This is a genomic window from Devosia alba, assembly GCF_039938915.1.
GTDB lineage: Bacteria > Pseudomonadota > Alphaproteobacteria > Rhizobiales > Devosiaceae > Devosia > Devosia alba.
This window is the reverse complement of the sequence record NZ_JBDUUI010000003.1, coordinates 223,006-275,409: the sequence shown is the minus strand read 5'-3', so window position 1 is coordinate 275,409 and position 52,404 is coordinate 223,006. Positions and strand designations below refer to the sequence as shown.

At 60.9% G+C, this 52,404-nt stretch carries 71 protein-coding genes and 1 tRNA gene (2 of these 72 cut by a window edge); 49 read left to right on the top strand and 23 right to left on the bottom strand.

Annotated elements, in window-relative coordinates; all coding sequences use genetic code 11:
• Positions 1–172 carry the 3' end of a DUF1003 domain-containing protein gene (locus tag ABFY71_RS06565; RefSeq protein ID WP_347945218.1) on the top strand. The gene continues 404 nt to the left of window position 1, outside the view, so only the last 172 of its 576 coding nucleotides appear in the window; its start codon lies beyond the left edge, outside the window; the stop codon is at positions 170–172.
• Positions 173–194: 22 nt separating this feature from the next.
• Here the strand turns inward: ABFY71_RS06565 and ABFY71_RS06560 are convergent, their stop codons facing one another.
• A complete protein-coding gene (locus tag ABFY71_RS06560; RefSeq protein WP_347945216.1) occupies positions 195–434 on the bottom strand; it encodes a YdeI/OmpD-associated family protein in 240 nt (79 codons plus the stop codon).
• Positions 431–829, bottom strand: a complete 399-nt coding sequence (locus ABFY71_RS06555) for a RidA family protein (RefSeq protein WP_347945214.1) — start codon at positions 827–829, stop codon at positions 431–433. The genes ABFY71_RS06560 and ABFY71_RS06555 overlap by 4 nt, the downstream gene beginning before the upstream one ends.
• 143 nt (positions 830–972) lie before the next feature.
• Between ABFY71_RS06555 and ABFY71_RS06550 the strand changes: the two genes are divergently transcribed.
• The 7 genes from ABFY71_RS06550 (at position 973) to hflC (ending at position 6,504) form a co-directional block, all read left to right on the top strand.
• Complete coding sequence (locus ABFY71_RS06550) at positions 973–1,767, top strand: thymidylate synthase (protein WP_347945213.1); 795 nt, start codon at positions 973–975, stop codon at positions 1,765–1,767.
• Positions 1,764–2,084, top strand: coding sequence for a nucleoside triphosphate pyrophosphohydrolase family protein (locus ABFY71_RS06545; RefSeq protein ID WP_347945212.1), 321 nt, complete (start codon positions 1,764–1,766; stop codon positions 2,082–2,084). The genes ABFY71_RS06550 and ABFY71_RS06545 overlap by 4 nt, the downstream gene beginning before the upstream one ends.
• Before the next feature lie 97 nt (positions 2,085–2,181).
• Positions 2,182–3,192 carry a DUF4424 domain-containing protein gene (locus tag ABFY71_RS06540; protein ID WP_347945211.1) on the top strand — a complete coding sequence of 337 codons (1,011 nt, stop codon included), beginning with the start codon at positions 2,182–2,184 and terminating at the stop codon, positions 3,190–3,192.
• Positions 3,189–3,668: a GNAT family N-acetyltransferase gene (locus tag ABFY71_RS06535; RefSeq protein ID WP_305581435.1), complete on the top strand. Its 480-nt coding sequence runs from the start codon at positions 3,189–3,191 to the stop codon at positions 3,666–3,668. The genes ABFY71_RS06540 and ABFY71_RS06535 overlap by 4 nt, the downstream gene beginning before the upstream one ends.
• On the top strand, positions 3,665–4,189 hold the full coding sequence (locus tag ABFY71_RS06530) for a dihydrofolate reductase (RefSeq protein WP_347945210.1): 525 nt from the start codon (positions 3,665–3,667) through the stop codon (positions 4,187–4,189). The genes ABFY71_RS06535 and ABFY71_RS06530 overlap by 4 nt, the downstream gene beginning before the upstream one ends.
• 62 nt (positions 4,190–4,251) lie before the next feature.
• Positions 4,252–5,373: an FtsH protease activity modulator HflK gene (hflK, locus tag ABFY71_RS06525; protein ID WP_347945209.1), complete on the top strand. Its 1,122-nt coding sequence runs from the start codon at positions 4,252–4,254 to the stop codon at positions 5,371–5,373.
• Between the two features lie 3 nt (positions 5,374–5,376).
• On the top strand, positions 5,377–6,504 hold the full coding sequence (hflC, locus tag ABFY71_RS06520; protein WP_347945208.1) for an SPFH domain-containing protein: 1,128 nt from the start codon (positions 5,377–5,379) through the stop codon (positions 6,502–6,504).
• 81 nt (positions 6,505–6,585) lie between these two features.
• Here the strand turns inward: hflC and serB are convergent, their stop codons facing one another.
• Positions 6,586–7,458: a phosphoserine phosphatase SerB gene (gene serB / locus ABFY71_RS06515; RefSeq protein WP_347945207.1), complete on the bottom strand. Its 873-nt coding sequence runs from the start codon at positions 7,456–7,458 to the stop codon at positions 6,586–6,588.
• Between the two features lie 18 nt (positions 7,459–7,476).
• On the opposite strand from serB, the gene miaA reads away from it, so the two are divergent.
• Positions 7,477–8,361: a tRNA (adenosine(37)-N6)-dimethylallyltransferase MiaA gene (gene miaA, locus ABFY71_RS06510; RefSeq protein ID WP_347945329.1), complete on the top strand. Its 885-nt coding sequence runs from the start codon at positions 7,477–7,479 to the stop codon at positions 8,359–8,361.
• Here miaA and ABFY71_RS06505 read toward each other — a convergent pair.
• Complete coding sequence (locus tag ABFY71_RS06505) at positions 8,358–9,773, bottom strand: MATE family efflux transporter (RefSeq protein WP_347945206.1); 1,416 nt, start codon at positions 9,771–9,773, stop codon at positions 8,358–8,360. The two genes, miaA and ABFY71_RS06505, sit on opposite strands and share 4 nt — an antisense overlap.
• 88 nt (positions 9,774–9,861) lie before the next feature.
• Between ABFY71_RS06505 and ABFY71_RS06500 the strand changes: the two genes are divergently transcribed.
• From ABFY71_RS06500 to ABFY71_RS06485, 4 genes are all read left to right on the top strand, one after another.
• Positions 9,862–10,236, top strand: a complete 375-nt coding sequence (locus ABFY71_RS06500) for a DUF423 domain-containing protein (RefSeq protein WP_347945205.1) — start codon at positions 9,862–9,864, stop codon at positions 10,234–10,236.
• Between the two features lie 64 nt (positions 10,237–10,300).
• Positions 10,301–10,573 carry a YMGG-like glycine zipper-containing protein gene (locus ABFY71_RS06495; RefSeq protein WP_347945204.1) on the top strand — a complete coding sequence of 91 codons (273 nt, stop codon included), beginning with the start codon at positions 10,301–10,303 and terminating at the stop codon, positions 10,571–10,573.
• Between the two features lie 290 nt (positions 10,574–10,863).
• Positions 10,864–11,079 carry a cold-shock protein gene (locus tag ABFY71_RS06490; protein ID WP_305581419.1) on the top strand — a complete coding sequence of 72 codons (216 nt, stop codon included), beginning with the start codon at positions 10,864–10,866 and terminating at the stop codon, positions 11,077–11,079.
• A 149-nt stretch (positions 11,080–11,228) separates the two neighbouring features.
• Complete coding sequence (locus ABFY71_RS06485; RefSeq protein WP_347945203.1) at positions 11,229–11,684, top strand: NUDIX hydrolase; 456 nt, start codon at positions 11,229–11,231, stop codon at positions 11,682–11,684.
• A gap of 1 nt (position 11,685) precedes the next feature.
• Here the strand turns inward: ABFY71_RS06485 and ABFY71_RS06480 are convergent, their stop codons facing one another.
• Complete coding sequence (locus ABFY71_RS06480) at positions 11,686–13,185, bottom strand: inorganic phosphate transporter (protein WP_347945202.1); 1,500 nt, start codon at positions 13,183–13,185, stop codon at positions 11,686–11,688.
• Between the two features lie 369 nt (positions 13,186–13,554).
• Between ABFY71_RS06480 and ABFY71_RS06475 the strand changes: the two genes are divergently transcribed.
• The 5 genes from ABFY71_RS06475 (at position 13,555) to ABFY71_RS06455 (ending at position 19,855) form a co-directional block, all read left to right on the top strand.
• Entirely contained in the window at positions 13,555–15,324 is a 1,770-nt protein-coding gene (locus tag ABFY71_RS06475; protein WP_347945201.1) for an acetolactate synthase 3 large subunit, read from the top strand.
• A gap of 84 nt (positions 15,325–15,408) precedes the next feature.
• Positions 15,409–15,963, top strand: coding sequence for an acetolactate synthase small subunit (gene ilvN, locus ABFY71_RS06470; protein WP_305581411.1), 555 nt, complete (start codon positions 15,409–15,411; stop codon positions 15,961–15,963).
• A 167-nt stretch (positions 15,964–16,130) separates the two neighbouring features.
• Positions 16,131–16,889 carry a pyridoxine 5'-phosphate synthase gene (locus tag ABFY71_RS06465; protein ID WP_347945200.1) on the top strand — a complete coding sequence of 253 codons (759 nt, stop codon included), beginning with the start codon at positions 16,131–16,133 and terminating at the stop codon, positions 16,887–16,889.
• 252 nt (positions 16,890–17,141) lie between these two features.
• Positions 17,142–17,756 carry an NADPH-dependent FMN reductase gene (locus ABFY71_RS06460; RefSeq protein ID WP_305581406.1) on the top strand — a complete coding sequence of 205 codons (615 nt, stop codon included), beginning with the start codon at positions 17,142–17,144 and terminating at the stop codon, positions 17,754–17,756.
• A 167-nt stretch (positions 17,757–17,923) separates the two neighbouring features.
• Positions 17,924–19,855 carry a potassium transporter Kup gene (locus ABFY71_RS06455; RefSeq protein WP_431021511.1) on the top strand — a complete coding sequence of 644 codons (1,932 nt, stop codon included), beginning with the start codon at positions 17,924–17,926 and terminating at the stop codon, positions 19,853–19,855.
• A gap of 9 nt (positions 19,856–19,864) precedes the next feature.
• On the opposite strand, the gene ABFY71_RS06450 is transcribed toward ABFY71_RS06455, so the two are convergent.
• Together ABFY71_RS06450 and ABFY71_RS06445 are read right to left on the bottom strand one after the other, a co-directional pair.
• Entirely contained in the window at positions 19,865–20,293 is a 429-nt protein-coding gene (locus ABFY71_RS06450) for a hypothetical protein (RefSeq protein ID WP_347945198.1), read from the bottom strand.
• A 161-nt stretch (positions 20,294–20,454) separates the two neighbouring features.
• Entirely contained in the window at positions 20,455–21,588 is a 1,134-nt protein-coding gene (locus tag ABFY71_RS06445) for an NADH:flavin oxidoreductase/NADH oxidase (RefSeq protein WP_347945197.1), read from the bottom strand.
• A 254-nt stretch (positions 21,589–21,842) separates the two neighbouring features.
• On the opposite strand from ABFY71_RS06445, the gene ABFY71_RS06440 reads away from it, so the two are divergent.
• The 9 genes from ABFY71_RS06440 to ABFY71_RS06400 all read left to right on the top strand — a co-directional run bounded on the left by ABFY71_RS06440 (position 21,843) and on the right by ABFY71_RS06400 (position 30,067).
• A complete protein-coding gene (locus ABFY71_RS06440; protein ID WP_371136231.1) occupies positions 21,843–22,514 on the top strand; it encodes a TetR/AcrR family transcriptional regulator in 672 nt (223 codons plus the stop codon).
• A 25-nt stretch (positions 22,515–22,539) separates the two neighbouring features.
• Positions 22,540–23,559: a ketol-acid reductoisomerase gene (gene ilvC / locus ABFY71_RS06435; protein ID WP_305581398.1), complete on the top strand. Its 1,020-nt coding sequence runs from the start codon at positions 22,540–22,542 to the stop codon at positions 23,557–23,559.
• 36 nt (positions 23,560–23,595) lie between these two features.
• A complete protein-coding gene (locus ABFY71_RS06430) occupies positions 23,596–24,321 on the top strand; it encodes a hypothetical protein (RefSeq protein WP_347945196.1) in 726 nt (241 codons plus the stop codon).
• A gap of 94 nt (positions 24,322–24,415) precedes the next feature.
• The gene (locus ABFY71_RS06425; RefSeq protein WP_347945195.1) at positions 24,416–26,188 is read left to right on the top strand and encodes a B12-binding domain-containing radical SAM protein; all 1,773 of its coding nucleotides are present in this window, start codon (positions 24,416–24,418) and stop codon (positions 26,186–26,188) included.
• A 131-nt stretch (positions 26,189–26,319) separates the two neighbouring features.
• Positions 26,320–26,790 carry a GFA family protein gene (locus ABFY71_RS06420; protein ID WP_347945194.1) on the top strand — a complete coding sequence of 157 codons (471 nt, stop codon included), beginning with the start codon at positions 26,320–26,322 and terminating at the stop codon, positions 26,788–26,790.
• 1 nt (position 26,791) lies between these two features.
• The gene (locus tag ABFY71_RS06415) at positions 26,792–27,283 is read left to right on the top strand and encodes a heme-degrading domain-containing protein (protein ID WP_347945193.1); all 492 of its coding nucleotides are present in this window, start codon (positions 26,792–26,794) and stop codon (positions 27,281–27,283) included.
• A gap of 8 nt (positions 27,284–27,291) precedes the next feature.
• On the top strand, positions 27,292–28,176 hold the full coding sequence (locus ABFY71_RS06410) for a PhzF family phenazine biosynthesis protein (protein ID WP_347945192.1): 885 nt from the start codon (positions 27,292–27,294) through the stop codon (positions 28,174–28,176).
• A gap of 92 nt (positions 28,177–28,268) precedes the next feature.
• Entirely contained in the window at positions 28,269–28,394 is a 126-nt protein-coding gene (locus ABFY71_RS06405) for a hypothetical protein (protein ID WP_347945191.1), read from the top strand.
• A gap of 113 nt (positions 28,395–28,507) precedes the next feature.
• Positions 28,508–30,067, top strand: a complete 1,560-nt coding sequence (locus tag ABFY71_RS06400) for a 2-isopropylmalate synthase (protein WP_305581384.1) — start codon at positions 28,508–28,510, stop codon at positions 30,065–30,067.
• A 60-nt stretch (positions 30,068–30,127) separates the two neighbouring features.
• Here the strand turns inward: ABFY71_RS06400 and ABFY71_RS06395 are convergent, their stop codons facing one another.
• A complete protein-coding gene (locus ABFY71_RS06395) occupies positions 30,128–31,231 on the bottom strand; it encodes a pyridoxal phosphate-dependent aminotransferase (RefSeq protein WP_347945190.1) in 1,104 nt (367 codons plus the stop codon).
• A gap of 401 nt (positions 31,232–31,632) precedes the next feature.
• Between ABFY71_RS06395 and ABFY71_RS06390 the strand changes: the two genes are divergently transcribed.
• Together ABFY71_RS06390 and ABFY71_RS06385 are read left to right on the top strand one after the other, a co-directional pair.
• Positions 31,633–31,839, top strand: coding sequence for a hypothetical protein (locus tag ABFY71_RS06390; protein ID WP_305581381.1), 207 nt, complete (start codon positions 31,633–31,635; stop codon positions 31,837–31,839).
• 233 nt (positions 31,840–32,072) lie between these two features.
• Positions 32,073–32,148, top strand: a tRNA-Lys gene (locus ABFY71_RS06385).
• Between the two features lie 30 nt (positions 32,149–32,178).
• Here ABFY71_RS06385 and ABFY71_RS06380 read toward each other — a convergent pair.
• The 15 genes from ABFY71_RS06380 to ABFY71_RS06310 form a co-directional block, all read right to left on the bottom strand.
• Positions 32,179–33,498: a site-specific integrase gene (locus ABFY71_RS06380; protein WP_347945189.1), complete on the bottom strand. Its 1,320-nt coding sequence runs from the start codon at positions 33,496–33,498 to the stop codon at positions 32,179–32,181.
• 179 nt (positions 33,499–33,677) lie between these two features.
• Complete coding sequence (locus tag ABFY71_RS06375; protein WP_347945188.1) at positions 33,678–34,076, bottom strand: hypothetical protein; 399 nt, start codon at positions 34,074–34,076, stop codon at positions 33,678–33,680.
• Between the two features lie 2 nt (positions 34,077–34,078).
• A complete protein-coding gene (locus ABFY71_RS06370) occupies positions 34,079–34,555 on the bottom strand; it encodes a hypothetical protein (protein ID WP_347945187.1) in 477 nt (158 codons plus the stop codon).
• Complete coding sequence (locus ABFY71_RS06365) at positions 34,552–35,082, bottom strand: hypothetical protein (protein ID WP_347945186.1); 531 nt, start codon at positions 35,080–35,082, stop codon at positions 34,552–34,554. The genes ABFY71_RS06370 and ABFY71_RS06365 overlap by 4 nt, the downstream gene beginning before the upstream one ends.
• Before the next feature lie 147 nt (positions 35,083–35,229).
• Positions 35,230–35,400: a hypothetical protein gene (locus ABFY71_RS06360; RefSeq protein ID WP_347945185.1), complete on the bottom strand. Its 171-nt coding sequence runs from the start codon at positions 35,398–35,400 to the stop codon at positions 35,230–35,232.
• A complete protein-coding gene (locus tag ABFY71_RS06355) occupies positions 35,397–35,786 on the bottom strand; it encodes an HNH endonuclease (RefSeq protein WP_347945184.1) in 390 nt (129 codons plus the stop codon). Before ABFY71_RS06355 ends, ABFY71_RS06360 begins: the two co-directional genes overlap by 4 nt.
• A complete protein-coding gene (locus tag ABFY71_RS06350) occupies positions 35,779–36,132 on the bottom strand; it encodes a DUF2493 domain-containing protein (RefSeq protein WP_347945183.1) in 354 nt (117 codons plus the stop codon). The genes ABFY71_RS06355 and ABFY71_RS06350 overlap by 8 nt, the downstream gene beginning before the upstream one ends.
• Complete coding sequence (locus ABFY71_RS06345; protein ID WP_347945182.1) at positions 36,129–36,461, bottom strand: hypothetical protein; 333 nt, start codon at positions 36,459–36,461, stop codon at positions 36,129–36,131. The genes ABFY71_RS06350 and ABFY71_RS06345 overlap by 4 nt, the downstream gene beginning before the upstream one ends.
• Before the next feature lie 731 nt (positions 36,462–37,192).
• Positions 37,193–37,465, bottom strand: a complete 273-nt coding sequence (locus ABFY71_RS06340; protein WP_347945181.1) for an Arc family DNA-binding protein — start codon at positions 37,463–37,465, stop codon at positions 37,193–37,195.
• Positions 37,462–37,800, bottom strand: coding sequence for a hypothetical protein (locus tag ABFY71_RS06335; RefSeq protein ID WP_347945180.1), 339 nt, complete (start codon positions 37,798–37,800; stop codon positions 37,462–37,464). The genes ABFY71_RS06340 and ABFY71_RS06335 overlap by 4 nt, the downstream gene beginning before the upstream one ends.
• On the bottom strand, positions 37,797–38,021 hold the full coding sequence (locus tag ABFY71_RS06330) for a hypothetical protein (RefSeq protein WP_347945179.1): 225 nt from the start codon (positions 38,019–38,021) through the stop codon (positions 37,797–37,799). The genes ABFY71_RS06335 and ABFY71_RS06330 overlap by 4 nt, the downstream gene beginning before the upstream one ends.
• Positions 38,022–38,079: 58 nt before the next feature.
• Positions 38,080–38,514, bottom strand: coding sequence for a beta-sandwich lipoprotein (locus ABFY71_RS06325; protein WP_347945178.1), 435 nt, complete (start codon positions 38,512–38,514; stop codon positions 38,080–38,082).
• A 59-nt stretch (positions 38,515–38,573) separates the two neighbouring features.
• The gene (locus ABFY71_RS06320; RefSeq protein WP_347945177.1) at positions 38,574–38,843 is read right to left on the bottom strand and encodes a hypothetical protein; all 270 of its coding nucleotides are present in this window, start codon (positions 38,841–38,843) and stop codon (positions 38,574–38,576) included.
• A gap of 88 nt (positions 38,844–38,931) precedes the next feature.
• Positions 38,932–39,399: a hypothetical protein gene (locus ABFY71_RS06315; RefSeq protein ID WP_347945176.1), complete on the bottom strand. Its 468-nt coding sequence runs from the start codon at positions 39,397–39,399 to the stop codon at positions 38,932–38,934.
• 313 nt (positions 39,400–39,712) lie between these two features.
• The gene (locus ABFY71_RS06310; RefSeq protein ID WP_347945175.1) at positions 39,713–40,117 is read right to left on the bottom strand and encodes a hypothetical protein; all 405 of its coding nucleotides are present in this window, start codon (positions 40,115–40,117) and stop codon (positions 39,713–39,715) included.
• A gap of 95 nt (positions 40,118–40,212) precedes the next feature.
• Here ABFY71_RS06310 and ABFY71_RS06305 point away from each other — a divergent pair, with 95 nt between their 5' ends.
• From ABFY71_RS06305 to ABFY71_RS06210, 20 genes are all read left to right on the top strand, one after another.
• Positions 40,213–40,446: a hypothetical protein gene (locus ABFY71_RS06305; protein WP_347945174.1), complete on the top strand. Its 234-nt coding sequence runs from the start codon at positions 40,213–40,215 to the stop codon at positions 40,444–40,446.
• Positions 40,443–40,802 carry a LexA family protein gene (locus ABFY71_RS06300; protein WP_347945173.1) on the top strand — a complete coding sequence of 120 codons (360 nt, stop codon included), beginning with the start codon at positions 40,443–40,445 and terminating at the stop codon, positions 40,800–40,802. Before ABFY71_RS06305 ends, ABFY71_RS06300 begins: the two co-directional genes overlap by 4 nt.
• Before the next feature lie 3 nt (positions 40,803–40,805).
• The gene (locus tag ABFY71_RS06295) at positions 40,806–41,417 is read left to right on the top strand and encodes a hypothetical protein (protein ID WP_347945172.1); all 612 of its coding nucleotides are present in this window, start codon (positions 40,806–40,808) and stop codon (positions 41,415–41,417) included.
• Positions 41,418–42,413, top strand: a complete 996-nt coding sequence (locus ABFY71_RS06290; RefSeq protein ID WP_347945171.1) for a ParB N-terminal domain-containing protein — start codon at positions 41,418–41,420, stop codon at positions 42,411–42,413. It begins immediately after the preceding gene.
• A 139-nt stretch (positions 42,414–42,552) separates the two neighbouring features.
• Positions 42,553–42,798 carry a hypothetical protein gene (locus ABFY71_RS06285; RefSeq protein ID WP_347945170.1) on the top strand — a complete coding sequence of 82 codons (246 nt, stop codon included), beginning with the start codon at positions 42,553–42,555 and terminating at the stop codon, positions 42,796–42,798.
• Positions 42,799–43,302: 504 nt separating this feature from the next.
• Complete coding sequence (locus tag ABFY71_RS06280) at positions 43,303–43,695, top strand: hypothetical protein (RefSeq protein WP_347945169.1); 393 nt, start codon at positions 43,303–43,305, stop codon at positions 43,693–43,695.
• Positions 43,696–43,698: 3 nt separating this feature from the next.
• Entirely contained in the window at positions 43,699–44,424 is a 726-nt protein-coding gene (locus ABFY71_RS06275; protein ID WP_347945167.1) for a hypothetical protein, read from the top strand.
• Between the two features lie 24 nt (positions 44,425–44,448).
• Positions 44,449–44,757 (top strand): hypothetical protein, encoded by a 309-nt coding sequence (locus tag ABFY71_RS06270; protein ID WP_347945166.1) that lies wholly within the window; start codon positions 44,449–44,451, stop codon positions 44,755–44,757.
• A 2-nt stretch (positions 44,758–44,759) separates the two neighbouring features.
• On the top strand, positions 44,760–45,203 hold the full coding sequence (locus tag ABFY71_RS06265) for a hypothetical protein (protein WP_347945165.1): 444 nt from the start codon (positions 44,760–44,762) through the stop codon (positions 45,201–45,203).
• Between the two features lie 196 nt (positions 45,204–45,399).
• Positions 45,400–45,963: a hypothetical protein gene (locus ABFY71_RS06260; protein WP_347945164.1), complete on the top strand. Its 564-nt coding sequence runs from the start codon at positions 45,400–45,402 to the stop codon at positions 45,961–45,963.
• 64 nt (positions 45,964–46,027) lie between these two features.
• Positions 46,028–46,384, top strand: a complete 357-nt coding sequence (locus ABFY71_RS06255) for a hypothetical protein (RefSeq protein WP_347945163.1) — start codon at positions 46,028–46,030, stop codon at positions 46,382–46,384.
• Positions 46,381–47,256 carry a helix-turn-helix domain-containing protein gene (locus ABFY71_RS06250; RefSeq protein ID WP_347945162.1) on the top strand — a complete coding sequence of 292 codons (876 nt, stop codon included), beginning with the start codon at positions 46,381–46,383 and terminating at the stop codon, positions 47,254–47,256. The genes ABFY71_RS06255 and ABFY71_RS06250 overlap by 4 nt, the downstream gene beginning before the upstream one ends.
• Complete coding sequence (locus tag ABFY71_RS06245) at positions 47,253–47,459, top strand: hypothetical protein (protein ID WP_347945161.1); 207 nt, start codon at positions 47,253–47,255, stop codon at positions 47,457–47,459. Before ABFY71_RS06250 ends, ABFY71_RS06245 begins: the two co-directional genes overlap by 4 nt.
• Before the next feature lies 1 nt (position 47,460).
• Positions 47,461–48,024, top strand: coding sequence for a hypothetical protein (locus ABFY71_RS06240; protein WP_347945160.1), 564 nt, complete (start codon positions 47,461–47,463; stop codon positions 48,022–48,024).
• 9 nt (positions 48,025–48,033) lie between these two features.
• Positions 48,034–48,297, top strand: coding sequence for a hypothetical protein (locus tag ABFY71_RS06235; RefSeq protein WP_347945159.1), 264 nt, complete (start codon positions 48,034–48,036; stop codon positions 48,295–48,297).
• A gap of 189 nt (positions 48,298–48,486) precedes the next feature.
• On the top strand, positions 48,487–48,690 hold the full coding sequence (locus ABFY71_RS06230; protein WP_347945158.1) for a hypothetical protein: 204 nt from the start codon (positions 48,487–48,489) through the stop codon (positions 48,688–48,690).
• Positions 48,691–48,780: 90 nt separating this feature from the next.
• Complete coding sequence (locus tag ABFY71_RS06225; protein ID WP_347945157.1) at positions 48,781–49,095, top strand: HNH endonuclease; 315 nt, start codon at positions 48,781–48,783, stop codon at positions 49,093–49,095.
• A gap of 121 nt (positions 49,096–49,216) precedes the next feature.
• Complete coding sequence (locus ABFY71_RS06220; RefSeq protein ID WP_347945156.1) at positions 49,217–49,783, top strand: hypothetical protein; 567 nt, start codon at positions 49,217–49,219, stop codon at positions 49,781–49,783.
• Positions 49,780–51,555 (top strand): terminase large subunit, encoded by a 1,776-nt coding sequence (locus tag ABFY71_RS06215; RefSeq protein ID WP_347945155.1) that lies wholly within the window; start codon positions 49,780–49,782, stop codon positions 51,553–51,555. Before ABFY71_RS06220 ends, ABFY71_RS06215 begins: the two co-directional genes overlap by 4 nt.
• A 9-nt stretch (positions 51,556–51,564) precedes the next feature.
• Positions 51,565–52,404: the 5' portion of a phage portal protein gene (locus tag ABFY71_RS06210; protein ID WP_347945154.1), read on the top strand. Its footprint extends 435 nt past the window's final position; only the first 840 of its 1,275 coding nucleotides appear in the window; it begins with the start codon at positions 51,565–51,567; the stop codon falls past the right edge of the window.

The following is a 52,404-nucleotide window of genomic DNA, read 5'->3' as shown; positions in this document are numbered from 1 at the left end:
CGACTATGAGTGCAACCTCAAGGCCGAGATCGAGATCATGGCGCTGCACGACAAGCTCGACCGGCTGCGTGACGATGATCTCCGGACATTGCTGACCAAGCAGCAGGAGCAGATTGAGCTGTTGATGCGGCTGGTTCAGGATCGTACGGGGGATGCCCCGGGGGCGAAATAGGCTCCGTTTCCGGGCGCGCGGATTAACCGTTCCACGACATGCCCATATAGACATTGCCCGCTTCGAGTTCGTCCAGCATCTGGGCGAGGTGCCGATGCCTGGTCTCTTCGCGCTTCACCTTGTTTATCCAGAGCAGGTAATCATTGCGTTGATAGGGTGGGCGGGCATCATAGGCAGGGCGCAGCCCCCGGGCATCGAGGGCTTCAGCAACGAAATCGGGCATTTCCTCGCGTTTGCGCAAGGGGCGCAGGACCGGGCTCATGGCAGAACTGCCTGAGCCTCGATTTCGATCAGGAAGTCCGGATTGGCAAGGCCCACAACCCGCAGCGCGGTTACAGTCGGCGGATTGCCTTTGGTCCCCCACACGGCAATCCAGGCCCCGAAGGCCGCGTTCAGGTCGATGTCCTGCTGCATGATGATGGTTACCTTGACCAGGTCCTCAAGCCTTGCACCAGCGGCGGCAAGAACCATTTGCAGATTGCTCAGCGCCTGTTCCGTCTGTCTGGCGACATCGCCCTTGCCAACAATTTCGCCCCTGGCGTTGACGCCATTCTGGCCCCCGATCAGCAGGGTGCGGGCGCCCGCCGGCAGGATGATGCCTTGTGAGAAAACCGGGCTCTGGTACATTCCTGCCGGGTTGAGGTGTTCAATGGACATGATTGCCTCCCTCTGCCATTGTCCAGACAGGTTATGGAAGCACTGCTGACACGACATGTCATGAGTTTTCACGGTATTCACCTACCGAATTTGCCTGCGATCACTGGTCGAAGCCCAGGCCGAATCGTCGTATCAGATAAGCCATGCAGCCCTATCTCAAGCTACTCGCCGATATCCTGGAAACTGGGGCCGACAAGTCCGACCGCACCGGCACCGGTACGCGCAGCCTGTTCGGCTATCAGATGCGGTTTGATCTCAGCGCGGGCTTTCCGCTGCTGACCACCAAGAAGCTGCATCTGAAATCCATCATCTATGAACTCCTGTGGTTCATTCGCGGCGAGACCAATGTGCGCTGGCTGCAGGAGCACGGGGTCAAGATCTGGGACGAATGGGCCGACGAGAACGGCGACCTCGGACCGGTCTATGGCTCGCAATGGCGCAGCTGGCCGGCGCCGGACGGCCGCAAGATTGACCAGCTGGCGCAGGTCGTGAACTCGATCAGGAATAATCCGGATTCGCGACGCCATATCGTTTCCGCCTGGAACCCGGCGGAAGTCGACAATATGGCACTGCCGCCGTGCCACTGCCTGTTCCAGTTCTATGTCGCCAATGGCAAACTGAGCTGTCAGCTCTTTCAGCGCTCGGCCGACACATTTCTGGGCGTGCCATTCAACATCGCCTCCTATGCGCTGCTGACCCATATGGTGGCGCAGGTGACCGGGCTTGAGGTCGGCGATTTCGTGCACACGCTTGGCGATGCGCATCTGTATTCAAATCACTTTGAGCAAGCGCAGTTGCAGCTGATGCGCGAGCCGCGGCCGCTGCCGACGCTGGTGCTCAATCCCGCGGTGACCCGGCTGGAAGACTTCGCGTTCGAGGATTTTTCCTTTGAAGGCTATGATCCGCACCCGGGCATCAAGGCGCCGATCTCGGTATGAGCCGCGACCTGCCGGTGCTCAGCGATCTGGTGGCGCGGGTTTCCGACATCTACGCACAGCGCAACGACATTGCGCGCGATGATGACTGGTACCTGCTCAAGCTGCAGGAGGAGCTCGGTGAATTGACCGCCGAGTATCTCAAACTGTCCGGCCGCGGCCGGCTGAAGGGTGCCACACCGGAGGATCTGCGTCTTGCGTTGGCAGACGAAGCCGCAGACGTGCTTGCCATGCTGCTGCTGTTTGCCCGCAACAACCGGATCGACCTCGATGCGGCGCTGGCCCGCAAATGGTTCAAGCATCTTCCGCAGCAGGCGTAGAACAGGCTAGATAGGTCCGAAATCAGCCTGACGTTTTGCCGAAGAAAACCAGTCTGGCATTCGGGTTTCGAGCAATAGGCCGTTTGGGAGAATGATCATGAAGTCATTTGGTGTGATCGCGGCGGTTCTGGCTGCCGCGCTGCCAGCGCTGGGCAATGATACCTCCGCAGTGCTGACGACAGGCGGGCTGGAATTCGTGACCAATCCGGACATCGTCATGGCCAGCGAAGAGTTGTTCATCTCGACCGATGAAATCCGGGTGGTGTATCAGTTCCGCAATGACGGGGCCGAGGACCAGAGCGTGCTGGTGGCGTTCCCGATGCCCGACATCGTGCCCTCGATCTATTCGCCGGTCGCGTTTCCGCAGGGGCCGGATGACAATCTGTTTGAATTCACCACGACATTTGATGGTCGGCCCGTAGAAGCGACGCTGCATGAATATGCCTATGCGCTGGGCGTGGACCGAACCAAGGTGCTGCGGCAGTTGGAACTGCCGCTGGTGCCGATCAGCGCAGCGGCCAGCGCCGCCACAGATGCGCTCGGCGATGAAACGCGGGGCCAATTGCTGCATCTGGGCCTGCTGACGCCCGATGAATATGACGATGGCAGCGGCATGACCACGCACTACTTCCCGGCCTGGACCTATCGGGCCACCTATACTTGGGAAGCCAGTTTTCCGGCTGGGCAAACGGTGGAGGTTGTCCACAGCTACCGGCCCAGCGTCGGCGGCACGGTGGGAGTCAGCTTTTTGTCCGAAGCCACGGACGGCTATGATCCGGCGCGCGACTATGCGGAAAAATACTGCACCGATGCAGGATTTGTCAGCGCGGTGCGCAAGACCCTGGTCAACCCGGATGAGCCGTGGTCGGCGCCGTTCAGCGAAAGCTGGATCTCCTACATCTTGACCACGGGCGGCAATTGGGGCGGCAACGGCATCGAGAAATTCCGCCTGGTGATCGACAAGGGTGATCCAAAAAATCTCGTTTCCTTCTGTGGCGAGGGGGTGCGTAAAATCGGCCCGACGACCTTCGAGATGGTCAAGGAGAACTTCTGGCCGCAGCAGGAACTTAGTATTCTCATTCTCAATCGCTTGCCGGACGCGCCATGACCCTAACGATCCGCCCCGCTCAAACGGGCGATGAAGGCCTGATTGTGTCGTTCGTGGCGGCGCTGGCCGCCTATGAGAAGCTGAGCCACGAGGCCACGGCGAGTGAGGCAGATATTGCCCGTGATCTGTTTGGGGCCGACCCCAAGGTGTTCTGCGAAATTGCCGAGTGGGACGGCCGGCCGGTGGGCTTCGCGCTGTGGTTCTACACCTATTCGACCTTTCAGGGTCGACACGGTATCTGGCTGGAAGATCTCTATGTTGAGCCGGCACTGCGCGGCAAAGGCCTGGGCAAGGCGCTGCTTGGCCATCTGGCACAGCGTTGCGTTGCCGAAGGGTTGGGACGGTTCGAGTGGTGGGTGCTGAACTGGAACGAACCCTCAATCGCCTTTTATCAGGCGCAGGGCGGGGTAATGCAGGATGAGTGGACCAAGGTGCGCGTCGAGGGCGCCGATTTGATCAAGCTGGGGACGCCATGAGCATTCCCATCGCCATGATTGCCGCGGTGGCCAAGAATGGGGTGATCGGCGGCGATCAGACCATCCCCTGGCATATTCCATCCGATTTTGCCTGGTTCAAGCGCACGACCCTGGGCAAGCCGATGATCATGGGCCGCAAGCAATTTGAGACGGTGGGCAAACCGCTGCCGGGGCGCACCAATATCGTGGTGACCCGGCAGGATGGGTATCAGCCGCAAGGGGTGGTGGTCGTCGCCAGTCTGGATGCGGCGCTGGATGCGGCGCGCGACATCGCCGAACGCGACGGCGCTGACGAGATCGTGATCATCGGTGGCGGGGATATTTATGCGCAGATGATGGGCCGGGCTGATCGACTGTACATCTCTCATATCGACTTGGCGCCGCAAGGCGATGTAGAATTTCCGCCGATCGATCCGACGATCTGGGAGGTGGTGGAGCAGCCCGAGGTAACGCCGAATCCCAGGGACGAAGCCAGCTACCGCATTAACGTGTATAAGCGACGTAACGCCGCTGCGCATTGATCGCGCGGAGTGCTTGCCTATATAAGGGCGCAACGACGAAATGATTATCCGAAAGGGACGCAATGCCGTGGGAGAATAATGGAGGCGGGGGTGGCCGCAATACTGGCGGTCCCTGGGGGCAGGCACCCGGCGGTGGTGGCGGTGGTCCCCGGCGCCCTGGCGGCGGTAACACCCCCAATCTCGAAGACATTCTCAACCGCGGCCGTGACCAGTTCAGCGGTGGGTTGCCTGGTGGGCGCTGGGCGCTGATCGGCGGCGCCCTGGCGTTGATCGCGTTCTGGGGGTTGAATTCGGTTTACACCATCGATCCACAGGAAGTTGGCGTTGAGCTGCGCTTTGGCGCGCCGAAGCCTGAACTGTCCATGCCGGGTCTGCATTTCCTGTTCTGGCCAGTGGAAACTGTCGAGCGGGCGGTGACAACCGTCAATCAGACCCAGATCGGTGCTTCGGAATCCAGTGGTTCGGCTCGCAACAATGCGTCCGGATCGAGTGAAGGGCTGATGCTTTCGGGCGACCAGAACATCGTCAGCGTTCAGTTCTCCGTATTCTGGGCCATCGATAATCCGGTGCAATATCTGTTCAACGTGCGCGAGCAGGAATCCATGGTGCGCTTCGCTGCTGAAAGCGCCATGCGCGAAGTGGTTGGCCGCCGTCCGGCCCAGGATATTTACAGTGACGATCGTAGTGGTGTGTCAGCCGAGGTGCTGTCGATCACACAGGGCATCCTGGAAAGCTATGAGCTGGGCGTGAATGTCGGTCAGGTGCTGATCGAGAATGCCGGTCCGCCTGCCGAGGTGATTGACGCGTTTAACGAAGTCCAGCGTGCGCGCCAGGACGAGACGCGTCTGCAGGAAGAAGCGCGGTCCTATGCCAATACCCTGCTCGGCGATGCCCGTGGCCGGGCGGCGGCGCTGCGGGAAGACGCGGCAGCCTACACCAACCGTGTGGTGCAGGAAGCAACCGGTGAATCGCAGCGCTTCAACGCTGTCTATGCTGAATACGTCAATGCACCAGATGTGACGCGCAAGCGGCTGTATCTGGAAACCATGGAGCAGGTGCTGGGTGGTTCTGAAAAGGTGCTGATCGAAAACGGCGCCAACGGCAATGGTGTCGTGCCTTACTTGCCGCTGCCTGAACTGCGTTCGGGTCCCAAGACCACTCCGACGACGACGACGGGGAACTAAGTCATGCAAAACCGTCTCATCATCCTGGGCGCTATCGTCCTTGCGGCACTCTATGTCGTGTTCTCCTCGATCTATATCGTGGACGAGCGCGAGCAAGCCATCGTCATGCGCTTCGGTCAAATCACCGACGTGCGGACTGAACCGGGCATCTATTTCAAGGTCCCGACCGATGTCGTGGACAGCGTACAGATCATCGAAGATCGGCTGCTGCGCTATGACATCGCCAATATGCGCGTGCAGGTTTCCGGCAACGCCTTCTATCAGGTCGATGCCTTCCTGACCTATCGGATCTCTGATGCACGGCTGTTCCGCGAACGGGCCACGGGCCAGTTGTCGGTGGCAGAAGACCGCATCGGGGCCAGCCTCGACTCGGCTCTGCGCGAAGTCTACGGCCTGCGTGAGTTCAACGCCGCGCTGTCTGAACAGCGCGCGCAGATGATGCAGGAAGTGCGTGACCTGATCCGCCCGGATCTGGCGCGTCTGGGCATCGACGTGGTCGATGTGCGGATCCTGCGCACCGACCTGGACGCCGACGTGTCGGCAACCACGTTCGAACGCATGCGGGCTGAACGTCTGGCCGAGGCCGCATTGCTGCGGGCTCGTGGTCAGGAACAGGCCCAGTCGTTGCGCGCTATCGCCGACCGTCAGTCGGTCGAGATCGTGGCGGCGGCAACCCGTGATGCGGAAATCATCCGCGGTACGGGTGATGCCGAGCGAAACCGGCTGTTTGCGGCGGCCTATGGCCAGAACCCGGAATTCTTTGAATTCTACCGTTCCATGCAGGCCTATATAACCGCACTGCCCGGCACCGGCACCACCATGGTGCTGTCACCAGACAGCGCGTTCTTCAGCTACTTCGGTTCCGATGGCACCCTGCCAGAAGCAGCCGCCAACCTTGCTGCACCGATCCAGCCGACTGCAGCGCCACTGACGGCGCCAATCAGCAATGAGCCGGCGCTGGATGGGTTGGGCATTGAAGAGACAACGGCCCCCAGCATGACGCTGGAGGATGGCTCGGAATTGACCCCAACCGTGGGCACCGAGGTACCCGCTCCGGCTGAAGCGCCTGCCGAGGGTAGCGTTCCGTCGGCCACCCCATCGCCTGTCGAGACACCGGCGCCGGCGCAGTAGCCAGGCTCGGCTGCAAGAATTGAAAAGCCGGCGCAGTCAACTGCGCCGGCTTTTTGCTGTCTGCTGGTGGTATCGAATGGGTTAGCGGACGATGTCTTCATCGGTATAGCCCTGCAGATAGAGCAGGGCGGTCAGGTCGCCATGGTCGATGCGAATGCCCGCCTGGGCAGCGACGGCGGGCTTGGCGTGCAACGCGACGCCAAAGCCGGCAATGGCGATCATCTCCAGGTCGTTGGCGCCATCACCCACGGCCATGGTGCGGTTGAGCGGGACATTGCGTTCGCTGGCCAGGGCGATCAGCCGTTCGCGTTTGGTTGCCTTGTCGACAATGGGCTTGGCGACGGTGCCGGTGAGGCGATCGCCGTCAAACTCGAGCACATTGGCGACAGCTTCATCAAAGCCGATGCGCTTGGCGAAGAAATCGGCAAAATAGGTGAAGCCACCCGACACCAGGGCGGTATAGGCGCCATAGGCTTTCATGGTCTGGATCAGGGCGCGGCCGCCGGGGGCCAGGGTGATCCGCTCGCGGCGGACCTCCTCGATCACCTTGCGCTCCAGCCCCTTGAGCAGGGCGACGCGGGTATCAAGTGCGGCAGCGAAGTCGAGTTCGCCGCGCATGGTTCGATCGGTGATATCGGCGACCTGGTCCTTGATCCCCAGGGCTGCGGCGAGCTCGTCGATGCATTCCTCGTTGATCATGGTGGAATCCATGTCGGCGATCAGGATCGGTTTGCGGCGGCCCTCGGTGGGGACCAGCACGGCATCGACCTTGGCCGTGCCGATGACCTGACGGGCCAGGTCCAGCGCTTCGGTTGACTCCGGCTCGATGATCTCGCAGGCAATGCCGTGGTCGAGCCAGTTGAGTTCGCCGCCGGTTTCCTGCACCACTGCAGCGGCCAGCACCGGGTCGAGTTCGGAATCGGTGGGATTGGTGATGAGGCAAAGAACGGGCATGAGCAATACTCTGGGAGGATACGCGTGACGGGCCGCAGGCGCGCCGTTCTGATAGCGGGTCCGACTGCCAGCGGCAAGTCGGCGCTGGCGCTGGCCATGGCGCGCGAGCAGGGTGGCGTGATCGTCAATACTGACTCCATGCAGGTCTATGACACCTTGCGCGTGGTGACGGCCAGGCCCGGACAGGATGAGGTGGTACAGGCCGACCATCGCCTCTATGGAACGGTGCCGGCGGCGGTCCGGTTTTCGACCGGACAGTGGCTCACGGCGGTGCACAGCGTAATCAATCAGACGGGTGATGCCCCGCTGTTTTTCGTTGGCGGCACCGGGCTCTATTTCGATGCGCTGCTCAATGGATTCGCTGACATTCCCGACGTCCCGGCCAAAATTGCAGTCCAGGTCCAACAGGAGATTGAGGATCTTGATGGTGCACAACGATTGGCGCTGTTGCTGCGCGAGGACCCGGTCGCGGCGGCACGGCTCAAGGTGGTCGATCCGCAGCGTCTGATCCGGGCGCTGGCGGTCAAGCGCGCCACCGGGCGGACGTTGTCGAGCTTTCAGGATGACAAGCAGGCTGGTGGACTGGAAGGTTTTGAAGTCGAGCGCCTGGTGCTGGACCCCGAACGCGATGTGTTGCGCGCCCGGATTGCCGAGCGCTTTGCCGCGATGTTCAGCGGCGGCGCGGTCGAGGAAGTGCAGGCCCTGCGGGCGCTCGATCTGGATCCTCACCTGCCGGTGAGCAAGGCGATCGGCGTGCGCGAGATTGGCGACTGGCTCGATGGCATCAGGACGCGCGATGAGGCCGTTGCGCTAGCCACCATTGCTACCCAGCAATACGCCAAGCGGCAGCGAACCTGGTTTCGCAACCGGTTTGGCGACTGGCCCCGGCGCGCGCCGGATTAGGCCATGGTGCGCATCAGCCCGAGGCGCTCGCGCATGGCAAAGCGGGCGACCAGCACCACGGCGACACTACCCAGCCCCGCCGCCAGGCCCAGCCAGATGCCAACGCCGCGCCAGCCCAGTTCAAACCCCAGGAAATAGGCGACGGGCAGGCCGATGAGCCAATAGCCGACAATGGCGACAACCATCGGCACTTTGGTGTCGCTCAAGCCGCGCAGGGCATGGGCGGCCACAACCTGGGCGCCATCTACAATCTGGAAGAAGCCGGCAACCACGAGGAATGTGGCGGCCAGACCAAGCGCATTGGCATTGGCGGCCGAACGCGGGTCGAGGAACCAGGAGACGATGACTGGTCCCATGGTCAGAAACACAATGCAGCTCAGGGTCATGAAACCGGTGCCCAGAGCAAAGGCGGTCCAGCCAGCCTTGCGCACCCCTTCAGGGTCCGTCCGCCCATAGGCGACGCCAACCCGCACCGTGGCGGCAATGCCCAGGCCCAGCGGCACCATGAATGCCATCGAAGCACTTTGCAGGGCCACGGCGTGGGCGGCCACTTCATCGGTGCCCAGCAGGCCCATCAGCAGCGCGGCGGCGGTGAACAGACCCACTTCGGCCAGCACAGTCAGGCCGATCGGCGTGCCAATCCGGAAGATTTGGCGGAAGCGTGGCCAATCGGGTTTCCAGAAGCGGATCATGATGTTGAAACGCTTGAAGCGGCGGTGGCGCAGCACATAGAGCAGCATCAGGCCAAACATCAGCGCATTGGTCAGCACGGTGGCGACGGCCGAGCCGCGCAATTCGAGGCGCGGGAAGCCGAAATTCCCAAAAATCAGCGCGTAGTTGAGCCCGGCGTTGAACACGACGCCCCCGACTGTAATCAGCAGGATGATCCGGGTTGAGTCAAAGGCCGATAGCAGGGAGCGCAGGGCAATGATGGCCAGCGCCGGGAACAGCATCCAGACCGCGGTCTGGATATACTGTTCTGACATCAGGGTGATTGCGGGGTCCTGACCGAGCGCGGCAAAGATGGGTTTGATTTGCCAGAGGAAGGGCACCAGCATAGCAGCTATCAGAATGGCCGCCCACATGCCCTGCCGGACAACGCGGCGAACCGCCTTGATGTCGCGTGCGCCGCGCGCCTGCGCAACGAGCGGCGCCACGGCGCTGACAATGCCGATGCCACCCACCAGAAATGGCATCAGAAAGGTGGTGGCCAGTGTGCCGGCAGCCAGAAAATCGGGGCCGAGCCAGCCCGTCATGATCACATCAGTCGTGGTGAGGGCGTTTTGCGCCAATTGGGCGATGACCAGCGGCCAGGCCAGGGTAAACATGGTGCGCAGTTCCGCACCCCAGGTCGAGGCCGGGGCAATTTTCCGGGCGGCCGGTCCTGGCGCACCTGTTACTTGCTCAGTCATGAAAAAATGTCCTACTCGCAAGGTCTGCTCTAGCCGAAACCGCAGGGCGGCGGAAGGGGCGGTTGCTGGCAGCGCTGAGGAGCAGGCTATGGACGAAAAAAATGACAGAGGCGCCCGCATTCTGATCCTGGCCGCTGGTCTGGCCGGGATGAGTGGGGTGATGGCGGCGGCGGCATCTTCCCATGGTGGGGAGTCACGCAATCTGGCCGCGCTGGCGGCGATCTGTCTGGCCCATGGGCCGGTGCTGCTGGCATTGGGGCTGCTGGGTCGGGGCAAGTTATTGCAAATTGCGGGGCTGATATTGGCAGGCGGCACGCTAGTGTTTGCCGCCGATCTCGGCGTGCGCGAATGGATGGGGCAGGGGCTGTTTCCCGGTGCGGCGCCGCTGGGCGGCGGGGTGATGATCTTGGGCTGGCTGACCATTGCGGTCGCAGGTGCGTGGGGATTAAAGCAATCTAATTGAAATTGCACTGGAACCATCTGCCGGACCGCGCATTATGGCCTGTGAGATTTCCTCGGAGGGTTACATGCACAAGATCTTGATTATTGCCGCTACCTGTCTCTCGCTCGCAGCCTGCACGACCACGCAGCAAGGCGCTGCTGTCGGTGCTGGTGCTGGCGCCATTGTTGGTGCGGCCGCAGGCGGCACTGTATTGAGCACTGCCGTTGGCGCGGGCATTGGCGGCGTCGTTGGCGCTGCTGCTGGCAACTTGGTTGGCAAACGCTCAGGTTATACCAATCAGTGCGTCTATGAACTTCGCGATGGCCGCCGTTATTACGACACCTGCCCCAAGGGTTAGGTTAAAGCTGCAGCATCCCCCCATGCTGCGGTGCGCCTGACAGGCGCTGAACGCTCGGTCCGGACCTAATCCGCGGCCGGGCGTTGTCACGGGCAGGAAACGTCTTGAAATTGCGAGAGATAGCCGCCATATTTTGGTTCTACGACACTGTCTCGCGCTATCTGATCGACCGGTTTGCTCCGGGAACTTGGCTATCTCCTGATCTGTGAATCGTTAGGCCGGGCCTGACTTTGGGTCCGTTTTCAACCCTTAGCCGCGCTAGCGGCGACCACTCGCAAGGACTAGGTTCTATGGCTGTCATCACCGGTACTGTAAAATTCTTCAATACTACCAAAGGCTTCGGCTTCATTTCTCCTGAAGACGGCAGCAAGGACGCTTTCGTCCATATCTCTGCCGTGCAGCGTTCGGGCCTGCAGGGCCTGTATGAAGGCGATAAGGTCACCTATGAGCTCGAGACCGGCCGTGATGGCAAGGAGTCGGCGACCAATTTGACCCTGCTCAGCTAAGGCAGAGCGTCTGCGTTTCTGGAGGGGCCCCCTGCTGGGGCCCTTTTTTGTAGTGCCGGTGGATTTCTCGGTGCGGCAGCCGGAATACCGATATAGGCACAGGCGTAGTGACTCCATGTTGCGCCCTGATGACGCTGCCAAAGGTTCCGATGATCAAGAATTTTCTGCGTAACTGGAGTCCCAAGGTCGAGACTCCCTCCGAACAGCGGCAGGTCGGTGCTTTGCCCTATGCCGTGCGGGATGGTCGGCTCAGCATGCTGCTGATCACCTCCCGGCGCAGTGGCCGGTGGATTTTCCCCAAGGGCGCCATCGAGCCGGGCCTTTCGGCCAGCCAAAGCGCGGCGAATGAAGCACTTGAGGAAGCCGGTGTGGTCGGCCAGATTGAAGACACCCCAATCGGCAGCTATCGCACCGGATCGGACCTTGATGGTTCGGCGCTGGTGGATGTCGACATCTATCCGCTACTGGTAGAAACCCAGCTCGACCAGTGGAAGGAGCGCGGGCAGCGGCTGCGTCATTGGGTGGTGGTATCGGAAGCCCAACGCCTGCTGGCGGACCCCGCGCTGGCCCGCATTGCGCTTGATCTGGCCAAGCGGTTTGGTTGAATCAGCCGATCAGTAGACCAAGTACGAGAAACACCAGGGCGGCGAGTGCAGCCGATGCGGGTACGGTGATGACCCAGGCGGCGGCGATGCTCAACACGTGCTGGCGTCGCACCAGACGCCGACCGGCCTGTTGACGGTCCTTGGACAATGCCTCTTCGGGCGTGGCATTGAGCGTGGCTGGATCGAGGAAGCGCGCATGCACCGGTACGGCGTTGCCCTTCATCTCGCGTATTGCAACATACTCGCGCAGAAAGCCGACCCCGAATATGGCGCCGACGGCGATGTGGGTCGATGATACTGGCAGGCCGAGAGCGGACGCTGCCAACACGGTGATGGCCGCCGAGAGCGCGACGCAATAGGCGCGGATTTCGTTGAGCTTGGTGATCTGTTCGCCGACCGTACGGATCAGGCGGGGGCCGAACAAGGCCAGCCCAAGCGCGATGCCGATGGCGCCGATCAGCAGCACCCACAGCGGCAAGGTGATATCTGCCGATTGAGCGTGGCCAGTCTGCACCGCCGTGACAATGGCGGCGAACGGACCGATGGCATTGGCTACGTCGTTGGCACCGTGGGCAAATGACAGCAGTGCTGCGGCCACGATCAGGGGCAGGCGGAACAGTTTGGCGATATGTTTCGTGCGGTTCTCGATCTTCAGCGACTGATGCCGGATCAGCGGCATGGCCACAAGCCAGCCCAGCACGGCGAAGCCCAGACCCAGCAGCAAGACCATGGTCAGACCCGGACTCCAGATGCGCTTGAGGCCTTTGGTCGCCAGATACATTGTGAAGACACCAGTCATCAATGCCACCAGAATGGGCACCCAGACCCGGGCTGCAGAAATCTTGTCGATACGCTTGGTGATGGTGGCGCGAATGAAGGCCAGCAGCATTGCGGCGAACAAGCCGCCAAGCGCGGGTGAAACGACCCAGCTGAGGGAGATGGTGCCGACAACGGGCCAGGCAACCGAGCCAATGCCGGCCGAGGCAATACCGGCGCCGACAACGCCACCGACGACCGCGTGCGTGGTGGAGACGGGGGCGCCGATGATGGTGGCCAGGTTAACCCAGAGCGCCGAGGCCAGCAGCGCCGCCATCATCACCAGCACAAAGGTATCGCCATCGAGCTGATCGCCGATCAGCAGGTCGCGCGCCACGGTGCTGACCACATCGCCACCGGCCAGCAAGGCCCCAGCAGCCTCGAAGGTCCCGGCAATAAGCAGGGCGCCCAGCATGGTGAGCGCCTTTGACCCCACGGCGGGGCCCATATTGTTGGCAACGTCATTGGCGCCCACATTGAGCGCCATATAACCAGCGATCACGGCGGCGATGACGACCATATAGCTGGTGGGGCCGTCCGCTACGACGAAACTGGCCCAGACCGCAGCAGCCAGCAGAAACACCAGGGCGATGCCGGGGGCGGCCAGTGAGCGGGCCAGATTGTGCGTGGCGAGTTCGAGACCGGCGACCCGCTTGAGGTCCTTGTCCAGCACGGGCTTTGCCATTGTCATCTATCCGTCACATGAGGTGTGTGAGGGGGCAATAGCATTGTCAGTGTGAAAAACCACCGTTTTGTCACACATTGTCGCAATTGCGTGCGCCCAAAGAAATCCATGCACTGGCCAGGCTGATCGGCGCGGGCCTTGACAGCTTTGCAAAATTGCTCCTATCAATGCGACCAGAATTTCTTTTAGGAGAGGTCCCGTGCGGGCACTCATTCTCGTAGTAGGTAGGCGCATCGGCAACGTGGGATAGCATCCCGCGCGATAGCTGGTGCGCCGAAAACAGGTCCCGAACGGGGCCTTTTTTATTGCCCGGTTTCCGCCAACTATGAGACCGGGTCAGGACAATGGACTGAGGAAGGGACTAAAACGATGGCCGAAAGAATGACCGGCGCGGAAATGGTAATCCAGGCGCTGACCGATCAAGGGGTCAAGCATATCTTCGGTTATCCGGGCGGCGCCGCCCTGCCGATCTATGATGCAATGTTCCAGCAGGATGACATCCAGCACATTCTGGTGCGGCATGAGCAGGGCGCGACGCACATGGCTGAAGGTTATGCCCGCTCAACCGGCAGGCCCGGCGTGGTGCTCGTCACCTCAGGTCCCGGTGTGACCAACGCCGTTACCGGCCTCACCGATGCGCTGATGGACTCCATCCCCCTTGTTTGCATCACGGCGCAGGTTCCCACCACGCTGATCGGAACGGACGCCTTCCAGGAGTGCGACACGGTCGGCATTACCCGCAGCTGCACCAAGTACAATTACCTGGTCAAGCGGATCGAAGACCTGCCGCGCATCATGCATGAGGCCTTTCTGATCGCCACGACCGGCCGGCCGGGTCCGGTGGTGATCGATATCCCCAAGGATATCCAGTTTGCCATGGGCGACTATTACAAGCCTGACCTCGATACGCTGCGCCATCAAAGCTACCGCCCGCAAATGGATGGCGATGCCGCAGCGATCGAAGCTGCTGTCGATCTCATGCTCAAGGCCGAAAAGCCGATCTTCTATACTGGAGGCGGCGTGATCAATGCCGGCCCAGAGGCGTCGGCGCGCTTGCGTGAGCTGGCGGAATTGACCGGCTTTCCAGTGACCTCGACGCTGATGGGTCTGGGAGCATTTCCCGCGTCCAATCCGCAGTGGATGGGCATGCTGGGGATGCACGGCACTTACGAGGCTAATCTGGCGATGCATGACTGCGACGTGATGATCAATATCGGCGCGCGGTTTGATGATCGCATTACCGGTCGGATCGACGCCTTCTCGCCCGATAGCCGCAAGATCCATGTCGATATCGACCCAAGTTCGATCAACAAGGTGGTGCGTGTTGACGTGCCGATCATTGGCGATTGTGAGCGGGTGTTGTCCGAAATGGTCCGTGTCTGGCGCAGCAAGACCAACCAGCCGCGCACCGAGGCGCTGGCCCCATGGTGGAAGCAGATCGAGACGTGGCGCGCCGTCAAATCGCTGGGCTACAAGAATTCGGACACGGTGATCAAACCGCAATACGCCATTGAGCGGCTGCGCGAGGCCAGCAAGAAGCAGGGCAAGGAAGTGTTCATCACCACCGAGGTGGGCCAGCACCAGATGTGGGCGGCGCAGTATTTTCACTTCGACAAGCCCAACCACTGGATGACTTCAGGTGGCCTTGGCACCATGGGCTATGGCCTGCCGGCTGCGGTGGGCGTGCAGGTGGCTCATCCCGATGCGCTGGTTATCGACATTGCCGGCGAAGCCAGCGTGCAGATGACCATGCAGGAACTGTCGACTGCGGTGCAGTATCGGCTGCCGATCAAGATCTTCATCCTCAACAATGAGCGCATGGGCATGGTTCGGCAGTGGCAGGATCTGTTGCATGGCTCGCGCTATGCCCATTCCTATTCGGAATCGCTGCCCGATTTCGTCAAGCTGGCCGAGGCTTATGGTGGCAAGGGCATTCGTTGCTCGAACCCGGCCGAACTCGATGCGGCAATTGCCGAAATGCTCGACTACGACGGCCCGGTGCTGTTCGATGTGATCGTGGAAAAGGATGAGAACTGCCTGCCCATGATACCCTCGGGCAAGCCGCATAATGAGATCATCCTGCCCGATACCGCCAATATCGGGTCCATCATCGACGAGAAGGGACGGCAGCTGGTTTGATCGCTTCCCCTTCTACGCCGCTGGACAGCTGATGCAGCGGAATGAGGGGCTGATCGACAAACGGCTCCAGTGAGGACCAAGAAAATGAACGCACATCTTCAGCCGACCGGTTCGGCCTACTTCCTGACCAAGGAAACCCAGGAAATCGAGCGCCACACGCTTTCGGTTTTGGTGGACAATGAGCCGGGCATCCTCGCTCGTGTGGTTGGCCTGTTCTCGGCCCGTGGCTACAATATCGAAAGCCTGACCGTCAGCGAAACCGAACATGGCCGCCGACTTAGTCGCATCACCGTTGTCGTCATCGCCACGCCCAAGACCCTGACCCAGATCAAGCTGCAGCTGGAGCGGCTGGTGCCGGTGCACAAGGTGCACGATCTGACCGCGGAAGGCGCCTCGCTGGAGCGCGAACTGGCACTGATCAAAGTGGCTGGATCGGGCGATCGCCGCGCCGAGACCTTGCGGCTGGCCGATGCCTTCCGCGCCCAGATCGTCGATGCATCGGTGGAAAGCTTCGTGTTTGAAGTTACCGGCAAGCCAGCCAAGATCGACAGCTTCATCGCGCTGATGCAGCCCCTAGGGCTGGTCGAGGTGGTGCGCACCGGGTTGGCTGCCATCTCGCGCGGGCCGCAGAGTATGTAGCCCAGCACCGGAAACGAACCCAGCGCGAGGCGGCGAAATCTGCCTGCGCTGTTGCCCTGCGCAGAGGAGCGTCCATGGCAGCGCCGGAGCGGCGTCATCACAAATGCGGGTTGGGTGCAGCGCTTTTGATAGTGTAGTGATGGAGCATTATCAGACCCGGTGTGCTCATGACCCTGCTTTCCGTCAATCTCAATGCCGTCGCGCAATTGCGTAACCGTCGTGATCTGCCGTGGCCAAGTGTGGTCGGGCTGGCCCGTGTGGCGCTGGACGCCGGCGCCAGTGGCATCACCATCCATCCGCGTCCCGATGAACGCCATATCCGGCGCACTGATGTGTTCGAACTGTCCGAACTGCTGCGCGATGAGTATCCGGCCGCAGAGTTCAATATCGAAGGTTACCCAAGCACGGAATTCATTGCCCTGATCAACCAGGTCAATCCCCAACAGGTCACGTTGGTGCCCGATAGTCCTGAGCAGGCGACCTCGGACCATGGCTGGGATTTTCGCGGCAAGGGCAATTATCTGACCTCTCTGGTGCAGTTGCTCAAGGCACCGGGACGGCGCATTTCGCTGTTCTGCGACCCCGAGGCCGGTGCCGATGGCGTGGCAGCAGCCAAGGCAACGGGCGCGGACCGGATCGAACTTTATACTGGTCCCTATGGCGCCTGTTACGCGGATCCCGACAAGGCCGAATACGAATTGGCCGCGCTTGCCGAGACGGCCCGGGCGGCCCGGCGTGTGGGGCTGGGGGTTAATGCCGGGCATGATCTGACGCTGGCCAATTTGCCCGCCTTTCAGGCAGCGGTGCCCGGGGTCGATGAAGTTTCGATCGGGCATGGCCTGACCGCCGATGCCCTGCTGATGGGGTTTGCTGCGGCGGTGAGGGCCTATTGCGCCCTGTTGGGCGATCAGGCTCGCCGTTCGTGATTGATGATTGCGCCAGTTAGGCGCAGGCCATTGTAGCGCCTGTACGAACAGTGCGTCAGCCCGGCGTTGCCAGTGCCTCGCTATGTTGTGGCACTGTCGCTGAAACTCCTGAAAATTCGGGTTTTTCCATACTTACATGGGTGTGCCCTGCGCAGCTCGCTGTCGCTGGGCGACACCTGCGTGCCTCCTTGTGAAGGATCGCGCTAGGCACATATATCGCCTCAGTTACGATTTGTTACCAAGGAGGGCGCCATGTCCGATCTCAAGATTGCCGTTATCATTTCCTCTACCCGCGACAGCCGCTTTGGTGAAAAGCCAGCGCAGTGGATCCTCGACAAGGCCAATGCCTTTGATGGCATTTCGGCCGAACTGGTCGACCTCAAGGATTTCGACCTGCCATTCTTCAATGAAGCCGCATCGAACCTGTGGATGCCCTCGAGCGATCCCAAGGCAGTGGCCTGGCAGAACAAGATTGGCGAATTCGACGGCTACATCTTCGTGGTTGCCGAGTACAACCGCTCCATCACCGGCGCCCTGAAGAACGCGCTCGATCAGGCCTACCTTGAGTGGAACAAGAAGCCATTCGGCATGGTGGCCTATGGCAGCGTTGGCGGCACCCGTGCTGCCGAACACCTGCGCGGCATCGGCGTCGAGCTGCAGATGGTCTCGACCCGCTCGGCCGTGCACATCGGCGGCGCCGACTTCTTCGCCGTGCATCCGCTCGGCCAGCAGAACAAGCCGATGTCCGACCTCGAGGGCTCGATCGGTGCCAGCGCCACGGACATGCTCTCGCAGCTGGTGTGGTGGGGCACGGCAACCAAGGCTGCGCGCGCCGACGATGCTGCGGCTGCCAAAGCTGCTGAATAAACACCACAGGACCATCAAGCCTGCTTGAACAGCAAGGGTCGCTCCAGCCGGGGCGACCCTTGCTGGTTTACGCCTTGCGGGTTGAACCATTATGGCGGCAGGGTGTTGTGTGTGAGCAAGGTGGGGTGTATAGCGCCTCCGCCTATGACCATGAGAGCACTGGGTTCATGACGCAGACGAATTCGACCGACGACACCGTCGGCATCGATGCGAGCGACCACAACAGCCACCCACATTCCGATAAAGACCTTCCCTTGCTCGCCATGGGAGCGATCGGGGTTGTGTATGGCGATATCGGAACCAGCCCGATCTATGCGTTCCGCCAAGCGATGAGCGTTCGACCCGGTGCGGCCGAGAGCAGCATCGAAATTCTGGGTTTGCTGTCGCTGATCGTCTGGGCGCTAACCCTGACGGTCGCCGTCAAATACGTGTTCTTCGTCACGCGCGCCGATAATAATGGCGAAGGCGGAACGTTGTCGCTGATGGCGCTGGCGCGTAAGACTTTCACTAATCCGCCGGTCTGGATTACCATTCTGGGTGTGCTCGGCGCAGCCATGTTCTTTGGCGACGCCATCATTACCCCGGCCATTTCGGTGCTGTCGGCGGTTGAAGGTGTGCAATTGGTGCAGCCGGGTATGGCGCGCTGGGTGGTGCCTATTACCCTAGTCATCATTGTCGGGGTGTTCTTCGTGCAGCGGTTTGGCACGGCCAAGGTCTCGATCATATTCGGCCCAATCACCGCAGTCTGGTTTCTCGTCCTCGGCTTCTCGGGTGTGGTGCACATCATCGAGTACCCCGCGGTGCTGTGGGCGATCAATCCGCTGCTGGGACTGGAATTCATCTACACCCACTACGCCATTGCCTTTGTGGTGTTTGGCGCCATTTTTCTGGCTGTCACCGGCGCCGAGGCGCTGTATGTCGATCTCGGGCATTTTGGCCGCAAGCCGATCGTCCTTGCCTGGTTCGGCCTGGTGTTCCCATGCCTGCTGCTGAACTATTTCGGGCAGGGTGCATTCGTCCTGCAAGTGGGCGTGCACAATGTAGAAAGCCCGATATTTGAAATGCAACCGGAGTGGGCTCTACTGCCCTTCGTTGGTCTGGCGACCATGGCCACCATAATTGCCAGCCAGGCGGTGATTTCGGGCACCTTCAGTCTGGCGCAGCAGGCCATTGCACTGAACATGCTGCCGCGCATGCAGGTGCTCCACACCTCAGAGACGCAGAGCGGCCAAGTCTACATGCCCCAAATCAACACCATGCTGATGATTGGGGTGCTGATTCTGGTGGTGGCGTTTGGCAGTTCCGAGGCACTCTCGAATGCCTATGGCATTGCGGTGTCGGGCGTGATGATGGTGACCTTGGCGCTGCTGGTGGTGGTGATGTGGCGCAACTGGAAGTGGCACCCGGCTGCGGTGATTGCCTTTGGCGTGATATTTACCATTGTTGATGGGTCGTTTTTCATAGCCAATGCATCCAAACTGTTTCAGGGGGGCTGGGTGCCGGCGGTTGTTGCGGCCATGGTTGGGCTGGTGATGTGGACCTGGATGGCAGGCAGGCGCCGGCTCGCCGACAAGACCCGGCGCGACGAGGTGCCGCTGGAGTTTCTGGTCGAGAACCTTGCCAAAAAGAAGCCGACACTGGTGCCCGGTACGGCAGTGTTCCTGACCAGCGATATCGAAGGCGCGCCAACGGCGCTGCTGCATAGCCTCAAGCACTACAAGGTGCTGCATGAGCAGAACGTCATTCTGACGGTGCGCACCTCGGCATCGCCGCGCGTGGCGGACGACGAAAAGGTGACCATCGACGCCTATAATGAGCTGTTCAGCCGGATGGTGGTGACGTTTGGGTATATGGAAACGCCCAACATTCCCAAGGCACTGGCGCTGGGCCGCAAGCTGGGTTGGAAGTTCGACATCATGTCGACCTCGTTCTTCCTGTCACGCCGCTCCCTGAAGCCCGGCCCCAAACCGGGAAATCCGCTACGCTACTGGCAGGATCGAATGTTTACCCGGCTGGCCCGCAATGCCAGCGACGCCACCGAGTATTTCCATATTCCCACCGGTCGGGTGGTGGAAATCGGCACGCAGGTGGTGCTGTAGCCGCGTTGGCTACTTCTCCATGTCGGGGCAGACGTCGGGAACACTGGCCGTGGTGAAATAGTGTTGTTGCACTTCGCTGCCCAGCTTCAGATGCAGCACCAGTTCTGTCTCGGTCAGGCTGGCAATATCGGCATTGATGGTCATGCCGTCCTCGTCCCAACTGATGGCACTGTCTGACACCTGCTGCCATTTGGAGAGGCGGTAGGTTTCCCAGCAACTGTCGCTCACCAGTGTACCGTCAGCGAGAAAGATCTGCATCGGGCCGGGCCGGTCTCCATCGGCATCCGAACGCACCCAGACCTTGTTGAGCAGGGGATTGCCGCGGTCTGGCTGCTCGTCCGCGGACTCTGTCGCATCCTGGGCGGCAACGGGCAGGGCGACGCAGGTACCGACGCCCCAGACGCTCAGCAGGGCGATGATTGCGGCCTTGGTATCCATAGAGCGTTCTCCCTGTATGCCTGCTCAACTGGTGATTGACTGAGCCGCCGACAAGATGGGCAGGCAAAGCGGCGAGATTGCGTTGTCGATCAGACGCTTTCAGGGTTTTCGTGCAACAGTTGGCGCCCCAGCAGATGATTGATGGGACGCCTGCGCCGCGCTCAACTGGTGGCAAATGACCGCAAACCGAGCGAACGGTCGCGGCTGCTGACACGGTTGGCCTGCTTGGGCCAGAGTGTGTAGTCGCTGGCGCCCAGTTCATGATTGGCGTGCAGCGCCCAGTTGGGGTCGTCCAGTGCGCCCCGGGCCAGGGCAATGAAATCGGCCTGGCCGCTGGTCAGGATGGTTTCGGCACCCTGGATGTCGCCGAGCAAGCCAACGGCGATAGTGGGAATGTCGGCACCATCGCGCACTGCCTGGGCAAAGGGCACCTGGTAGTTGGCAGCAGCCTTGACCGCCGCGCCGTCAAAGCCGCCACTGGAACAATCGATGGCATCGACGCCCAGCGCCTTGAGTTCGCGGGCAAGCGCGACGCTGTCCTCGACCTGCCAGCCATCAGGATGCCAGTCGCTAACCGAGAGCCGAACCAGCAAGGGCTTCTCGGCAGGCCAGACGGCGCGGACGGCGGCAGTGATTTCCAGCACCAGGCGCATGCGGTTTTCACGGCTGCCGCCATATTGATCGGTGCGCTGGTTGGCCAGCGGGGAAAGGAACTGGTTGAGCAGATAACCATGCGCCGCGTGGATTTCCACTGTATCGAAACCGGCCTGGTCGGCACGTCGCGCAGCCGCGACGAAAGCGTCGATGAGGTTGCTGATGCCAGCGGCGTCCAGCGCCGTCGGCGTCTGATAATCGGGATCTTCGGCCGCGTGGGCGATGGCGCTGGGCGCCACCGGGGTCCAATGCTGATAGCCCACAGCGGCCTTTTCGGCTTCAGACATCCGGGCGGTGTCATTCCAGGAGACCGGTGTGGAAGCCTTGCGACCGGCATGGGCCAGCTGGATGCCGGCAGCAGCGCCCTGACTGTGCAGGAAGTCGACAATGCGGGTCAGCGGAGCGATCTGCTCGTCATTCCACAGGCCCAGATCGCCGTAGGAAATACGTCCCTCGGCGGTAACGCCCGTGGCTTCAAAAATCACCAGGCCAAAGCCACCCAAGGCAAAGCGACCCAGATGCACCAGATGCCAGTCATTTGCCAGGCCGTCCCTGGCTGAGTATTGGCACATCGGCGCCACGACGGTGCGGTTGCGCAGAGTAAGGCCGCGCAGTGTGGCGGGGGAGAAAAGTGCTGACATGAAAGGGCTCTATTGCTTGGGGCCGGGAGGATGGCTCGCCCAAGATGGACACTAACGCGTTCATCGGCAAGTGCCGATGAACAGAAAGCTGAGTGAATATTGGGGGAACCAGCATCGTTGGCACTACGCCGACGCGGGATAACTATGTGATGCCCGACGAGCAGTGAATTCCCCCAGATCAATCCAATATTTCCCTTGCGTCGAACCGTACCGTACGGTACGCCTACGAACGAAATTGGCCGAAACCGTTCGGCATGATTGCGAGGACTTGCACTGTGGCCGTGACCATCAAGGTCAACGAAGAGACGTTCACCCCCCGCCAGCAGGCTGTGCTGACGGCGGCGCTGGATCTTCTCGTGGAAAACGGCGATGGGCTGACCATGACCGCTGTGGCGCGCCGCGCCTCGTGCAGCAAGGAGACGCTGTACAAGTGGTTTGGCGACCGTGACGGTCTGCTGACCGCAACAGTGCAGTGGCAGGCCGCCAAGGTGCGCATGCCACAGGTCGATCGCACCGGGCTGAATGCCAAGACGCTGCGCGCCAGCATTGAGCAGTTTGCCCGTGATCTGTTGACGGTGATCACCGGGGAAGTCTCCATTACCCTGAATCGCACTGCCGTAACCCATGCGGCGCAGGAGAAGGACCGGCTGGGCAATATCGTGCTGGAGAACGGCCCCCTGGCCATTCGCCGCCGGCTCAAGCCGATCCTTGAGGCCGGGCGCGACGCGCGGCTGCTGCGGTTTACCAGCAGCGAAGATGCTTATCGCACGTTTTTTGGTCTCGTCGTTCGCGACGTGCAGATCCGCCTGCTGCTCGGTGACAAAGCGCTGACCCAGGCCAATGTCGAAGCCAATATCGAGGCGGATGTAAAATCCGCCACCGACCAGTTTTTCGTCCTGTACGGGACGAAAGCCCATAACGCATAACACCGCTTTTCAAGGGAGCACCCCCATGCGCGTTTATTACGATCGTGATGCCGATCTCAATATCATCAAATCCCGCAAGGTCGCCATTGTCGGCTATGGCAGCCAGGGCCATGCCCATGTGCTGAACCTGCGCGACTCGGGCATCACCGATGTGGTCGTGGCCCTGCGTCCAGGCTCCCCGTCGGCCAAGAAGGCCGAGGGCGAAGGCCTCAAGGTGATGAGCGTTGCCGATGCCTCCAAGTGGGCCGATGTCATCATGATGCTGGTGCCTGACGAGCTGCAGGCCGACATCTACAAGGAGCACATCGAGCCGAACATCCGTGATGGCGCCGCGCTGGCGTTCGCGCATGGCCTGAACGTGCACTTCAACCTGATCGAGCCCAAGGCAAGCGTCGACGTCATCATGATCGCGCCCAAGGGCCCTGGCCACACTGTGCGTGGCGAATATCAGAAAGGCGGCGGCGTGCCCTGCCTGATCGCCGTGCATCAGGACGCTTCGGGCAATGCCCATGACATCGCGCTGGCCTATGCGTCGGGCGTTGGCGGCGGCCGTTCGGGCATCATCGAAACCAATTTCCGCGAAGAATGCGAAACCGATCTGTTCGGCGAACAGGCGGTGCTGTGCGGGGGCGTGGTCGAACTGATCCGCGCTGGCTTCGAAACGCTGGTGGAAGCCGGCTATGCGCCCGAAATGGCGTATTTCGAGTGCCTGCACGAAGTGAAGCTGATTGTTGACCTGATCTACCAGGGCGGCATCGCCAACATGAACTACTCGATTTCCAACACGGCTGAGTGGGGCGAATATGTCTCGGGTCCACGTATCATCACCTCGGAAACCAAGGCCGAGATGAAGCGCGTGCTGACCGACATCCAGACCGGCAAGTTCACCTCTGAGTGGATGCAGGAAATCAAGTCGGGCGGCGCCCGCTTCAAGGCAACCCGTCGCCTAGCCGACGAGCACCAGATCGAGGAAGTCGGCGCCAAGCTGCGCGACATGATGCCCTGGATCAAGGCCGGCGCGCTGGTCGACAAGGCCAAGAACTAGAACTGAGGACGGGGGCTGCGGCCCCCGTTTCTTATTATGCAGATTGTTCCTGTTACCGATATCGTGATCCGCATGGTGCCGGGCGCCTGGCCGTTGCCGCCTGAGCTGCGCGCGGCTGTGGCCGACCACTGGGCGGCAGCGGTGGCAGTCAATCCGCACCTGTGGGATGGCCGCATATTGGGGCTGTCTGCGGTGGGCGGTGAACCGCTGGTCGCTGGCGACGGCGTGTTGCGGGCGGAGGCGCGCGAAGACGCCTATTCGGCACTGCTGGCCTGGCGCAGTCGCGGGTTTCCCGAGATTGGCGTGCGGCATGCGTTTGGCTGGGCGTTGATCGTTAGTCAGGACGGGGCACTGATCTATGGCGTGATGGGTAACCACACGGCCAATGCCGGGCGCGTCTACCCGCCCGGTGGCTCGCTGGAGCCGCGCGACGTGATGCCCGATGGGCGGGTTGATTACTTACGCTGCGTCGCGCTTGAACTGGTGGAGGAAACCGGTCTGTCGGTCGCCGAGGCGCGGGTCGGGATGACGGTGGCGATACTCGACCACTCAGTGATTTCGGTCGGCCAGGTGCTGCACTTTGCTGAACCGGCGCATAAGCTGGTGAACCGCATTCGCGCCAATCTGGCTCTCCAGCAACACCGGGAACTGGCTGACGTGGTCATCGTGCGCTCGCGGGCAGACGCTGAAGCCGCCGGTTGCGTGCCCTATGCAGTCGCCTTGGCAGAAGCGTTCTTTGCCGGACGAATATTTGCCGAATAGACCTGCTGCGAGAGCGGCATCTTTCCTTATCCAAGTAACGAGGCTAGTCTAGCGTAGCGTCTTCTTGTCGGACTTATCAACCGGTAGGTGATTCATGGCGGCGACCACGCGCAGATTTTGTCTCTACCTGATCAAGCCCTCGCACTACGACGACGACGGCTATGTGATCCAGTGGTGGAAGTCCCCCATCCCTTCCAATTCGCTGGCGGCCGTCTATGGGCTGGCGCAGGACTGTATCGACCGGCAGGCGCTGGGGCCCGATACCGAGATCGACGTCCACGCCATGGACGAGACCAATACCGAGGTGCATATCGACCGGATCGCCCGAGATATCGAGGCGGCCAATATCGGCATGGTGATGCTGGTCGGGGTACAATCCAACCAGTTCCCGCGCGCCCTCGACATTGCGCGGCCACTGCGGGCGCGCGGCATCCAGGTCGGTATCGGCGGCTTTCACGTTTCCGGCGTCATCTCCATGCTCAATGGCGAGGATGCGCGGTTCAGGGAAGCACAGGCGATGGGGATATCGCTGTTTGCCGGAGAGGCCGAGGGGCGGCTGCAGGACGTGCTGCGCGACGCCAACAACGGGGCGCTCAAGCCGCTCTACAATTTCATGAACGACCTGCCGGGCATCGAAGATACGCCGGTACCATTCATGCCCGCCGGCCATGTCGGCAAGACTGCATACAATCTCACCAGCTTTGATGCGGGCAGGGGCTGTCCCTACCAATGCTCGTTCTGCACCATCATCAATGTGCAGGGGCGCAAGTCGCGGCGGCGGTCGCCCGATGATATCGAGAAAATCGTGCGGGCCAACCTGGCACAGGGCGTCTATCGCTTCTTCATCACTGACGACAATTTTGCCCGCAACAAGGACTGGGAGCCGATCATGGATCGGCTGATCCACATGCGGGAGGTGGAGAAGCTCCACTTCAACTTCATCATCCAGGTCGATACGCTCTGCCACAAGATCGAGCACTTCGTTGAGAAATGCGCGCGGGCGGGGGTCAAACGGGTCTTCATCGGCCTCGAGAACGTCAACCCGGCCAACCTGATGGGCGCCAAGAAGAAGCAGAACAAGATCACCGAATACCGCACCATGCTGCTGGCCTGGAAGGCGCATCATGTTATCACCTATGCGGGCTATATCCTGGGTTTTTCCGGCGACACACCCGAGCGGATCATGCACGACATCGACGTGATCAAGCGCGAATTGCCGGTCGATATCCTGGAATTTTTCTTCCTCACGCCGCTGCCGGGCTCGGAGGATCATCAGAAGCTGCATCGTGCCGGGGTGGACATGGACCCCGACCTCAACAAATACGATCTCAATCACATGACGACGGCCCATCCCATAATGAGCCGGGCGCAGTGGGAGGGCATCTATGCCCATGCCTGGGAGCGCTACTACACACGCGAACACGTCGAGACGATCATGCGGCGGGCAATTGCCAGTGGCATTGCCGCATCCAACATCCTGTTCCTGGTCACCTGGTTCGTCGGCTCGGTGCAGATCGAGGGCGTGCATCCGCTCGAGGGCGGCGGCGTGCGGCTCAAGTTCCGCCACGCGCGACGACCCGAACTGGGGCTGGAGCATCCGCTGCTGTTCTATCCACGCTATTGGAGCGAGACGGCGCTCAAGCTGATGGCCTGGGCTCGGCTTTATCTGCGGTTCGGCATGATCTACCGCCGGGTGGAGAAAGACCCCAACAAGCTCGCCTATACGGATGTCGCCATGACGCCGGTCAGTGCGCATGAGGAGGATCTGGAGATGTTCCAGTCGGCCGACGCCCAGGAATGGCTCAACAAGGAGAAGCGCCTGGAGCGTATCCGCCATGGGGTCAGCGAGCCGGCCAACCCGACCTGAGTGTCGCTAAAGTTCTGCTGTTGCTGCCCGCATCGCAAGCCTGTCGACGGACGAAGTCGTGGCAGGTCGCACTTTTGCGCTGTTCGAACTTCGTCTAGACGTGATGCCGGGTCCGAGTCGCGGAGGGTGCGGTGAATCTGCCAGAATTTCCAGTCGAAGGCGGCTGCCAGTGTGGCGCGGTGCGATACCGGCTCAAGGCCAGCCCGCTATCGGTCTACAATTGCCACTGCAAGGACTGCCAGCGCTATTCGGGCGCGGCGTGGTCGATGTCCATGATCGTGCGAGACGAGGATTTCGAGCTGCTGTCCGGGCAACTGGCGCAGTATCGTCGCACGGCTGACAGCGGCAATGTCATTGTCATGAACTTCTGCGCCCATTGCCATGGCTGGATCTGGAACGAGCCGCCGGCACCCGGCATCAAGGTGGCGCGGGCCGGAACGCTCGACGACATGGACTGGGCAGCGCCGGTGGGCAATATCTGGACCGACAGCAAGGCGGCCTGGGTAGACATCGACCCGGCGCAAACCAATTTTGCCAAGGGCGCCACGGATCGCCAGCCACTCTACGATGCCTGGACCCGCCATACCCACAAGGACACCTGACATGGCCGCCGCCGAAGATATTGCCCTCGTCAAGCAGCAGGAGCAGGACCTAGTGCTTGCCGAATTCGACGAGGCCGTCGCTTTCAAACTGGGAAGCGCCATCCGCGACCGGGCACTGGCCGAAGGGCTGTCGCTGGTGGTGGATGTCCGCAGCTGGGACCGGCAGATGTTCTTTGCCGCCACGCCCGGCACGAGCGCCGACAATGCCGAATGGGTACGTCGCAAGATCAATACGGTGCGCCGCTTTCAGCGGGCCAGCTACCGCATGGTGCTGGAGCGGGGCGAGGCGCCATTCTCGCCGCAGTCCGGTGCCGACCCGGCTGACTATGTCATTGCCGGGGGCGGGTTTCCGATCCGGGTCAAGGGTGCGGGCATTGTCGGGTGCCTGACCATTTCGGGCCTGCCTGGGCGGAGTGACCACGGCGTGGCGGTTGCCGCGCTGTGCGACCATCTTGGGTTCGACCGCGCCGTCTATGCCCTGCCGGCGGAGTAGGGGACGCGATGAAGCTCAATTATCTGCTGCTGGACGTCTTCACGCGAGAGCGGCTCAAGGGCAACCAGCTTGCCGTGGTGACCAATGCGGATCGCCTGCTCGATGGTGAGATGCAGGCGATTGCCTGCGAGTTCAATCTCAGCGAGACGGTGTTTGTGCTCAAGCCGCGTGGCGAGCGCAGCACGGCAGCCATCCGCATCTTCACGCCCTATGAGGAACTGCCCTTTGCCGGCCATCCGACCATTGGCGCGGCGGTGGTGCTGGGGTTGACCAAGGATGTGACCGCCGTCCGCATTGATGAGAAGATCGGCCTAGTGACGGCGCTGGTTGAAAAGCTCGACAAACGTACGGGCGAGGCGCGTTTTGCGCTACCGCGCCTGCCGTCACGGGTGGCGCCACTTATCGACACGGCGGGGCTGGCGCAGGCACTGGGCATTGATGCCGCCGACATTGGTTTTGGCGACTACCGGCCGGCGGTGTTCACTGCCGGGGTGTCGTTCCACCTGGTGCCGGTACGCGATGCCAGCGTGCTCAAGCGCATCACCCTCAATCCAGTGGTTTGGCATCAGGTGTTCAGCCATGAGCATCACTCGGCCTATGTCTTCACGCAGACGCCCGAGGAACACGATATTGACCTCGCCGCCCGGATGTTTGGCATGGGTCTGGGGGAGGACCCTGGGACAGGATCAGCGGCAGCGGCGCTGATCGGCCTGTTGGCGGAACACGCGGAAGCGAGTGGGCAGACCGATCTGGTGCTGCGACAGGGGCATGAAATGGGCCGGCCCTGCCGTATCCTCATCCAGTTCCGCAAGGAGCAGGGGAAGCTGGTGCATGGCGGTATTGGCGGGCAGGCGATCGTGGTGGGCGAGGGCAAACTGGATCTGGGCGATTGAGCGGGTTTAGCAAAAAGCACACCTTAGGGGGCGGTTGGGCTTGCGCCTTCGACAGGTTTCGCGCATGTTGAGAAGACATCAGGAATTGATCCATGCCGCGCACTCGCGCTCAAGCCATTGCAATCAGCCAGCGCGATGCCCTGCGGGCCCGCCTGATTATTGCTGCCAGCTTGCTGCTGCCGCTCGCCGCCCTCCTGCTCCTTCTTATCAGCCCCTGATTACCGGCTGCTCGGATTACCGAGCGGGTCGTCAGGGGATTACGCCACCAGCCGCACAGTAAATGTCCGGCCTATCAGAGCATTGCTCTGGGCCGACTGATAGGGACGACACCATGACCACCACCACCGACACCAATACCGACCGCGTTTTCATTTTCGACACGACGTTGCGCGACGGCGAACAATCGCCCGGCGCCACCATGACGCTGGAAGAAAAGCTGCAGGTCGCCGAAGCGCTCGACGAGATGGGCGTCGACATCATCGAGGCCGGTTTCCCTATTGCCTCCAATGGTGATTTTGAAGCCGTGGTCGCGGTGGCCAAGCAGGTCAAGCGCGCCACTGTCGCCGGCCTCGCCCGGGCCATTACTGCCGATATTGACCGGGCCGGTGAAGCGGTGCGCTATGCCCAGAAGGGGCGCATTCATACTTTTGTCTCCACCTCGCCGATCCATCTGGCGCACCAGATGAAAAAGACCGAGGACGAGGTGATCGAGATCATCTCCCGGACGGTGGCACATGCCCGCAATCTGATCGACGACGTTGAATGGTCGGCGATGGACGCGACGCGCACGCCGATGGAGTTCCTCAAGCGCTGCGTTGATGCCGCGATCAAGGCCGGTGCGACCACCATTAACCTGCCCGATACGGTCGGCTATGCGGTGCCGGACGAGCATTTTGCGATGTTCAAGACCATCATCGAAAGCGTGCCCAATGCCGACAAGGCGATTTTTTCGGTGCACTGCCACAATGATCTGGGTCTGGCCGTGGCCAATTCGCTGGCCGGGGTGGCCGGCGGGGCGCGGCAGATCGAATGCACGGTCAATGGCCTGGGCGAGCGGGCCGGCAATGCGGCGCTTGAAGAGGTGGTGATGGCGCTGCGCACCCGGGGTGACACTTTGCCCTATCACACCGAAATCGAGACCACCCATCTGGCCCGCGCCAGCCGAATCGTCTCGGCGGCGGCCAATTTCCCGGTGCAGTACAACAAGGCCATTGTCGGCAAGAACGCCTTTGCTCATGAGAGCGGCATCCATCAGGACGGCATGCTCAAGAACGCGGAGACCTATGAGATCATGACCCCGGCCAGTGTCGGGATCAAGGAAACCACCCTGGTGATGGGCAAGCATTCCGGCCGTGCTGCGTTCAAGGACAAGCTGCGTGAGTTGGGCTACGAGCTGGGCGACAATGCCTTTCAGGAGGCTTTTCAGCGCTTCAAGGATCTGGCTGACCGCAAGAAGCATGTCTATGACGCTGACATCGTGGCGCTGGTCGATGACGAGGTCGGCTCGGTCGGCGATCGGATCAGGCTGGTGGACATGGAAGTCGTGTCAAAGACCGGTGGTACCCACAAGTGCAACATGCGGTTGAGTATTGACGGCGAGGAATCGAGCGTCACCTATGAGGGCACCGGCTCGGTCGATGCCATCTTCAACGCCATCAAGGCGGCTGTGGGCCAGGAGCCCCATCTGGTGCTCTACGCTGTCGATGGCGTGACCGGGGGCACCGATGCCCAGGCCAGTGCCCATGTGCGGCTGGAACTGAATGGCCGCATCGCGTCAGGCAATGCGGCAGAGCCTGATACGCTGGTGGCCTCGGCCCGGGCCTATCTCAATGCCTATAACCGCCTGCTGATCGAGCGGGGCGCCTCGGCGCAGGGCGCCATGGCCGGTTAGTCCAGACAGTTTCGCGGCGGGGCAGCACATTGCCCTGCCGACGACGTACTTGTCCGACAGTTACCCTAGCGCGGCTATGGCTTGGGGTAGTTCGCGGGCCAGCATATCCAGATCGGCGGGGGTGCCGACGCTGATGCGGATGCAGTGGTCGAGCCCACTGGCCATTGGCTTGCGAATGAAGATGCGGCGGGCCGCCAGTGCGGTGAGAATGCCGCTCGCATGGCTGGCGTCGCCGCCGCAATCAATGGTGACAAAATTGGTGGCCGAGGGCAGGGGTGTCAGTCCATTATCCGTGGCGATCTGGGCAATGCGGGCGCGCGACGCTGCGGTGAGCTGCACAACCTGGTCCAGGTGCTCTGGCGCCGCGATGGCGGCGATAGCACCAGCTTGGGCGACGGCGTTGACGCCGAAATGATTGCGGACGCGCTCGAAGGCGGCAATCGTCTGGCGCTCACCGATGGCATAGCCGCACCGCAGACCCGCCATGCCATAAGCTTTGGAGAAGGTACGCAGCCGCAACAGATTGGGCCGGTCGGTGTCCAGCGGGGGCAGGGTGCCGGGCGGCGCAAATTCGCCGTAGGCTTCGTCGAGCAAGATGAGCGTGGACGGGGGAACTGCATCGATGAACTGGGTAACGGCCTGGGCGGAGTGCCAACTGCCCATCGGATTGTCGGGATTGGCCAGATAGACGATTGACGCGCGCTCGCGTCGGGCCGTCGTGGCCAGCGCCATCAGGTTTTCGGCATATTCACGATAGGGCACGCTCACCACTTCAGCGCCGAAGCCGGCAGCGTGATAGTTCAGCGTCGGATAGGCGCCCAGCGAACTGACAATAATGGCGCCGGGTGCGGCATAGAGGCGGACGGCCAGTCCCAGCAATCCGTCGATCCCCTCGCCGATGACGATTGCATCGCTGGGTATGGCATGATGGCGGGCCAGAGCCAGCCGCAGATCGTGATTTTCCGGGTCCCCATATTTCCAGCCTGCCGACAATGCTTCCGCCATTGCAGCCAGCGCCGTCGGCGCGGCGCCAAACGGGTTCTCATTGGCCCCCAACCGCGCCAGAAAGGTTTGACCCAGCCGGCGCTCCAGAGCTTCAGGGCCGACAAAGGGCACGGTGTCAGACAGGGCTGCGGCGATAGGGGCCAGGCTGGGACGGGTCAAGGGCGGGCTCTTGGCGATTTGGACAAGCGGGCAAGCGGATAGTTACACAAACGTTGAAGCCGGCGCCCTGAATTGTGGCGAAAAAGCGGAATTATTCCCAGTATGGAACTATAGGCCGTCATTCTGGATAAAAACACGGCATGCCAGAAACTTAGTGCCGAGGCGGGAATGATGGTGGGGCTCAACAGCGCGTATTCATCTTCGTAGTTATACATATTCTGCACATTTTTTCACCGCAATCGAAGCAACTGGCGGCTTTGTTCTGTGCGACGTCTTGGTTGGATTCCATTTTACTAAAATTGTCAGAAGCAGGGTAATCCTCTTGAAGGTATGCAGTGCCAGTATAAGAACCGCGTCATTTAACTGACGCACTACCAACGGAGTATCAAGGAGCTCGTGTCATGTTAACTACCTATCATCTCGCGCGAGACCATCTGCAACAAGCCGCTGCAATCCTGCAGGGGCCTGACAGCCGCTCGCGTCAACTGGTCTATATCGTGCAAAGGACCATCAGTCTGATCGATGATCTGACGCTCCCGACGGCAAGCCCAGCCAACAATGTGCTGGATTTTGTTGAGTACAAAGCCCAACGCGAATGTCATTCCTGATACCGCGTCGGCACTGACTACCGCATAAACGGGCCGCTCTATGCTGAAACCATCCTGACGGATAGAACGCCCGTCAGGATGCGGCCACTCCAGGCAGGCGACGCCGCCATAGACCGCCAGGACCAGCTCCGCGAGACACCGCACAGACATCCTTGCTCACGAAAGTTACGACAGGCGCTAGACAGCGCGAAATCCCTTTGCTAGAGAGCGCCTACTTTGGAAGCTCCAGTAGGGGGCGAGTAGCTCAGCTGGTAGAGCAGACGACTCTTAATCGTCGGGTCCACGGTTCGAATCCGTGCTCGCCCACCAAAGTCCTCTTATGAAATCAGGCGCTTAGCCCTATTCCTCCCGCTCGCTGCGCTGCCAGCGGTTTCCAATTCTGACTGCTGGTTTCCAATTCGTGTTCTGTTCCCGTTCCAATGCGGCGGGCTGAACCTCTGCCCAGCGGCTTTCCAAAAGCTGCATTCCGTCACGCGCAAGAGCCCTGCTGCTCACTTCCATGCCGTAATGACGAACCATTTGTTCGCTCATGTTGACGATGGCGCCGACCTGGGCCTCGGTGCACCCAACCTCCAATAGATTTATCACTGCGTTCTTGCGCAACCCGTGGAATACGATCCGTTCTTTGCGGAATCGCTTGAACGGCTTTGTGTCCATCATGCGTTGCCATTCCGCCCGGAATCCATCGGCGGTCTTGTATGGGGCCCCGCGAACGCCAAGGTGCATGTGTACGGCGTCGGCCTTCCCCTTTTCGATCCATGTCCGATAGGCGCTGTGGATCGGTATCCAGACAGTGTTCTTGGTCTTCTGTGCCCGGACCTCCATCACCTTGTCGGTGGACTTTGGCCGCAGCATGCGCAGCACGTCCGTCTGGCGCTGGCCGGTGAACAGTGCAGATATCGCCGGCAGCAGCATGTTGAAGGGCGCGTGTTCCACCAGCGTCACAAATGCCCAATCCGGCCAAGGCTGCCACGGCTCGCCGCCGGGGATCTTCTCACTCGCGGCGAACGGGTTGCTGGTGGCGTAGCCGCGAGGGATTCCCCAGGCATAGAGGCGAGAGGCAAAGGCGCGGAACCCGTTGGCTGTTGAGTGCGTCTCGGCCAGGCCGTCTATAGTCTGTTGCGCATCGACTGTGGTGACGTCATCCGGCATGTCGAACGCCCAGGCGTCGAGGATGTGGCCAGCCGCTTGCCGGTATCCCTTCTGCGTCGACTTGGACAAACCGGCCCATACTGGCGAATCCTGGAACGCCTCAATCAGAGCGGTGAAATCCTTGGCCCCATGATGATCGCGCCGTACCTTGGCCTTGGCGATCTTGTGCGCCTCTGGCCAAAATTCCTTGCTGCTGTGGCGGGGTAGTTGGGTGCCGTGAAGGTGGAACGCATCCCCATTGCGCTCCAGAGCCGCACAGATGGCCACAGACGGGCCAAACTCTGGTGACAGTGGCTCGGGCAAGGCAATGGATGGCCACGCCTCTGGCGTGTTCCTGTGGCGTGTGTAGAAGGTGTAGACAATCGGTTCCCGCCCCTTGCGCGACTTGGTAACGCGATGGACGTAGCGCGGGAGCTCAACCACTCCGCTTTTCCCTGATCGCGGCAACGAACCGATCTCCCATACCCGTGGGTCGGTCAGTAATGCCGATGGCTCGGTCAAGGTCAAGACGTGACCAGAACCGGCGGCGCTGGCTTTCGACCCATTTTGGCTCGGGATACTGAATGCCGACGCGCTCTAGGAAATCCTCGACGTGCTTTTCCCCGCAATACCCAGCCGCCATATCGGCGTTCATGCGTGGCGGCCAGCTGCCGGACGGTATCGTGGCGGGACGTCTGGTCATGGCGTCATGACGGCTTTTGGCCGTCTACCTCCGGGGGCTTGGGCATGGCTGCGCGAGCGCGTCGAAAGTCGCCCTGAGTGAGATAAACCCAGCCGACGCCATCACTATCGGGCAATGGATTGCCCTTATTGTCCAGATCGCCGCCGTCTTTCATGTATTCAGCAAACGGCTCTAGCGCCTCACGCGCAGCCTTTAGCTGGGCTTCAAGTTCCTCAAGGCGGCGGGCGGCTTCGGTGCAGTCGTTCTCATGGTCGGTCGGATCGGTGAAGCCGCCATAATCCCGCAACCGCTCCACCAGATCGTCGCCAACGCTTACCGGGTTGCTCCTGGGGTGGGTAGGTTCGCGCAAGGAGCCGGGCTTATACGCGCCGGGATCAAGGTCGTTCGCTGTGTATTTGCCCATCTCTACTTCCCCTCCTGCGCGGCCTTGAGCGACGAATAGACTGGCGGCAGGCCGTGCACCTGATCGCCCTCCAAATAGAGCCGGATCAGCATTGCCATTGTCTGCCGGATTTCCTCGGCGACGTGTTGCGGGGTGTCCCTGCCTTCCGCGCAATGGATTGCGGCCTTGACCACCTCGCCCGCTTCCTCTGCCACCTTGGAAATCACATAGTTCGGCTGGGGGAATTTCCGCATGGCCTTGTCCGCCTCAGCCATAGCGTCAACGAACAGTTCCATTGCTGCGTTGTCCCCCACACTGACCGCCGAGGTCTGTGCGCGGCGGGCGGCGGCGATGATCTTGCCAGCCGCGATAACTTCAAGTTCCTCGGCAGCTTCAAACCCGCAAAGATCATTGCGAACTTCGATGTAGTGCTTGGTCATATCCTCCAAGCAATCCGCCAGATCACGCATCAATTCGGCATCGCTGATTTGGTCTGTCATGGCTGGTGCTCCAGTGCTGAGAGGGCGACAAAGCGGCCATCCTCAAACTCACCTTTTGGCCGAACCCATAGCGAGCCGTCATCAACGGATCGGTAAATTGCAACTTCGTCCATATCGACGGGGACCAATTCACGGCTACCGCGAACCCAAAACCAGTCTTCCGTCTGCATTTTACCGATACCGATCAGTACGTAGTCGGTGCCGCGCTTCACGTGCCGGTGCATCGTGGCCACCACCTCCCCAGCTTCCGTGGTTCGTAGGGATTTCTGGGCGAGGGCTTGGCGACCTTCGTCAGTGATCCACGCAACGCTGTGATCGGTGTCGCTGTCGTGGCTGGATTTGAGCCAGCCCTTGTCAATGCAGCGGTTGAAGGTATCAGCCTCGCTGCCAACCTCGTCGGCGCAGAACCACTGCAGCCAGCTCCAGCGTTCATCGCCTGCATCGGTCTGGCCGCCCATGGCGTTGACTATGGACAACAGCACAAGCTCTTTCTGACCGTCATCCAGCTTCGCGCTCAAATCAGTCATTTTCGGTTCCTCGGTTGCGTAGGCTGAGACTTGATCTGATCGACGCGGCTGGTAAGCCATCGTTGATATTGCGCCTCGCTTTCGGCAAGCATGGTGTCGAGACAGGCTTCTAGCCGCCGCAGACTTCTCCGCTGCACGTCTACTGGCTTACTCATTGCCTTCGTCTCCATTAGCTAGTGCTGCGCGGCCTGCGTGTTCGTCCCGGCTGAGCTTGATGCGCAGGGCCTTGGCCTCCAGTGCGTAGTGATCAGACATGCGCTCGGCCTGGCTGATCTCGACTTCGATCTTTGCCCTCTGCGCCTTCGTCAGTTTGCTCATATGTCGCTCCTGCGCTGGATTGGTCGGCTGGCTGACCTTTGCGGCTGAGCCTTCGGAAAGCCGGCGGATTTGAACTGCGACGGCTTCCGCATGCCATTGTGACGATCAGCCAGGCGCTTGCCCTTGGCCTGCATTGGTACGTCATAGCCGCTGGTCTTGAAGCGATGGCAGGCAACGCAGCAGGCGACGGCATTGTCGAGCACGTCGCTGCCTTCGTCCGTCGCTGGAATTGGATAGTGGTCTATCTCGACGCGCTTGCCGTCCAGAGAGGCGTTGCAGCGCTGGCCGGGGCGAAGGCCATAGACAGCACCAATCGCCTCACAGCGCCCGCCGCTGCGCTCTCTGGCCTGGCGTTTGACCTTGGCGCTAAAGTTGTGCCTAGCCATGGGCGATCTCCACGACTTCCACGCCGGCGCGGCGGGCCTTCCGGACCATGTCTGCCGTGCCGCGCCCGCCGGGAAACGCGATCACAAGATCTGGCTTCCCTTCGTCCAGCATCCGCTTGTTGCGGGCCGGGCCGGCAAAGGCGCCTTGGTTCTCCCAATCAGCTAGATAGGTCTCGACTTCCACCATGCGGCGAAAGCCCCATTCCTTGCCGCAGGAATCCGCTCCGCGCGCGCCGCCTTCGATGATCACGTCAATGCCGGCATAATCGTGCAGCTTGTCGAGCACAGCAAAGACGCGGGCAGTGTCGTTATAGTCGCGGCCGCCACAGACTAGGACGCGGGTCATGCTGCGATACCGCTGCGCTTCTCGGCCTCATACCTGCCGATGGTCTCGATAACCCGATCAATGTCAGCAGCAGGAATCGAAACCGACGCGCCGCTCTCAACGATCAAGGTCTCGCCGCGTGCGATGTTGACGTTCAGCGGAGTAATGGACCGGATTGACCGGCCGATTTCCCAGATGCCATAGATCCCCACGAACACGACCATGCCGGCGATCTCGGTATACGGGATCAGCCAAGTCAGGGCGCCGACACAGCCGGCGACGATCACCAGCCGGATTAGCCACATCAGGGGCCGCATCGAGAAGCGCCGCAGATACCGAAAAGTTGTCATGCTGCATCCCTCCGAACAACGCCAGCAGAAGGCCCTGGAGACCTCTCCACCCAGCCTTTTCCAGACCGAGTGAGAACAACAGGAACCTCAGTCCAGTTTCCCTTGGAGTCGCAGGTGTGTTTGGTGGTGAGAACGGAGGTCATGCCACGTGCCTCCATGAGCGCCGATCTTTCACCGCCTGGACGGCGCCGTCTGACACGCCATAGATGCGCGCAACGGACGGTACCGTTTCCCCCTGACGGATTAGCCGCCGAACATCAGCAACTTGAGCCTCGGTCAGCCTCGCCTGATAGCACTTACTGCCCAGAGGCAAAGTCCCATCAGTCAGCTTGTCGTGCATATTCTCAAGCTGGGTCGCCCATCGGACATGACGATGGTTGACGCAACCCTTCTGCCCGCTCCTACATGAGTGAGCGGCAACATGATCGACCGTCGGAGGGGGCCCAAACTTCCGGGTGCAAACCTCACGGTGCGCCTGCACCAGTTTCCCGTCGATGTAGAGCTTCCCGTAGCCTTGGCTCTTGCTAAACGGCCAGAGGATGCAGTCATCTGTGTTGGCAGCTAATGCAGCCAACAGGAATTTCAAGGGGGCCCCTTTCGGGGTGAAGTGCGCTCGTTTTTTGCCCATCAGCAGCAAAGCTCCCACGGAAACTGATCAAATCGAAGCCACACAGCAAGGGTCAGCAAAGCGCCCGCCCAGGTAATGCAGAGGGTGGTGGAAAGGGTGGGGTTCATGCTGCACCGCCGATTTGAGCAGCGACGGCAAGCATCCGCCTCTTAACTTCCTGCTCCACGTGTTCCGCGATCAGGCGCGATATCCCCGCGTCCAGTGCCCCAGCATCCTTCTGGAATGACGCTTCCAGCCGCGACACGATCTCGGCGTTTGCAGATCGGTTGTTGGCACTGGCTGCGTCCTTGATCCTCTGGTGCAGGTCGTCGGGCAAGCGAGCCTTGAACTGCTGCCCCGCCTGCGCGATCAGCACGGATGTATCGGTGCGGCTCATTCTGCAGCCTCCACATTGTCATGGTTCAAATCGGTATCGCCTTCGACCATCTTGCGAGCGTAGAAGTCAGCGATCTTGTCGCCGCCACGGGCTGCCTTGCGCGCGATCAGCATTTCCCCGGCGCGGGCTGGGCCGTGCTCGGCGAAATCCCTGCGCCACTGGAGATTGTCGGCATCGTCTTCGGCTCGACGCTGGCGGAGAACTGCCTTTTCGTCATCGGACAGCGCCTCATAGGCAGCCAGCCGAAGCTCGGCAGTGGTCTTGCGCGCCTTCTTGGCGCCGGGCTGATAGCCCATCTGCTCCATGCTGCTGAGTTTGCGAACGCCCCGGGTCATGACTGATCCCCGCCGGCTTCATGGAGCGCAGCCAGATCAAGCTGCAGCTGCCCCTTGAGCCTCAGCAGTTCGGTGGACATGTTCCCGCCGTTCCCGTTTCCAGTGAAGGTCGTGCCAATGATGTCGCCGGTTTCATCCTGCTGGATCTTGGCAGCGACAGCGGCTGCTGTGTCCTCGACACGACGACGGGCGGCCAGCTCAGTCTCAGAAATCCATGGCATTTAATAAATCGGCGGGCCGGTTATTGGCCAAACCCGCCGCCCAGGGGAGAGGGAAGGGTTACTGGCCGGGCTGGTAAACGTCGTCAGCCCCGCCGCCGAGCTCGCTGGCATCGCCCATGAAGTCGACATCTGGCAGGATGGTCTGCGGCTTGAAGATCACGCGGTAGTGGTAGACGCTGACGCCGGCCGGCTCGAGCTGCTCGGCGAAGTAGGTCACATTGTCGGACAGGCCCAGGAAGTGCTTCTTGTAGCTGGCAGGCCCGGTCTTGCAGGTGACGGTCAGCTGGCCCGCCGTGTCGAAATTGCCTAGCGAGCAAAGGCCCTCGACGCTCAGGATATAATCGCCAGTGATGCCGTTGTAGAACACGACGCGGCGGTTAATTTCGAACTGGTCGGCGGCCTTCGAAAGGTTCGATGATGCCACATCGGCATCCGAGCAGGCGGCCAAACCCAAAGCCAAGGCAATGGCGGAAATTCCAAGCAGTCGTTTCATCGGTCTATCTCCTGATCTTCGCAGGAGGGCACCACAGCGGATGCCCTCGGGGGTGAAGATCAGGCAGCGGCCTTTGCTGCAGCCTCGTCGCGGATGGCAGCGAGGCGCTCGCCGACCTTGGCCCGCCAATCGGGGCCATGCTCAAGCGCAAGTCCGATGAACCAGTGCAGGACATGAACCTGCTCGGCTTCAGCCTTGGTCGGGATTTCCTCGCCGCCGGCGCGCAGTGCCGAAGCAAGCTGGCCAGAGGTCCAGAGCATCGTGCTCAAAACTTCGCGCAGCTCGTCAGTGAGTTCGGTGGGGTATATGCGCTTGGGCGCTGTCGTCATCTTCCGTCTCCCATCCTCTGCCAAGGCGATATGCCTGGCTGGTGTTGTTGTGTGATGGACGCACCGGATCGATGCGCCCGAGTTCAGTTCAGCAGCTGTAGTTGCCGAAGCCGCCACCAAGGGACCAGCCGGGCTGGCTGCAGGTCGGGGGCTGTGGCGTCACGATGTCGGGGTTTGCCGTCACCAGATCAGGATTGGCCGTAACGGTGGTTTTGACCGGGATGGGCATGCCGCCGTGACCGGGATGCAGCGAGCGCGGAACACAGTCGGCGTTGACATCGGCAATGGTGTCACACTTGGCATTGTACCAGCCGGAACCGCTGGGGTTCGGATTGCCGATATGAGGCTCGCTGCTGCTACCTGTGTAACCGCCACCCGACTTGGTGACGGTTGGTGCCTGTGGCGTCACGGTGGGTGCCTGCGGCGTCACGATATCAGGCTGGGGCGTATAGGTCTTGGGGCCGAGCGGAACGTAGCTGGCGGCAGAAGCCGGAACACTCATTGCAGCAAGTGCAAGAGCAAGGGCGACAGTCGGGGTCAGTGTAAGGCGGTTCATGTGCTTCCTCCAATCGGCGGGATGCCGTGTTGATGGGGAATACGTAGCGCAAATCGCTACTAGCCGCAATACATAAAAATGGAAAATCGCTACAGCCAAATTGCGCCAAAAATCACCGATTACTCAACAGGCGGAGAATCCTGTGTTCGGGCGATTAGAGGATTGACTGTTATTAACGGTGCGGCGAAACTTGCGCTGCGGGGTAATCAGACATCGATGTGCAGACCGGGCCAGCGGCGCGAAGACCGACCGGCGCAGGAACATACCGCGAACGCCAGAGGGGGCTCAGGGCCAGTGCTTAAAGACTATGAGTTTATCGCGCTTTTGCGCCGGGTGTCGCCTGATGGCCTGCAGGATGTTCTTGAGTACGGGCGGCATTTGCGACAGCTCGCACTTGCTGAGCATACATCTCTCGAAAATTCTCAGGCAAAGACTGGTAAATCTGGATGATCTCGGCCAGCCTCGGATCCCGCCGCTTGCTTTCAAGCGGCGGGTAGCCCGTTATCTCCGAGATGGCAGCGGCCTCGTCGGCGCTTACCTTGCGCTTCCCCAAGACCATCTTGTTCACGAATGAGCGATCCTTAGAGGTAATGACCTGGCGATCTGCCAGCCTCGTCGCCAGATCAGACTGGCTCAGTCCTGAAAAGGTCAACGCATCTGCTACCCATTGGTTTATGGGTTTGACGTCGGTTGTGGTGTTTGCAGTGTCCTTAGCCATGCCGGTCTTTTAGCGCGGTGTAGCGCGAACGTCCGCAGTGATGATCGCTACAAAGGTGTTGACGGGTGTAGCGGCTATCGCTACAACGGGCAACTATGGAACCAGCATCTAGCATCATCGCAAAGTTCGGCGGCAACGCCAAGGTAGCGCAAATCCTGGGCGCGCATCCCGCTCGGGTTGCCAAGTGGAAACAGCCACTAAGCAAGGGCGGTACGGGCGGACTAATCCCGATCAAGCGCGTCAATAAGCTGCTGGCGGCTGCCCAAGCAATGGACATTCCGCTTACAGCCCGCGACTTCCTGCCGGTCGAAGGCGAGGCAGCAGCATGAGCGCCCGGCCAATCCCAGCAGACATATTCGAACGCGCCGAGATCCTTATGGATCAGTTCAGCGCCATCACAGATGATCGCGAGCTGATTGCCCAGGTCATCATGGCAGATCGTGAGTACCGCGCTGCAGCTCCGGCACAATGCGGACTGACGGCAGCGCAGCGCGATCTCCTCAAGTTCATCGAAGGCTACATCGTCGACCACGGGCACTCGCCCAGCTTCTCGGAAATCGCCGAGGGCATTGGCCTCAAGTCCAAGGGCCCGGTGCACGACATGGTGCAGCGGCTGGTTGAACGCGGCCGGGTCAGCTTCACGCCCGGCAGAGCGCGCTCCATCACCATCACGGCGGGGATGTAGGTCATGGCCTCTATCTATTATCGCGGCGCAGACCTCGCCACCGAGGCGGCTGCCTTTGCCGAGCGCATCACTCCTGCAAAAGATCGCTGGCTGTATTGCCTTGGTCGAACCGCCTATCAGCACAAAGCGCGCAATGGTGAGGTTTACACCTGTCTCAGCGAGAGAACATTCCCCGTCTGCGACCGCATCATTGGTTGCTACAAGGGCAACGCCGCAAGTCGCCTCCGCAAGCTGAGTGAACTTGGATGGGATGGCGCTGTTGAGTGGGTCTCCGGCCGGCAGTGGCTTGCCCAGCGCCCGTATTTCTACGTTGGGCCAATGGAGCCGTGGCACGTGGGGCATGTGTATTTCGCCCGCGTGGAATCCCACCCGCACGTCATGAAGGTCGGTTTTTCGCGCCGCGTCCGCGAGCGCATCGAAGATGTAGAGAGCAAGTGCAAGGTCAAGCTGTTTGTGCCTCCCGGGCATCTGATCGTTGGCACGATGGCAGACGAGCACTTCATGCACCGGACAATGAAGCGGGCGAACATCGCTGGCGAGTGGTTTTTCGATTGCTCTAGCGCCGACAGATCGCTGCCCGACTTCCTGCAATCCCAGCAAGAGAGGGCAGCATAGATGCTCAGCAGCAAATTCCTCAAAGACGTGCTGGACGAAGCCTATCCCATCATCAAGCGCCAGCTTGAAGACGCCGAGGTAATCGCCTCGTTCCGCGATCTGGTCACGGCCAATGGCGGCGACTGGTCGGCGCTCAAGGCTCTGATGAAAGCCCATGTCCAAGACAGCCTGGACGACAGCGGCGAGGGCAAGCGCGTCAAGAAGATCCTCGAGAAGGCCGATAGCTCGAATGCCTATGCCGGCATGCTCGGCTTGGCGAATATGAACGAGAAAAATTATTTTGAGGGCGAAGACGATGACGTCGGCGCTCCGAGCAATTTGCAGAAAGTGCAAACTGCTCCAACCGAACCCCAGCCGCCCGTTTCGGCTGGCAGCGACCTGGCTGCATCCCCAGCCAATGATGATGGTCAGGTCGCAGATAATCCCGTGGCGAAAGCTGCAGATGACGCGAACTCTGGAGATGCGATGTCCGAGGTATCGGCGGCGGCCGATGCACCAGAGCGAGCCGATGTGGCGAGTAGGGTTGCTGGCGACCGGGCACCAGCTGCAACGTCTGAGGATATGGACGTGACGGGCGGAGAGAGTGCCGCAACCAAATCCCTCTATGCCCCCAAGGGTGAAACCGTCTGGGAACTCACCCCACCAGAGGGCGTGATCCGTCACGAATACAGCCAGGCATTCGGTGAAGCCGGGCAGGACATCGCCGTCATCGAGGATGACATGGCAAACGCCGCCTCGGCGCCCATCGTCAAGATCGGCAATGTCATCCTCGATGGCTGGGCCCGCTATCTCAAGGCCCGCGAGCTCGGCATCGAATACCCCGTCGAGCAGTACGCCGGCACTGACAGCCTGATGGACTGCATCAAGTGGAACACGGGCGGCCGGATGATGACCTCCGAGCAGTCGTTCCGCATTGCCCAGCGTCTCGCCAAGGCAGAACCCAAGCGGAAGGCCGACATCTACGCAGCATTCGAGCTGGGGATGGCGTTGGCATGAAAGCCCGTCTCTCCCCATCCTCCTCCACTTCCCTGATCCGCGCTCTTGCATGGTGTGCCCTTGGGTGCGCTGCGGTGGTTGTTGCCATGACGGTGACGCTATGAGCGCGTGGGCCCGGCCTGGGGTGAAGTGCGTTTGCGTGGACGTGTCGGTCGGGCTCGTCGACGGCCTTCCCGTGCCTCTGGAAAAGAATGCTGAATACACGATCGTGTCGGTTGATCGGCGGGGTGTGCTTCTTGGCCTGCATTTGGCGGAGGTAGATGCTCGCTGTCGCCTGGGGTTCTGGATTGGTCGGTTTCGGCCGGTGACGCATAGTTCGCAAGAGCAGGATATTGCCCTTTTCCGGCAGATCATTGCCCAGGTTCCTGCCGGGGTGGACGCATGATGTTCGCCTCAGCACTTCCCGCCATCAATCAACTTCAGACATGGGGCCGCGCTGGTACTGCGTTGCGCGCCTCTTTGCCTGCCGTTGTCGATGACAAGGTGCAGGACTGGCCGCGCCTTCGGGTTCGGGCTGGGATCGAGCGTTTTGACCCGCTCACCAACAGCCGGGGGCCTCGTGCCTCCGGCGCCATCAATTCTCATCGGTCGGAATCCTCCCCCGACCGCGGGCGAGTGCATAGGGTCGGAACCCTCCCGGTCCAACATTGCATTCGCCCATTCCATAAAGCTGAGCGCGTTGCCGCTGCTCGCTGTGTTTCCGCGTCCGGTGTGGGTTCCCGCCCGTCCGGTCGCAATCGCCTGGCGCATCAGCCGCTCATAACTGCCGTCGCTGCTGCGCTTGTTCATATCCGTCGCCTTTCGTCGTCGCTCTCGTCTCGTTGGATTGACCCTAACGAGATCGGATTGACGCATGCGCAAATCGTCTTTGCTCCCGGAGCAAAAGCCAATGACTGACCTTTCCGTAGTGGATGAGGCCGCAACCTGGGCCGACTTGCTGGTGAGGCGCGAACATCGCGGCCCCGGCGACACGATCGACGCTGCACGACAGCGGGCGGCCCGCAAACACAAGCTGCCCGAGCAGGTGCTCTGGTCGCTCCGCTATCGCAAGCCCAAGCGCATATGGGCCGATCTCTACAAGCGCCTCGAAATGGCTGTTGCGGCCGAAATCCAAAGCCAGGAGTCCCGCCTTGCCCACGAAATCGCCATCACCAAAGCCATCGCTACTTCGGCGTCTAGCCGCGCTCTGGTCGATGAGGCTGAGGCTCTACTGGGAACGGCGAAGGGCTCGAAAGCACGAGCGACTGCCGAACGAACCCAACCACAAACCGACCGGGCCTGACGAATGAATGACCCTCTCCGTGTTCTCATAGCCTGCGAATTCTCCGGCACAGTGCGCCGAGCCTTTGCCGCGCTGGGCCATGACGCTTGGTCGTGCGATCTGCTGCCGGCCGAGGATCGGTCAAACCATCACATCGTCGGCGATGTCCGCGACATTCTCGGTGACGGCTGGGACTTGCTCATGGTGGCGCACCCGCCATGCACCCGGCTTTGCCGCTCTGGCCGGCGCTGGCTGTCCGGCGCCGGCGACATGACACCGCCCAAGTCGCTGCCGAGGGGTCGTACATGGGACAGCATGAAGGCCGAATTTGCCGACGGTCTGGATCTGTTCATTTCCTGCTGGAACGCACCCATCGAGCGGGTGGCCATCGAGAACCCCGAGATGCACGACATCGCCCGCCGCCGCATGCCGGCAGGGGTGCCAAAGCCCCATGTCGTGCAGCCGCACTGGTTCGGCCATCCCGAATACAAGGCGACCGGCCTTTACCTGCGAGGCCTGCCGGAACTGGTCGCAACAAATCCGCTGCCAGAGCCGCTCAAGGGCTCAGACGAATGGAAGGCATGGAACCGGGTCTGGCGCATGCCTCCCGGCGCCAATCGCGGCCATGAGCGCTCTCGGTTTTTCGACGGCATGGCGCGGGCGATGGCCGATCAATGGGCAGGGCCAGCAGGCCAAAGCCTTTCATCCAGCACACCGAACGCAGGCCATAGCCTGTCTAGCGCCGCCTAATCCACCACCAAGGGAGAAAACACCATGACCACTAAAGCCAAGACAGACCTCAAGATCGTGCAGCCTGAAATCGAGCAGATGGAAGCTGTGATGCAGGAAGCTGCCAAGCAGACCGCGCCCATGGTGCAGCGCCTGGCAGCCCATCGTGACCGGGTAGACCTGGCCGTCAAGGAACTGGAGAGCGAGCGGTTCGATCTGCTGTCTCGTCGTGACCTCGTGCGGCGGCAGGCAGAGGCCGTGGAGCAGGGCTTGAGCATGCACATCGCCGATATCGAAGCGACAATGCGGCTCTATGAGGCTGGGCTTAATAGCCTGGCCCAGCCGGGGGATTGAGGATGGCAAACACAGATGCCGATTGGCTTGATAAAGCTGCCAGCTATTTCGAGAAGCACCCCACAGATGGCGAGGATATGGCGTTTTGGGCAAATGTCGCCAATGCAGAGCGCTGCCGGACCATCGCGGCGCGCCTTCGTGCTGAAGAGGCTGACACCTGCAGCGCTGGTGATGAAGCGGTTATGGAGCTCTTTGTCGCTGCAATGGCCGAGGCGGACAAGGCCATGCGTAAATTCCCCCAGCCAAACTATGTGATTTCCAAGGTGGCAGAGGAAGCGGGCGAAGTCGTCAAAGCAGCGATCCACTGCGCCGAGGGCCGCGACACCCCAGAGCATGTTGCCGAGGAAATCCGGCAGGCGATGGCGATGCTGATCCGGCTCTATGTGGAGGGCGATCAGGTGCACGGCCTGCCATCGATCTATTCATCGATCGAGGCCCAGCCATGAACATCAGAGCCATCCAAAGCATCACCAATCCTAAGCCATTACCTCCAGGCGCCAGCGGTGAACGCATCCGGGCAAGAACACGCCGGGCAGAGACAACAGCAAAGCTCATGGCAGAAGTAGAGCGGCAGAACCGGGCCGTAGCGGCTGGTACTTCACGGCAGGCCCAGCAGGCGCTTGATGAGATTGCGGGGCGGGTATGACCGTCGTCGCCTCAAACTACGCCCGCGCGGCCAATGACCTGTACCAGACCGAGACATGGGCGACGGAAGTGCTGTTGCGGCATTTCCCGGTGTCGGGGATCAGCGTCTGGGAGCCTGCAGCCGGAAACCACCTTATGGCTGATGTGCTGCGCGAACGTGGCGCCGCCGTAGTGACGTCGGACATCGTCACATACGATCGGCCTCACGATACGATTTACGACTTCCTTAACGGCGGGCTGCTGGGCGTGATGTCCAATCGCTCGGCGATCATCACCAACCCGCCATATGGCAAGGGGAACCGTGACGCGGTGCGCTTCGCCGAGCTGGCGCTGGACCGTTGCACCGGCATGGTCGCGCTGCTGCTGACCGCCAAGTTCGACTTCGGCAAGACCCGCCGACACTTGTTCCAGAACAATCCTCGTTTCATGGCCAAGATCGCCTTGCTGGACCGCATTTCGTGGGCAGGCAATGGCGAAACCGGCACGGAAGATCACGCCTGGTACGTCTGGGGGCCAGCGGGCCGGTTGACGCCGCCAACGATGCTGTGGGGCGCGAAATGATCACCCGCGAACAATGGGCATTCACCGAACTCGACACTCGCCGCACCGACAGGAGGGCCGCAGCATGAATGCAGCGCCATCAACCACGCCACGGTCGCGCTTCGCACGGCCAAAGGCATGCATGGGCTACCCAAGCCAGAACGAAGCCGTTATCGCGCTGTATGAGGCCGCAAATCACCCAAAGCTGATCGCAAAGCGCGCTGGCATCCCCCTCAACTCGGTTTACCGGGTCATCTGCAATTACCGCAGGGTGTCAGGCAGGGACATTGCGCCGAATCCATACCAGCCAAAGCAGGAGGTTGAGCGAGAGCCAGACCATCACAGCCCGATGTGGGACATGGAAGAGCCGCGGCGTCGCATGGCAATCATCGCCAAGGCTCGTTCTGGCGCTCGCAAGACGCTGGAGGCAGCGGGTCTATGAGCCACGAAGCCACCAACTGGGCAGTCAAGCAGAAGGGCTTACGGCCGATCGCCAAGATCGTGCTGTGGCACCTGGCCGACTGCCACAACCCGGTGCAGGGCTGCTTTCCGACCCAAGACTATCTGGCGGGCGAGGCAGAGGTCAGCCGCGCATCAGTCAATCGCATCCTAACCGAACTCGAGCATGCAGGGATCATCCGGCGCGATCAGCAGATCGATCCTGAGACCCGCCGACAGCTTCCTACCCGATATCGTCTTGCGTTCGAAAAGGACTTTGAGCCACTACATGTTGATGCCCGTGTCTCAGGATTGGACACGGAAGAAAATGCCGTTCCGTGTCTCAAAATCGGCAAAAGCCGTGTCTCAAAATCAGCAGATTCCGTGTCTCACAGCTCTGAGACACTAACCAGTAAGATAACCAGTAATCTAACCGGTAACGGGCAAGCGAGCGTTTCGCTCGATGATGTCTGGGAAGTGTTTCCCCGTCGCAAGCTCACCAACCGGCGAGACGCCCAGTCGGCTTTCGATGAGCTGGATCACGCTGGGCAGTCCCGACTGCTGATCGCGGCAAAGCGATATCGCCAGTGGCACATCGAGGACAGCGAGCAGCGCAACGCCACCCCAGAAAGCCAGCTGGAATTTCGCACCGGGCTGGGGAAGTGGATCAGGTCGGGTGCTTGGATTGCGGCACTGACCGTGCCTCTCAAAACCGACCCGGTACCGCCGGCAACAAATGGCCTGGTCGTTCTGGCATCGGATCATCCCGACTTCATCGCCGTCCAGAACATGCGCGGCAAGGCCATCATGGTTGGCAACAGCGGCAAGGCGACATTCCGCATCGAGGAAATCGAGCAGGCGAGGGCGTCAGCATGAAAGTCTCGATTGCCGACCAGATCGCCGAGATCGAACGCTATCGCAACGGGCTGCAGGGCTTTGTCGACAATGGCGTCGAGCCCAAGGAAGGTCCGCCGGCTGCCGTGCGGCTCGACCGGGCAGAAGCCGCTCTGCTGACACTCAACGCATGGGCTGCATATGCGGCCGATATCGAACAATCCAACACCACTAAAGGGGCATAGAATGGCAAAGGGCAGACCAAGGAAGATCGGCGTCAAGCGTACAGCATCGGGTCGCGCAACGCGGGCAGGCGCCGTCCCGGCCAATATGGAGGCCATTCTGCGGCGCATGAAGATGTTCGGGCTCTCCGAAAAGGATGCTCGCGACCAGAAGGCGGCCACATTCATTGGCAGGCTCAATCTGACCGACAAGAAGGCCTTGATCAGCAATGCCCAGTACGACGCGGCAATCAGCTTCCTTGAGGTCTATGACAAGTATAAACGGGCCATCGGCGCTCCCGACGCCCTCAAGCAGTCCGGCGGCGTCGGTTCCGGTGATAACACTGAGGATTATGCTCGTTGGTGTCAGAACGCCAAGGCCAGGTATAATGCCGCCATGATGGCGATCAGGGATGAACAGGAGGTGTTGACCAATCGAGGCGCCAACCTCTATGCCGCGCTCGACTATATCGTTTGTCGGGATGAACAGCACTGGCATATGGTGGGTGACTGCAGGCTGGCCCTCAATGCCCTGGCGCATCACTTCGGGTTGCTGGGGAAAACCAAGCGATTGACCATGGCGGCTTAGGAGTCAGGGATGGATATCAGCATCAGCGGCAGCGGGACCATTACCGGGGATTGGTCGGAGTTGTTCGAAATGGCTGAGAGTCATTGGTCTGTGGAATTAGCCAGACTCAAGGAAATATCGATGATCACCGGAGATGAAGTGATCTATGACCTCACAATGTTCGATGAGGATTGGTCTCCAGTCTATCATCACTCAAGCGATGACCCTGTCGCTTGGGTCAACAGTAAGACCGGCGAACGGGTAGATGGCGCCGATCATCCGAATGCTACTTGACGAAATCTGCGAACACGGCAATAAGTCATTATTCCATTTTCAGACTATAGTCTGACCAGACCCGCCCAGCGAAAGCCGAGGCGGGTTTTTCGTTTGCCCTCGTAGCTCAGATGGTAGAGCGCCTGACTTGTAATCAGGATGTCCGGGGTTCGATCCCTCGCGTCGGCATCATTCACATCGGAGAGCATGATGACCGACGGCCCCCGCGTTGTGCCCATGCAGCCCAAGGACGACATGAAAGCCGCCAGCGATATGCTGCGCCGCATGGCCCCTGAGTTGATGGAAAACGCAAAGACTATCGCCCGCATTCGCCGTGCATCGTATCTGGCCCATGTCGCAGAGGGCTTTACCGAGGCCCAGGCGCTGGAGCTGTGCAAAAGCATGGCGATGTAATGCCCATCCTCTCCAACCCCAAGCAGAAGGCATAGGGTATTGGCAGACAGACGCGCGCCGCTCAGGGTATTGAAGCCCAGGCTGGCCAAGATGGCGCCCAAGCTGCAGACGGCTCGAGCAGTGCGCGATACCCGATACAGTCCAGATGCCACAGTGCGTGGTTGGTATCACTCGGCAAGGTGGCAGGCGCTGCGGCTGCATGTGCTGTCCCGTGATCTCTACACCTGCCAGCAAACAGGCGTGCTGCTCATCGGCAAGCACCCGGCACCGAACAGCCCAGTGGTTGATCATGTGATCCCACATCGAGGCGATGAACAGTTGTTCTGGGACATCGGCAACCTGCAGGCAGTGAGCAAGGCCTATCACGACGGTGAGAAGCGGTCGCAGGAGCAGGGCTGGTCATGACCCCCCCGGGGGGCGTCCGAAACTCTGGAAACCCCTCTTTTCCTGCACCCACGTCGCCCTCACTCAGAGATTTTTTCCTCTGGTGGAAATCAGGGGTGCGAACCAAGGCGCGAACCTCACGATGAACGCCAAAAAAACAGCCACTGACTGGCCTGCTATCGAGGCCGAATATCGGGCCGGAAAGCAGAGCATCCGGGCGATTGCCGAGTGGTTTCAGATTTCAGACACGGCGATTCGCAAGGAAGCCAAGAAGCGGGAATGGGTGCGCGCGAACCATGCTGTTAGTTCGCAGCAAAGGGCCGCTGCGAACCAGCCCGCGATTCCGACGGTGATCGGTGAAGTTTCCAAGGTCGAGGAAGTGCTCGGCCGGGGCCGCAATCTTGCCGAGCGCATGCTTGATGAGCTGGGCGCCGAGACGCTGCACAAGGGTGAGATGGAAGTCATCATCCACATGAACGAAACGGACCCGGAGCGGTTGGTCGCGCTGAAGCAGGCGGTGAGCTTGCCGGTGCGCGCCAAGACGCTCCAGACGATTGCCCTGGCGCTCAAGACAATGGGCGAGACGGTCGCTGAGCAACCCAAGGGCAAAAAAGCAGCGCAGAAAAGCGCAGCCGATGCCGCGACGGGGCCGGGCGGCAAGTTTGCGCCGCGTCCGGGGCCGCCTCAGTTGTCGGTGGTTGGTAAATGACGCCAGAATGGACGACCGCTTGCCCAGACTGGGAGAAGCGGATCGTCGCGCAGCGGTCTCTGATCCCATTTCGTCCGCTGTTTCCGGCTGAAGCTGAGTATGCCCTGGGCGTTTTCAAGGCGCTGAAAGTGGTAGACCTGCCAGGCCAGCCGACTTTCGGCGAGGTCAGCGACCAGTGGGTATTCGATTTCGTTGCGGCCATCTTCGGCGCCTATGACGCGGAGACCGGCAAGCAACTGGTGACCGAGTTCTTCCTGCTGATCAGCAAGAAGAACACCAAGTCGACCATTGCTGCGGCGATCATGCTGACGGCGCTGATCGTTAACTGGCGCCACAACGAAGAATTGCTGATCCTGGCGCCGACGATTGAGGTCGCGCAGAACAGCTACAAGCCGGCGGCCGCCATGGTGCGGGCCGATCCGGAGCTTGACGCCAATGCGGGCGAGGGCGGGTTTCTCACGGTCCAGGATCATATCCGGACCATCAAGCATCTGGGCAACGATGCTGTCCTAAAGGTCGTGGCGGCCGATACCGACACAGTGTCGGGCAAGAAGTCGGGCCGCATCCTGATCGATGAGCTTTGGGTGTTCGGCAAGCGGGCTGGCGCGGACGCAATGTTGCGCGAAGCGACTGGCGGCTTGGTATCGCGGCCAGAGGGGTTTGTGATTTCGCTCTCGACGCAGAGCGACGATCCGCCGGCCGGCGTGTTCAAGGCGAAACTGGACTATGCCCGTCAGGTGCGGGACGGCCAGATCGTCAATCGCAAGTTTCTGCCGGTGCTCTATGAGTTTCCGGAGAAGATGGTCGAGGCAAAAGCCTACGAAGATCCGGCGAACTTCTATGTGACCAACCCGAATTTGGGGCGGTCGGTCAGCCAGGAATGGCTGGAAGAGGAGATGATTAAGGAGCTTTCGGGCGACAAGACGACGCTCGCGACGTTCCTGGCAAAGCACCTCAATGTCGAAATCAGCATGAACCTGCGGTCAAACCGCTGGGCTGGCGCTGATCACTGGACGGCGGCGGAAGATCCGGAACTTGCCGCGCTCTCGCATTATGAGGCGCTGGACCGATTGCTCGAGCGCAGCGAAGTTGCCGTGGTGGGCATCGACGGCGGTGGCCTCGATGACTTGTTCGGCCTCAACGTCCTCGGTCGCGAGCCGGGGGAGATCGAAGTCCATATCGAGATCGACGGCGTGAAGGTCACGCGGAAAATGAAACGCTGGCTGTCCTGGTCGCATGCCTGGTGCCACAAGGGCGTACTGAAACGCCGACCGAAGATCGTCACGACGCTACAACGCATCCAGACAGCAGGCGAACTGACCATTCTGGATGACCCTCTGGGCGACGTTGCCACGATCATCGAGCATATCAGCCGCATCAAAAGCATGGGCTTGCTTGGCGGGGTGGCAGTTGATGCCTCCGGCCTGGGCGAAATGGAAGATGCTCTCGATGAAATCGGGGTGACGCAGGAAGCTGGGTTGCTGGCCGCTGCGCCGCAGGGTGGTTGGATGATGAGCTCCATCAAGGGCGCGGAACGGCGTCTGGCGTCCGGCCTGCTCAAGCACGCCGGCGGCCCGCTGATGAACTGGTGCGTGCCGAACCTGAAGATTGAGCCGACAGCAACCGGGATCCGGGCAACGAAACAGACGGCCGGTGACGCCAAGATCGATCCTGCAATGGCGTTGTTCAACTCGGTGACGCTGATGGCTCGCAATCCGGCGGCAGCCGGCGGCCCATCTGTTTACGCCTCACGCGGCGCGCTGGTCCTTTAGGAGAACGCAATGGCATTTTGGGACCGCTGGCTCGGAGGCTCATCGTCTCCGGCGGCATCGCCGCGTGCGTCTTTCCAGGATTCGGGTGGCGGCGTCGTTATCAACACGTCGCAGCAGTTGGAAGAGGCGCTTCGTACCGGCACTTTGACCGCTTCCGGCGCGTCTGTGACGCCCGACAAGTCAATGCGGGTGGCGGCTGTATATGCGGCGGTAAGGGTTCGCTGCGGCGTCGTCGCCAATATGCCAATCCATATTAAGCGCCGGGTGGATGATCGCACACGCGAGGATGCGGTCGACCATCCATCCTGGAAACTCATGCGCCGTAGGCCGAACGGGTGGCAAACGCCAGCACAATTCAAGCGCATGATGCAGGCTCACTTGATCCTGCGCGGCAACGCCTACGCCCTGATCGCGCGGTCGCGGGGTGAGGTGCAGTCACTGATCCCACTCCACCCCGATCGCGTCGAGTGCAAGCAGAACAACGATCTGACGCTCGAATACACCTATACCCGCAAGGATGGCCGCAAAATCAAGCTGGCCCAGAATGAGGTTTTCCACCTTGTCGGCCTGACCCTGGACGGCGTGCACGGCGTCTCCGCCATCACCTATGCCCGCGAGACCATCGGCCTATCTCTGACGATGGAGGATCACGGCGCCTCGACATTCCGTAACGGCGCGCGCGTCAGCACGGTTCTGAAGCATCCCGGCAAACTTGGGCCGGAAGGCACGGAAAACCTTCGCGCCAGCCTCGATAGTTTCCGCGCTGGAGGAGAAAAAGAGGGCAAGGCTCTAATCCTCGAAGAAGGGATGGACGCAGCACCGCTGGCAATGACTGCACAGGACGCGCAG

Bases quoted from the DNA above. Each gene is read 5' to 3' on its own strand.
- ABFY71_RS06560 (WP_347945216.1), bottom strand. From the start codon at position 434: ATGAGCCCGGTCCTGCGCCCCTTGCGCAAACGCGAGGAAATGCCCGAT.
- ABFY71_RS06555 (WP_347945214.1), bottom strand. From the start codon at position 829: ATGTCCATTGAACACCTCAACCCGGCAGGAATGTACCAGAGCCCGGTT.
- ABFY71_RS06550 (WP_347945213.1), top strand. From the start codon at position 973: ATGCAGCCCTATCTCAAGCTACTCGCCGATATCCTGGAAACTGGGGCC.
- ABFY71_RS06545 (WP_347945212.1), top strand. From the start codon at position 1,764: ATGAGCCGCGACCTGCCGGTGCTCAGCGATCTGGTGGCGCGGGTTTCC.
- ABFY71_RS06540 (WP_347945211.1), top strand. From the start codon at position 2,182: ATGAAGTCATTTGGTGTGATCGCGGCGGTTCTGGCTGCCGCGCTGCCA.
- ABFY71_RS06535 (WP_305581435.1), top strand. From the start codon at position 3,189: ATGACCCTAACGATCCGCCCCGCTCAAACGGGCGATGAAGGCCTGATT.
- ABFY71_RS06530 (WP_347945210.1), top strand. From the start codon at position 3,665: ATGAGCATTCCCATCGCCATGATTGCCGCGGTGGCCAAGAATGGGGTG.
- hflK (WP_347945209.1), top strand. From the start codon at position 4,252: ATGCCGTGGGAGAATAATGGAGGCGGGGGTGGCCGCAATACTGGCGGT.
- hflC (WP_347945208.1), top strand. From the start codon at position 5,377: ATGCAAAACCGTCTCATCATCCTGGGCGCTATCGTCCTTGCGGCACTC.
- serB (WP_347945207.1), bottom strand. From the start codon at position 7,458: ATGCCCGTTCTTTGCCTCATCACCAATCCCACCGATTCCGAACTCGAC.
- ABFY71_RS06505 (WP_347945206.1), bottom strand. From the start codon at position 9,773: ATGACTGAGCAAGTAACAGGTGCGCCAGGACCGGCCGCCCGGAAAATT.
- ABFY71_RS06500 (WP_347945205.1), top strand. From the start codon at position 9,862: ATGGACGAAAAAAATGACAGAGGCGCCCGCATTCTGATCCTGGCCGCT.
- ABFY71_RS06495 (WP_347945204.1), top strand. From the start codon at position 10,301: ATGCACAAGATCTTGATTATTGCCGCTACCTGTCTCTCGCTCGCAGCC.
- ABFY71_RS06490 (WP_305581419.1), top strand. From the start codon at position 10,864: ATGGCTGTCATCACCGGTACTGTAAAATTCTTCAATACTACCAAAGGC.
- ABFY71_RS06485 (WP_347945203.1), top strand. From the start codon at position 11,229: ATGATCAAGAATTTTCTGCGTAACTGGAGTCCCAAGGTCGAGACTCCC.
- ABFY71_RS06480 (WP_347945202.1), bottom strand. From the start codon at position 13,185: ATGGCAAAGCCCGTGCTGGACAAGGACCTCAAGCGGGTCGCCGGTCTC.
- ABFY71_RS06475 (WP_347945201.1), top strand. From the start codon at position 13,555: ATGGCCGAAAGAATGACCGGCGCGGAAATGGTAATCCAGGCGCTGACC.
- ilvN (WP_305581411.1), top strand. From the start codon at position 15,409: ATGAACGCACATCTTCAGCCGACCGGTTCGGCCTACTTCCTGACCAAG.
- ABFY71_RS06465 (WP_347945200.1), top strand. From the start codon at position 16,131: ATGACCCTGCTTTCCGTCAATCTCAATGCCGTCGCGCAATTGCGTAAC.
- ABFY71_RS06460 (WP_305581406.1), top strand. From the start codon at position 17,142: ATGTCCGATCTCAAGATTGCCGTTATCATTTCCTCTACCCGCGACAGC.
- ABFY71_RS06455 (WP_431021511.1), top strand. From the start codon at position 17,924: ATGACGCAGACGAATTCGACCGACGACACCGTCGGCATCGATGCGAGC.
- ABFY71_RS06450 (WP_347945198.1), bottom strand. From the start codon at position 20,293: ATGGATACCAAGGCCGCAATCATCGCCCTGCTGAGCGTCTGGGGCGTC.
- ABFY71_RS06445 (WP_347945197.1), bottom strand. From the start codon at position 21,588: ATGTCAGCACTTTTCTCCCCCGCCACACTGCGCGGCCTTACTCTGCGC.
- ABFY71_RS06440 (WP_371136231.1), top strand. From the start codon at position 21,843: ATGATTGCGAGGACTTGCACTGTGGCCGTGACCATCAAGGTCAACGAA.
- ilvC (WP_305581398.1), top strand. From the start codon at position 22,540: ATGCGCGTTTATTACGATCGTGATGCCGATCTCAATATCATCAAATCC.
- ABFY71_RS06430 (WP_347945196.1), top strand. From the start codon at position 23,596: ATGCAGATTGTTCCTGTTACCGATATCGTGATCCGCATGGTGCCGGGC.
- ABFY71_RS06425 (WP_347945195.1), top strand. From the start codon at position 24,416: ATGGCGGCGACCACGCGCAGATTTTGTCTCTACCTGATCAAGCCCTCG.
- ABFY71_RS06415 (WP_347945193.1), top strand. From the start codon at position 26,792: ATGGCCGCCGCCGAAGATATTGCCCTCGTCAAGCAGCAGGAGCAGGAC.
- ABFY71_RS06410 (WP_347945192.1), top strand. From the start codon at position 27,292: ATGAAGCTCAATTATCTGCTGCTGGACGTCTTCACGCGAGAGCGGCTC.
- ABFY71_RS06405 (WP_347945191.1), top strand. From the start codon at position 28,269: ATGCCGCGCACTCGCGCTCAAGCCATTGCAATCAGCCAGCGCGATGCC.
- ABFY71_RS06400 (WP_305581384.1), top strand. From the start codon at position 28,508: ATGACCACCACCACCGACACCAATACCGACCGCGTTTTCATTTTCGAC.
- ABFY71_RS06390 (WP_305581381.1), top strand. From the start codon at position 31,633: ATGTTAACTACCTATCATCTCGCGCGAGACCATCTGCAACAAGCCGCT.
- ABFY71_RS06375 (WP_347945188.1), bottom strand. From the start codon at position 34,076: ATGGGCAAATACACAGCGAACGACCTTGATCCCGGCGCGTATAAGCCC.
- ABFY71_RS06370 (WP_347945187.1), bottom strand. From the start codon at position 34,555: ATGACAGACCAAATCAGCGATGCCGAATTGATGCGTGATCTGGCGGAT.
- ABFY71_RS06365 (WP_347945186.1), bottom strand. From the start codon at position 35,082: ATGACTGATTTGAGCGCGAAGCTGGATGACGGTCAGAAAGAGCTTGTG.
- ABFY71_RS06360 (WP_347945185.1), bottom strand. From the start codon at position 35,400: ATGAGCAAACTGACGAAGGCGCAGAGGGCAAAGATCGAAGTCGAGATC.
- ABFY71_RS06355 (WP_347945184.1), bottom strand. From the start codon at position 35,786: ATGGCTAGGCACAACTTTAGCGCCAAGGTCAAACGCCAGGCCAGAGAG.
- ABFY71_RS06350 (WP_347945183.1), bottom strand. From the start codon at position 36,132: ATGACCCGCGTCCTAGTCTGTGGCGGCCGCGACTATAACGACACTGCC.
- ABFY71_RS06345 (WP_347945182.1), bottom strand. From the start codon at position 36,461: ATGACAACTTTTCGGTATCTGCGGCGCTTCTCGATGCGGCCCCTGATG.
- ABFY71_RS06340 (WP_347945181.1), bottom strand. From the start codon at position 37,465: ATGAGCCGCACCGATACATCCGTGCTGATCGCGCAGGCGGGGCAGCAG.
- ABFY71_RS06335 (WP_347945180.1), bottom strand. From the start codon at position 37,800: ATGACCCGGGGCGTTCGCAAACTCAGCAGCATGGAGCAGATGGGCTAT.
- ABFY71_RS06330 (WP_347945179.1), bottom strand. From the start codon at position 38,021: ATGCCATGGATTTCTGAGACTGAGCTGGCCGCCCGTCGTCGTGTCGAG.
- ABFY71_RS06325 (WP_347945178.1), bottom strand. From the start codon at position 38,514: ATGAAACGACTGCTTGGAATTTCCGCCATTGCCTTGGCTTTGGGTTTG.
- ABFY71_RS06320 (WP_347945177.1), bottom strand. From the start codon at position 38,843: ATGACGACAGCGCCCAAGCGCATATACCCCACCGAACTCACTGACGAG.
- ABFY71_RS06315 (WP_347945176.1), bottom strand. From the start codon at position 39,399: ATGAACCGCCTTACACTGACCCCGACTGTCGCCCTTGCTCTTGCACTT.
- ABFY71_RS06310 (WP_347945175.1), bottom strand. From the start codon at position 40,117: ATGGCTAAGGACACTGCAAACACCACAACCGACGTCAAACCCATAAAC.
- ABFY71_RS06305 (WP_347945174.1), top strand. From the start codon at position 40,213: ATGGAACCAGCATCTAGCATCATCGCAAAGTTCGGCGGCAACGCCAAG.
- ABFY71_RS06300 (WP_347945173.1), top strand. From the start codon at position 40,443: ATGAGCGCCCGGCCAATCCCAGCAGACATATTCGAACGCGCCGAGATC.
- ABFY71_RS06295 (WP_347945172.1), top strand. From the start codon at position 40,806: ATGGCCTCTATCTATTATCGCGGCGCAGACCTCGCCACCGAGGCGGCT.
- ABFY71_RS06290 (WP_347945171.1), top strand. From the start codon at position 41,418: ATGCTCAGCAGCAAATTCCTCAAAGACGTGCTGGACGAAGCCTATCCC.
- ABFY71_RS06280 (WP_347945169.1), top strand. From the start codon at position 43,303: ATGACTGACCTTTCCGTAGTGGATGAGGCCGCAACCTGGGCCGACTTG.
- ABFY71_RS06275 (WP_347945167.1), top strand. From the start codon at position 43,699: ATGAATGACCCTCTCCGTGTTCTCATAGCCTGCGAATTCTCCGGCACA.
- ABFY71_RS06270 (WP_347945166.1), top strand. From the start codon at position 44,449: ATGACCACTAAAGCCAAGACAGACCTCAAGATCGTGCAGCCTGAAATC.
- ABFY71_RS06265 (WP_347945165.1), top strand. From the start codon at position 44,760: ATGGCAAACACAGATGCCGATTGGCTTGATAAAGCTGCCAGCTATTTC.
- ABFY71_RS06260 (WP_347945164.1), top strand. From the start codon at position 45,400: ATGACCGTCGTCGCCTCAAACTACGCCCGCGCGGCCAATGACCTGTAC.
- ABFY71_RS06255 (WP_347945163.1), top strand. From the start codon at position 46,028: ATGAATGCAGCGCCATCAACCACGCCACGGTCGCGCTTCGCACGGCCA.
- ABFY71_RS06250 (WP_347945162.1), top strand. From the start codon at position 46,381: ATGAGCCACGAAGCCACCAACTGGGCAGTCAAGCAGAAGGGCTTACGG.
- ABFY71_RS06245 (WP_347945161.1), top strand. From the start codon at position 47,253: ATGAAAGTCTCGATTGCCGACCAGATCGCCGAGATCGAACGCTATCGC.
- ABFY71_RS06240 (WP_347945160.1), top strand. From the start codon at position 47,461: ATGGCAAAGGGCAGACCAAGGAAGATCGGCGTCAAGCGTACAGCATCG.
- ABFY71_RS06235 (WP_347945159.1), top strand. From the start codon at position 48,034: ATGGATATCAGCATCAGCGGCAGCGGGACCATTACCGGGGATTGGTCG.
- ABFY71_RS06230 (WP_347945158.1), top strand. From the start codon at position 48,487: ATGACCGACGGCCCCCGCGTTGTGCCCATGCAGCCCAAGGACGACATG.
- ABFY71_RS06225 (WP_347945157.1), top strand. From the start codon at position 48,781: ATGGCGCCCAAGCTGCAGACGGCTCGAGCAGTGCGCGATACCCGATAC.
- ABFY71_RS06220 (WP_347945156.1), top strand. From the start codon at position 49,217: ATGAACGCCAAAAAAACAGCCACTGACTGGCCTGCTATCGAGGCCGAA.
- ABFY71_RS06215 (WP_347945155.1), top strand. From the start codon at position 49,780: ATGACGCCAGAATGGACGACCGCTTGCCCAGACTGGGAGAAGCGGATC.